At 62.2% G+C, this 56,835-nt stretch carries 51 protein-coding genes and 2 pseudogenes (2 of these 53 running past the window's edge); 24 read left to right on the forward strand and 29 right to left on the reverse strand.

Features of this window, described 5'->3' with window-relative positions:
- Positions 1 to 25 carry the 3' end of an Rrf2 family transcriptional regulator gene (locus tag F3Y30_RS00550; protein WP_203424668.1) on the forward strand. Its footprint begins 464 nt before the window's first position, so 25 of the gene's 489 nt are visible here — the last part of the coding sequence; the start codon falls outside the window, past its left edge; its stop codon occupies positions 23 to 25.
- A gap of 194 nt (positions 26 to 219) precedes the next feature.
- Here the strand turns inward: F3Y30_RS00550 and F3Y30_RS00555 are convergent, their stop codons facing one another.
- The 3 genes from F3Y30_RS00555 to F3Y30_RS00565 are packed head-to-tail and all read right to left on the reverse strand — an operon-like array spanning position 220 to position 1,986.
- Positions 220 to 636, reverse strand: a complete 417-nt coding sequence (locus F3Y30_RS00555; RefSeq protein WP_203424669.1) for a cupin domain-containing protein — start codon at positions 634 to 636, stop codon at positions 220 to 222.
- A 60-nt stretch (positions 637 to 696) separates the two neighbouring features.
- On the reverse strand, positions 697 to 1,452 hold the full coding sequence (locus F3Y30_RS00560; protein ID WP_203424670.1) for an SDR family oxidoreductase: 756 nt from the start codon (positions 1,450 to 1,452) through the stop codon (positions 697 to 699).
- 54 nt (positions 1,453 to 1,506) lie between these two features.
- The gene (locus F3Y30_RS00565; protein ID WP_203424671.1) at positions 1,507 to 1,986 is read right to left on the reverse strand and encodes a carboxymuconolactone decarboxylase family protein; all 480 of its coding nucleotides are present in this window, start codon (positions 1,984 to 1,986) and stop codon (positions 1,507 to 1,509) included.
- Positions 1,987 to 2,133: 147 nt separating this feature from the next.
- Between F3Y30_RS00565 and F3Y30_RS00570 the strand changes: the two genes are divergently transcribed.
- Together F3Y30_RS00570 and F3Y30_RS00575 are read left to right on the forward strand one after the other, a co-directional pair.
- Entirely contained in the window at positions 2,134 to 3,039 is a 906-nt protein-coding gene (locus F3Y30_RS00570; protein WP_203424672.1) for a LysR family transcriptional regulator, read from the forward strand.
- Positions 3,040 to 3,243: 204 nt separating this feature from the next.
- Positions 3,244 to 5,805, forward strand: coding sequence for an FAD-dependent oxidoreductase (locus tag F3Y30_RS00575; protein WP_203424673.1), 2,562 nt, complete (start codon positions 3,244 to 3,246; stop codon positions 5,803 to 5,805).
- A 129-nt stretch (positions 5,806 to 5,934) separates the two neighbouring features.
- Here the strand turns inward: F3Y30_RS00575 and F3Y30_RS00580 are convergent, their stop codons facing one another.
- A complete protein-coding gene (locus F3Y30_RS00580) occupies positions 5,935 to 6,828 on the reverse strand; it encodes a LysR family transcriptional regulator (RefSeq protein ID WP_203424674.1) in 894 nt (297 codons plus the stop codon).
- A 149-nt stretch (positions 6,829 to 6,977) separates the two neighbouring features.
- On the opposite strand from F3Y30_RS00580, the gene F3Y30_RS00585 reads away from it, so the two are divergent.
- The 5 genes from F3Y30_RS00585 to F3Y30_RS00605 all read left to right on the forward strand — a co-directional run bounded on the left by F3Y30_RS00585 (position 6,978) and on the right by F3Y30_RS00605 (position 11,897).
- Positions 6,978 to 8,027 carry an NAD(P)-dependent alcohol dehydrogenase gene (locus F3Y30_RS00585; protein ID WP_203424675.1) on the forward strand — a complete coding sequence of 350 codons (1,050 nt, stop codon included), beginning with the start codon at positions 6,978 to 6,980 and terminating at the stop codon, positions 8,025 to 8,027.
- 219 nt (positions 8,028 to 8,246) lie between these two features.
- Complete coding sequence (locus tag F3Y30_RS00590) at positions 8,247 to 8,648, forward strand: cupin domain-containing protein (protein WP_203424676.1); 402 nt, start codon at positions 8,247 to 8,249, stop codon at positions 8,646 to 8,648.
- A 239-nt stretch (positions 8,649 to 8,887) separates the two neighbouring features.
- Positions 8,888 to 9,871, forward strand: a complete 984-nt coding sequence (locus F3Y30_RS00595) for an aldo/keto reductase (protein ID WP_203424677.1) — start codon at positions 8,888 to 8,890, stop codon at positions 9,869 to 9,871.
- Between the two features lie 28 nt (positions 9,872 to 9,899).
- Positions 9,900 to 10,637 carry an SDR family oxidoreductase gene (locus F3Y30_RS00600; RefSeq protein ID WP_203424678.1) on the forward strand — a complete coding sequence of 246 codons (738 nt, stop codon included), beginning with the start codon at positions 9,900 to 9,902 and terminating at the stop codon, positions 10,635 to 10,637.
- A 9-nt stretch (positions 10,638 to 10,646) separates the two neighbouring features.
- Entirely contained in the window at positions 10,647 to 11,897 is a 1,251-nt protein-coding gene (locus F3Y30_RS00605; RefSeq protein ID WP_203424679.1) for a multidrug effflux MFS transporter, read from the forward strand.
- A gap of 73 nt (positions 11,898 to 11,970) precedes the next feature.
- Here F3Y30_RS00605 and F3Y30_RS00610 read toward each other — a convergent pair whose 3' ends face one another.
- The 12 genes from F3Y30_RS00610 to F3Y30_RS00665 form a co-directional block, all read right to left on the reverse strand.
- On the reverse strand, positions 11,971 to 12,891 hold the full coding sequence (locus F3Y30_RS00610) for a homocysteine S-methyltransferase family protein (protein ID WP_203424680.1): 921 nt from the start codon (positions 12,889 to 12,891) through the stop codon (positions 11,971 to 11,973).
- A 2-nt stretch (positions 12,892 to 12,893) separates the two neighbouring features.
- Positions 12,894 to 13,748, reverse strand: coding sequence for an amino acid ABC transporter permease (locus F3Y30_RS00615; RefSeq protein WP_203424681.1), 855 nt, complete (start codon positions 13,746 to 13,748; stop codon positions 12,894 to 12,896).
- Positions 13,738 to 14,565, reverse strand: a complete 828-nt coding sequence (locus F3Y30_RS00620; protein ID WP_203424682.1) for a transporter substrate-binding domain-containing protein — start codon at positions 14,563 to 14,565, stop codon at positions 13,738 to 13,740. The genes F3Y30_RS00615 and F3Y30_RS00620 overlap by 11 nt, the downstream gene beginning before the upstream one ends.
- A gap of 269 nt (positions 14,566 to 14,834) precedes the next feature.
- Positions 14,835 to 15,491 (reverse strand): methionine ABC transporter permease, encoded by a 657-nt coding sequence (locus F3Y30_RS00625; protein ID WP_203424683.1) that lies wholly within the window; start codon positions 15,489 to 15,491, stop codon positions 14,835 to 14,837.
- A complete protein-coding gene (locus F3Y30_RS00630; protein WP_203424684.1) occupies positions 15,472 to 16,542 on the reverse strand; it encodes a methionine ABC transporter ATP-binding protein in 1,071 nt (356 codons plus the stop codon). Before F3Y30_RS00630 ends, F3Y30_RS00625 begins: the two co-directional genes overlap by 20 nt.
- Positions 16,543 to 16,623: 81 nt before the next feature.
- Positions 16,624 to 17,463 carry a MetQ/NlpA family lipoprotein gene (locus tag F3Y30_RS00635; RefSeq protein ID WP_203424685.1) on the reverse strand — a complete coding sequence of 280 codons (840 nt, stop codon included), beginning with the start codon at positions 17,461 to 17,463 and terminating at the stop codon, positions 16,624 to 16,626.
- A gap of 232 nt (positions 17,464 to 17,695) precedes the next feature.
- Positions 17,696 to 19,084 (reverse strand): LLM class flavin-dependent oxidoreductase, encoded by a 1,389-nt coding sequence (locus F3Y30_RS00640; protein ID WP_203424686.1) that lies wholly within the window; start codon positions 19,082 to 19,084, stop codon positions 17,696 to 17,698.
- A gap of 36 nt (positions 19,085 to 19,120) precedes the next feature.
- Positions 19,121 to 20,386, reverse strand: a complete 1,266-nt coding sequence (locus F3Y30_RS00645; protein ID WP_203424687.1) for an SfnB family sulfur acquisition oxidoreductase — start codon at positions 20,384 to 20,386, stop codon at positions 19,121 to 19,123.
- Between the two features lie 83 nt (positions 20,387 to 20,469).
- Positions 20,470 to 21,282, reverse strand: coding sequence for a MetQ/NlpA family ABC transporter substrate-binding protein (locus tag F3Y30_RS00650; protein WP_210350381.1), 813 nt, complete (start codon positions 21,280 to 21,282; stop codon positions 20,470 to 20,472).
- A 20-nt stretch (positions 21,283 to 21,302) separates the two neighbouring features.
- Positions 21,303 to 21,962, reverse strand: coding sequence for a methionine ABC transporter permease (locus F3Y30_RS00655; protein ID WP_203424688.1), 660 nt, complete (start codon positions 21,960 to 21,962; stop codon positions 21,303 to 21,305).
- Complete coding sequence (locus F3Y30_RS00660) at positions 21,952 to 23,025, reverse strand: ATP-binding cassette domain-containing protein (protein WP_203424689.1); 1,074 nt, start codon at positions 23,023 to 23,025, stop codon at positions 21,952 to 21,954. Before F3Y30_RS00660 ends, F3Y30_RS00655 begins: the two co-directional genes overlap by 11 nt.
- A gap of 4 nt (positions 23,026 to 23,029) precedes the next feature.
- Complete coding sequence (locus F3Y30_RS00665) at positions 23,030 to 24,262, reverse strand: acyl-CoA dehydrogenase family protein (RefSeq protein WP_203424690.1); 1,233 nt, start codon at positions 24,260 to 24,262, stop codon at positions 23,030 to 23,032.
- 661 nt (positions 24,263 to 24,923) lie between these two features.
- On the opposite strand from F3Y30_RS00665, the gene F3Y30_RS00670 reads away from it, so the two are divergent.
- The 5 genes from F3Y30_RS00670 to F3Y30_RS00690 are packed head-to-tail and all read left to right on the forward strand — an operon-like array spanning position 24,924 to position 31,627.
- Positions 24,924 to 27,899 carry an adenylate/guanylate cyclase domain-containing protein gene (locus F3Y30_RS00670; protein WP_203424691.1) on the forward strand — a complete coding sequence of 992 codons (2,976 nt, stop codon included), beginning with the start codon at positions 24,924 to 24,926 and terminating at the stop codon, positions 27,897 to 27,899.
- A gap of 21 nt (positions 27,900 to 27,920) precedes the next feature.
- Entirely contained in the window at positions 27,921 to 29,081 is a 1,161-nt protein-coding gene (locus tag F3Y30_RS00675) for a YcaO-like family protein (protein ID WP_348649859.1), read from the forward strand.
- Positions 29,071 to 29,835, forward strand: coding sequence for a TfuA-like protein (locus tag F3Y30_RS00680; protein WP_203424693.1), 765 nt, complete (start codon positions 29,071 to 29,073; stop codon positions 29,833 to 29,835). The genes F3Y30_RS00675 and F3Y30_RS00680 overlap by 11 nt, the downstream gene beginning before the upstream one ends.
- Positions 29,836 to 29,879: 44 nt before the next feature.
- Entirely contained in the window at positions 29,880 to 31,103 is a 1,224-nt protein-coding gene (locus F3Y30_RS00685) for a hypothetical protein (protein WP_203424694.1), read from the forward strand.
- A 17-nt stretch (positions 31,104 to 31,120) separates the two neighbouring features.
- Positions 31,121 to 31,627, forward strand: coding sequence for a hypothetical protein (locus F3Y30_RS00690; protein ID WP_203424695.1), 507 nt, complete (start codon positions 31,121 to 31,123; stop codon positions 31,625 to 31,627).
- A 706-nt stretch (positions 31,628 to 32,333) separates the two neighbouring features.
- Here F3Y30_RS00690 and F3Y30_RS00695 read toward each other — a convergent pair.
- The 3 genes from F3Y30_RS00695 to F3Y30_RS00705 form a co-directional block, all read right to left on the reverse strand.
- Positions 32,334 to 33,299 carry an NAD(P)-dependent oxidoreductase gene (locus F3Y30_RS00695; protein ID WP_203424696.1) on the reverse strand — a complete coding sequence of 322 codons (966 nt, stop codon included), beginning with the start codon at positions 33,297 to 33,299 and terminating at the stop codon, positions 32,334 to 32,336.
- Positions 33,300 to 33,446: 147 nt separating this feature from the next.
- Positions 33,447 to 34,229, reverse strand: a complete 783-nt coding sequence (locus F3Y30_RS00700) for an IclR family transcriptional regulator (protein ID WP_203424697.1) — start codon at positions 34,227 to 34,229, stop codon at positions 33,447 to 33,449.
- A 22-nt stretch (positions 34,230 to 34,251) separates the two neighbouring features.
- On the reverse strand, positions 34,252 to 35,004 hold the full coding sequence (locus tag F3Y30_RS00705; RefSeq protein WP_246752827.1) for an ABC transporter ATP-binding protein: 753 nt from the start codon (positions 35,002 to 35,004) through the stop codon (positions 34,252 to 34,254).
- A gap of 454 nt (positions 35,005 to 35,458) precedes the next feature.
- Here F3Y30_RS00705 and F3Y30_RS00710 point away from each other — a divergent pair, with 454 nt between their 5' ends.
- From F3Y30_RS00710 to F3Y30_RS00740, 7 genes and pseudogenes are all read left to right on the forward strand, one after another.
- Positions 35,459 to 36,007, forward strand: a complete 549-nt coding sequence (locus F3Y30_RS00710) for an ABC transporter permease subunit (RefSeq protein ID WP_246752828.1) — start codon at positions 35,459 to 35,461, stop codon at positions 36,005 to 36,007.
- 45 nt (positions 36,008 to 36,052) lie between these two features.
- Positions 36,053 to 37,020: pseudogene (locus F3Y30_RS00715) on the forward strand (ABC transporter substrate-binding protein).
- A 74-nt stretch (positions 37,021 to 37,094) separates the two neighbouring features.
- Complete coding sequence (locus F3Y30_RS00720; RefSeq protein ID WP_203426427.1) at positions 37,095 to 37,841, forward strand: SDR family oxidoreductase; 747 nt, start codon at positions 37,095 to 37,097, stop codon at positions 37,839 to 37,841.
- Positions 37,842 to 37,851: 10 nt separating this feature from the next.
- Positions 37,852 to 38,553, forward strand: a complete 702-nt coding sequence (locus F3Y30_RS00725) for a DUF4286 family protein (RefSeq protein WP_203424699.1) — start codon at positions 37,852 to 37,854, stop codon at positions 38,551 to 38,553.
- The gene (locus tag F3Y30_RS00730) at positions 38,550 to 39,401 is read left to right on the forward strand and encodes a fumarylacetoacetate hydrolase family protein (RefSeq protein WP_203424700.1); all 852 of its coding nucleotides are present in this window, start codon (positions 38,550 to 38,552) and stop codon (positions 39,399 to 39,401) included. Before F3Y30_RS00725 ends, F3Y30_RS00730 begins: the two co-directional genes overlap by 4 nt.
- 157 nt (positions 39,402 to 39,558) lie before the next feature.
- Positions 39,559 to 40,736: pseudogene (locus F3Y30_RS00735) on the forward strand (fumarylacetoacetate hydrolase family protein).
- Positions 40,733 to 41,551 carry a 2-keto-4-pentenoate hydratase gene (locus tag F3Y30_RS00740; protein ID WP_203424701.1) on the forward strand — a complete coding sequence of 273 codons (819 nt, stop codon included), beginning with the start codon at positions 40,733 to 40,735 and terminating at the stop codon, positions 41,549 to 41,551. Before F3Y30_RS00735 ends, F3Y30_RS00740 begins: the two are co-directional and overlap by 4 nt.
- 97 nt (positions 41,552 to 41,648) lie before the next feature.
- Here F3Y30_RS00740 and F3Y30_RS00745 read toward each other — a convergent pair whose 3' ends face one another.
- Positions 41,649 to 42,143, reverse strand: coding sequence for a nucleoside deaminase (locus tag F3Y30_RS00745; RefSeq protein WP_203424702.1), 495 nt, complete (start codon positions 42,141 to 42,143; stop codon positions 41,649 to 41,651).
- Between the two features lie 233 nt (positions 42,144 to 42,376).
- Entirely contained in the window at positions 42,377 to 43,144 is a 768-nt protein-coding gene (locus F3Y30_RS00750; RefSeq protein ID WP_203424703.1) for a hypothetical protein, read from the reverse strand.
- 328 nt (positions 43,145 to 43,472) lie between these two features.
- On the opposite strand from F3Y30_RS00750, the gene F3Y30_RS26105 reads away from it, so the two are divergent.
- Genes F3Y30_RS26105 through F3Y30_RS00760 form a run of 3 tightly spaced genes read left to right on the forward strand, consistent with a single transcriptional unit; the run spans position 43,473 to position 48,210 of the window.
- A complete protein-coding gene (locus tag F3Y30_RS26105) occupies positions 43,473 to 45,548 on the forward strand; it encodes a hypothetical protein (protein ID WP_246752829.1) in 2,076 nt (691 codons plus the stop codon).
- Positions 45,473 to 47,971, forward strand: coding sequence for a CHAT domain-containing protein (locus tag F3Y30_RS00755; protein ID WP_246753009.1), 2,499 nt, complete (start codon positions 45,473 to 45,475; stop codon positions 47,969 to 47,971). The genes F3Y30_RS26105 and F3Y30_RS00755 overlap by 76 nt, the downstream gene beginning before the upstream one ends.
- Positions 47,929 to 48,210: a hypothetical protein gene (locus tag F3Y30_RS00760; protein ID WP_203424704.1), complete on the forward strand. Its 282-nt coding sequence runs from the start codon at positions 47,929 to 47,931 to the stop codon at positions 48,208 to 48,210. Before F3Y30_RS00755 ends, F3Y30_RS00760 begins: the two co-directional genes overlap by 43 nt.
- Positions 48,211 to 48,262: 52 nt before the next feature.
- Here the strand turns inward: F3Y30_RS00760 and F3Y30_RS00765 are convergent, their stop codons facing one another.
- The 4 genes from F3Y30_RS00765 to F3Y30_RS00780 all read right to left on the reverse strand — a co-directional run bounded on the left by F3Y30_RS00765 (position 48,263) and on the right by F3Y30_RS00780 (position 52,911).
- The gene (locus F3Y30_RS00765; RefSeq protein ID WP_203424705.1) at positions 48,263 to 49,288 is read right to left on the reverse strand and encodes an ABC transporter permease; all 1,026 of its coding nucleotides are present in this window, start codon (positions 49,286 to 49,288) and stop codon (positions 48,263 to 48,265) included.
- A gap of 43 nt (positions 49,289 to 49,331) precedes the next feature.
- Entirely contained in the window at positions 49,332 to 50,873 is a 1,542-nt protein-coding gene (locus F3Y30_RS00770) for a sugar ABC transporter ATP-binding protein (protein ID WP_203424706.1), read from the reverse strand.
- Positions 50,874 to 50,945: 72 nt separating this feature from the next.
- Positions 50,946 to 51,911: a sugar-binding protein gene (locus F3Y30_RS00775; RefSeq protein ID WP_203424707.1), complete on the reverse strand. Its 966-nt coding sequence runs from the start codon at positions 51,909 to 51,911 to the stop codon at positions 50,946 to 50,948.
- Positions 51,912 to 52,140: 229 nt separating this feature from the next.
- Positions 52,141 to 52,911 (reverse strand): glucose 1-dehydrogenase, encoded by a 771-nt coding sequence (locus F3Y30_RS00780; protein WP_203424708.1) that lies wholly within the window; start codon positions 52,909 to 52,911, stop codon positions 52,141 to 52,143.
- Between the two features lie 193 nt (positions 52,912 to 53,104).
- Here F3Y30_RS00780 and F3Y30_RS00785 point away from each other — a divergent pair, with 193 nt between their 5' ends.
- The gene (locus tag F3Y30_RS00785; RefSeq protein WP_203424709.1) at positions 53,105 to 53,404 is read left to right on the forward strand and encodes a hypothetical protein; all 300 of its coding nucleotides are present in this window, start codon (positions 53,105 to 53,107) and stop codon (positions 53,402 to 53,404) included.
- 220 nt (positions 53,405 to 53,624) lie between these two features.
- On the opposite strand, the gene F3Y30_RS00790 is transcribed toward F3Y30_RS00785, so the two are convergent.
- The 4 genes in view from F3Y30_RS00790 to F3Y30_RS26115 are tightly spaced (at most 26 nt apart) and all read right to left on the reverse strand, a layout consistent with a single transcriptional unit that may run on beyond the window.
- On the reverse strand, positions 53,625 to 54,557 hold the full coding sequence (locus F3Y30_RS00790) for an ABC transporter permease (RefSeq protein WP_203424710.1): 933 nt from the start codon (positions 54,555 to 54,557) through the stop codon (positions 53,625 to 53,627).
- Between the two features lie 15 nt (positions 54,558 to 54,572).
- A complete protein-coding gene (locus F3Y30_RS00795; RefSeq protein ID WP_203424711.1) occupies positions 54,573 to 55,664 on the reverse strand; it encodes an ABC transporter permease in 1,092 nt (363 codons plus the stop codon).
- Positions 55,661 to 56,203 carry a hypothetical protein gene (locus F3Y30_RS26110; RefSeq protein WP_246752830.1) on the reverse strand — a complete coding sequence of 181 codons (543 nt, stop codon included), beginning with the start codon at positions 56,201 to 56,203 and terminating at the stop codon, positions 55,661 to 55,663. Before F3Y30_RS26110 ends, F3Y30_RS00795 begins: the two co-directional genes overlap by 4 nt.
- A gap of 26 nt (positions 56,204 to 56,229) precedes the next feature.
- Positions 56,230 to 56,835 carry the 3' portion of an ATP-binding cassette domain-containing protein gene (locus F3Y30_RS26115; RefSeq protein ID WP_246752831.1) on the reverse strand. The gene runs 396 nt beyond the window's last position, so 606 of the gene's 1,002 nt are visible here — the last part of the coding sequence; the start codon falls outside the window, past its right edge; it ends in the stop codon at positions 56,230 to 56,232.

A 56,835-nucleotide genomic window follows, 5' to 3' on the forward strand; every position in this document is an offset into this window, starting at 1 on the left:
GTGGGTGCAGCAGCGCGCGGGCTAACCGCCGTCCCCTCTGCCATACCTCAACAGAATTCCAGCCATCCGGGATCGGGAGAGGATGAGAAAGACTTCCGTGCGCGCAAGAAATTGCGCGCGCCGGGTGCCGGATCTGGTTCGGCATCGCGGGCGCGCGTCGGAGAAACCGGCTGACAATTGAGACTTTGTCAGCCGTCTGGACCGGCATTTGGCAAGCCCCTACTTGGCCATGGGAAAGGTCAGTTCCTTCTGGGTCGTGTCGACCACGAAGACCGCCAGCAGCTTCGCCGGCTTCGTGTCGCTGTCGTTCGCGCTGACACCGTGGCGGTCACCGGGCATCTCCGAAAAGTTCTCGCCGGCATGGTAGACCTTCACCGGACCGTCATTGACCTGGCTTTGGATCGCGCCCTCGAGCACGGTCGCGTAGATGAAGGCGGAACTCGGGTGGGTATGGGCGTCGGAGAAGCCGCCGGGTCCGTACTCTACGAGGACTCCCTTGAGGCTCTTGCCGGGCACGTTCGGCAGTTCGTGCTCGTAGACGACCGTGACTTTCGAAGCCTTTCCTGCGTCGTGTGCATTCGCAGCGAAGGCGGAGAGCGACCCCAGTGCGGCCGCAAGCAGAAGTTTCCTGATCATTTCAATCTCCATGAATGACGGTTTGCCGGAAGGGCGCGAACGCCCCTCTGAAGCGACGGATCATTGCGCCGCACGGGATGCAGCGAACCACTGCTCGAAGGTGATGTGACCGAGCCGCGGATTGTCGTCGGAAACAAGCGTGCCATCGGTGAGAGGCGCCCCGAAGTAGTGCGCCTCCGGATCCGCCTCGACCTTCCTCGGATCGTTGGTCGCCTTGAGGTATCGACCGACCAGTTCGCTGAGCCTTGCCCGCTCGGGACCGGCAATTTCGACGATGCCGTTGGCTGGCGGCGAGAGCGCAACGTCCGCCATCGCGTCTGCCACATCGTCCGAAACGATCGGCTGCACATAGGCCGGCGAGAGCCGAACCGTGTCACCGACAGTCCCGGATTGCGCGATGCCGCCGAGGAACTCCATGAACTGCGTGGAGCGCACGATCGTGTAGGGAATTCCGGAAGCGATGATGAGCTTCTCCTGAGCCAGCTTGGCGCGGAAGTAACCGCTGTCCAGCAGGCGCTCCGTTCCCACGACGGAGAGCGCGATGTGGTGCTTCACGCCCGCGACCTTCTCGGCCGTAAGAAGATTGCGCCCCGCCGTTTCGAAGAACTCCATCACGGCCTTGTCCTCGAAGGACGGCGAGTTGGCGAGGTCGAGAACGACCTCCGCCCCCGCCAGCGCTGCGGCAAGCCCTTCGCCGGTGATCGTGTTCACGCCCGAGTTCGGAGATGCGGCGACAACCTCGTGCCCCCGCTTCCTCAGCCGTTCGACCGTCTTGGAACCGATGAGGCCGGTGCCGCCGATGACTACGATTTTCATGTCAGATCTCCGTTCTCGGATTTGATTGGCTGAAATGCCTATCGTGAAGGGGGCTTAGCTCAGGTTGGCCTTGTCGAGGCCGAATGCCTTGTCGGCTGAGCCGGGCACGTTCCGGAAGGCGATGCTTGCTCGGTTCCAAGCATTGATCGTCATGATGGAGAAGGTCAGGTCCGAGATCTCCTTTTCGGAGAGCTGGCCGCGCACCCGCTCGTAGATTTCGTCCGGCACGCCACCCTCCGGAAGCCTCGTGAGCGCTTCGGTCCAAGCAAGGGCTGCGCGTTCGCGAGGATGGAACAGGTTGGATTCACGCCAGATCGCCACGTGATAGAGCCGCAGCTCGCTCTCGCCGTGGATCTTGGCCTCCTTCACGTGCATGTCGAGGCAGAAGGCGCATCCGTTGATCTGCGAGGCGCGGATGTTGACGAGATCCCGGATCCGCTCGTCGATGACGCTGTTTTTCAGAGAAACGCTGAATTCCACGAATTTATTGAAGAGTTCCGGGGACTGCTGGGCGTAGTTCAGGCGCTGTGTCATGGTAACCTCCGTTATTAAGGATATTAAATGTCCTTATGGATATAAAATATCCGTAATTGCTGGACAGTAAAGCCCTTCTCGCCTACGCTCCGTGCATAGCGCTCATAACGAAAACTATGAGGCGACCGGCGACGGACGGAGGCAAACATGGACCTGGTATCCGCATTGCAGACATTTATCCGCGTATCCGAGACGGGGTCCTTCTCAGCCGCGGCGGATGAGCGCCACATGACCCAGCCCGCGATCTCGCGGCAGATCTCGGCACTGGAACAGCATTTCAACACACGGCTTCTTCACCGCACGACGAGCGGCGTGGCCCTGACGCTCGAGGGCGAACGCGTGATCCCCTTGGCCATGCGCATACTCGAGGCCGTCGACGAACTCGGTGACACGGTCGGATGCGACGGGACGCACGCCTCCGGCAAGGTCCGGATAAGCCTGCCCGCACCGCTCGGGCTCTCCCTCAGCGACCGGCTCGGCGACCTGCTCCGCCAGCATCCGGGCCTTGCGGTGGAGCTGGTCACGACCGAAACCTCGTCGAACCTCGTCGAGGCAGGGTTCGATCTGGAGGTTCGGCTCGGCCCGGTTTCCGACAGCAATCTCATCGGCAGGCGGCTTGGCTGGACGACGGCCTTTCTCGTGGCGTCACCCGATTATCTTGCCCGACATCCCGCCCCGCGAACGCTGGCCGACATCGCGGCGCATCACTGCATCTCCCATTGCCGCGGCGGAGACGGACGCACGTGGCTCTTCTCCGACGGGTCGGAGGACGTCGCAGTCAGGATCGTGCCGAGGCTGCAGGCGAACAACGCCGTCATGGTTCACCGGGCAGCCATTGCCGGGGCTGGTCTTGCCGTGCTCTCCCACATCCTGGCCGTACCGGACATCGCTGCCGGCAGGCTTGTATCTCTCCTGCCCGAGTTTCCGCCCGCGCGGCTTCCCATTCACGTCGTCTATCCGTCCAGACGCAACTTGCCGCTCCGCGTCAGAGCCGTTCTTGATTTTCTCACGGAGCTCGTGCGGGAGGATCCCGCCATGAGCGCCGCATCATGAATGGCGGAAGGCAGGCGGCTATTTCAGACCTTGCGTTTCCCTCTCGATTGCTGGGGCAAGTTCACTGCCTTGCCTGCCGCCTGATTTGCCCGGGCTGCAGCATTGCCGTGGTCGTGCAATATCGGGATTATGTCGTAGACAGGCTGTGGTCGCGACACGACACGCACTAAGATCCGGCCCGATTACCAACTAGGGTCGCAGGCTATGGCAGAGTTTCCGCAGAAGGCGCAGGTCGTCATCATCGGTTTGGGTGGCATCGTGGGTGCGTCGATCGCCCACCATCTCATCGAACGCGGATGGGATGATATCGTCGGCATCGACAAATCCGGTATTCCGACGGACATCGGCTCGACCGCGCACGCATCAGACTTCTGTTACACGACGAGCCACGACTACCTGTCGGTCTGGACCACCCAGTACTCAATCGATTTCTACGAGAAGATGGGCCACTACGCCCGCATCGGCGGCCTCGAAGTCGCCCGCACCGGCGACGATAGCTGGATGGAGGAAATCAAGCGCAAGCTCTCCTCTGCGAAGGCTTTCGGTACCCGCGCGCACTACGTTTCTCCCTCCGAGATCAAGGCGATGTTCCCGCTGATCGAGGAAGACCAGGTCATGGGCGGCATGTTCGATCCCGACGCCGGCCTCGTCATTCCGCGTTCGCAAACGGTCGCCGGCAAGCTGGTGGATGCCGGCGAAAAATCGGGCAAGCTGAAGGTCTTCGGCAACACGCCCGCCCAGTCGCTGATCGTCGAGAACGGTCGCATCAAGGGCGTCGTCACCCACCGCGGCACGATCATGGCCGATCATGTCATCGTCTGCGCAGGCCTCTGGGGCCGGCTGATCGCCGAAATGGTCGGGGAAGACCTGCCGGTGATGCCGGTCGACCACCCGCTGACCTTCTTCGGTCCCTACAACGAGTTCGAGGGCACCGGCAAGGAAATCGGCTTCCCGCTGTTGCGCGACCAGGGCAACTCCGCCTACATGCGCGACACCGGCGACCCGAACACCACCGAGGGCGGCCAGATCGAGTGGGGCTACTACGAGACCACCAATCCGCGCATGTGCCATCCGCGCGACATCCTCGAAAAGCACGAGGCGCGCCTGTCGCCCTCCCAGCGCGACCTGGACATGGAGCAGATCCTCGAGCCGCTCGAAAAGGCCATGGAACTGACGCCGATCCTTGGCGAACTCGGCTACAATGAAGGCCATTCGTTCAACGGCCTGCTGCAGGTCTCCGCCGCAGGCGGCCCGTCCTGTGGCGAAAGCCAGAAGGTGCGCGGCCTCTGGTACTGCGTCGCCATCTGGGTCAAGGACGGTCCGGGCTACGGCAAGCTGATCGCCGACTGGATGACCGACGGGCGCACCGAGATCGACCACGCCTCGATCGACTATTCGCGCTTCTATCCGCACCAGCTCACGGAACAGTTCATCGAGGGCCGCTGCTACGAGGCCGCCCAGAAGATCTACTTCCCGGCCGTGCATACCCGCGAGCCCTATGGCACGGGCCGCAACGTCAAGCGTTCGCCCTTCTATGAGCGCGAGGTCGAACTCGGCGGTTACTTCATGGAACTCGGCGGCTGGGAGCGCGCCCACGGCTACAAGGCCAACGAGCACCTGCTCGAGAAGTACGGCGACAGGGTTCCCGTGCGCGAAAACGAATGGGACAGCCGTCATTTCTGGCGCGTCTCCAACGCCGAGCATCTCGCCATGAGCGAGGATTGCGGCATCGTCAACCTCAGCCACTTCCACATGGTCGATATCGAAGGCCCTGACCATGTCGAGCTGCTCGAGTGGCTCTGCGCCGCGAAGATCGGCGGTGACGCGAACATCGGCAAGGGCATCTACACCCACTTCCTCGACGACGAGGGCATGGTGCGCGCCGACTTCACCGTCATCCGCATGGCCGACCGCTGCCGCCTGATCAACGGCGCCGATGCCGGCCCGCGCGACTTCCACTACATGAAGCGCGTCGCCGAGGATCGCGGCCTCGACGTAACCATCACCGACGTCTCGGAGAAGTTCATCACCATCGGCATCTGGGGACCGAATGCCCGCGATACACTGAAGAAGGTCGTCGCAGATCCGGCCGGCCTCGACCCGGAAAACTTTGCCTTTGCCCAGATCAAGCCGATCGAGATCGGCGGCAAGCAGGTCACCGCCTTCCGCATCTCCTATGTCGGCGAGCAAGGCTGGGAACTGCACATGAAGTACGAGGACGGCCTCGCCGTCTGGGATGCGCTGCGCGCCACCGGCGTCATGGCGTTCGGCGTCGAGACCTATGCAAACTCGCGCCGCATGGAAAAGAGCCTCCGCCTGCAGAACGCGGACCTCATCACCCAGTACAACCTGATCGAATCGGATCTCGCCCGTCCGAAGGTCAAGGAAGCGGATTTCCGCGGCAAGGCCAAGCATCTGGAATACAAGGCCCGCGAACACCAGCCGGCCATGCTCTGCACGCTCATCATGACCGAGAACACGGATGCCAATGGCGTGAAGCGCTACCCGGTCGGCTCCATGCCGGTCATGGATCCGGAGACCGGCGAAACGCTGGTCGACGAACTCGGCCGCCGGTCCTACACCACCTCGGTTGCCTATGGCCCGACGGTCGGCAAGAACATCGCGCTTGCCTACCTGCCCTGGTCCTACTGCCAGGTCGGCCGCAAGCTGAAGGTCGAATATTTCGCCGAGACCTACGAAGTCGAAGTGTTCGGCATCGGCTACAAGCCGATCTACGACCCGGAAAACCTCAAGCCGCGGACCTGATCGCGGCGATTCCTCCGGACACGGCAACTTTGCCGGCGAACGACCTCGGCTGTACCGCAGCCGAGGTCGTTTTTTTGCGGATAGCTATCTCTGCGCTGCTTCAGCGAGCAGACCAGGGGCGTTGCGGTTTCAGGACTTGTATCTCAGCGCATCGACGAGAAGCGCGAAGGCCGGCGACGAGAGCCTGCGGCTCGGATAGTACAAGTGATAGCCGGGGAAAGGCGGACACCAGTCCTCAAGGACGCTCACGAGCGTGCCGTCGGCAACGAGCGGCTCGAGATGGTCGCTCGGAAGACACGTCAGGCCGAGGCCGCTTATGGCCGCATCGATGATCATCGGCACGTCGTTGCAGACGAATTGCCCCTCGACGCGCACATTGAGCGGGCGCCCGTCCCGTTCGAACTCCCAGGCATAGAGCCCGCCAAGCGTCGGCAGCCGAAGATTGATGCAGGCATGCTGCGTCAGCTCATGCGGGGTCTGCGGCCTGGGATGCCGTCGGAAGTAGTCCGACGAGCCGGCGACGATCATTCGCATCTCGGGACCGATCTTGACCGCAATCATATCCTTTTCCAGGTGCTCGCCCAGGCGAACACCTGCGTCGTAGCGTTCGGCGACGAGGTCGATCAGCCTCTGCTCGACGGAAATCTCGATATGGATTTCGGGATAGTCCGCCATCAGCCGCTTGGCCGCAGGCATGACGATCGTTTCCGCGGCATGCCGGCTGGATGTCAGGCGGATCGTGCCCGCCGGCTTTTGCCTGAGGGCGCTGAGGGCATCGATACCACCGCGAATGCTGTTGAAGGCCGGCCGCAAGGTTTCGACGAGCTGTTCCCCCGCCTCCGTCGGCGCCACGTTGCGCGTGGTCCGCACCAGCAGCCGCACGCCCATGCGCTCTTCCAGTCGACGGACCGTGTGACTGAGCGAGGATTGCGAAGTGCCGAGCTGGGCTGCCGCCCGCGTGAAACTGCGCTCCTCCGCAACGGTCAGAAAGGCAACCAGGTCTCCGAGTTCGTCGCGCTTCATTCATGAATCCACAGTATAAGTATATGCGGTATTTAGCACCTTATCGCTGGACTGGACCAGTGGTAATTTCCTTGGCCGGGTTGGGGCACCCGCGCGGCCACTGGTCTCGATACGCCCTGCATCATCAAAGTCGAGAGATAGAGCAACAGATGAAAACGATTGGATTTGCCTGCACCGCGGCCGACGCCCCATTGGAGCCTTTTGTCTTCGAGCGGCGCGCGCCCCGTGCAAACGATGTCGTCATGGAGATCCTCTACAGCGGCGTCTGCCATTCGGACCTTCATACGGCCCGCAACGACTGGGGCTGGACAGTCTATCCGAACGTTCCCGGCCACGAGATCGTCGGCCGCGTGATCGAGATCGGCACCGACGTCACCAAGTACAAGGTCGGCGACTACGCCGCCGTGGGCTGCATGGTGGATTCCTGCCAGACCTGCGATCAATGCCGCCGTGGCGAGGAGCAGCTGTGCCGGGAAGGCAATACGAACACCTACAATTCGCCTGACCGCATAACCGGAGAGATCACCAAGGGTGGCTACTCGAAGCATCTGGTCGTCCGCGAGGAATTTGCCTGCCGCATCCCCGATGGCCTCGATATTTCCCGTGCAGCACCGCTACTGTGCGCCGGCATCACCACCTATTCGCCGCTTCGTACATGGAATGTCGGGCCCGGCAGCCGCGTCGGCGTGATCGGCCTGGGTGGCCTCGGCCATATGGCGGTTAAGCTTGCCTCGGCGATGGGTGCGGAAGTCACGGTGCTGAGCCGCTCGGCCGATAAGGCGGAAGACGCCCGCAGCCTCGGTGCCGAAAAACTGCTCATCTCGACCAATCCCGAGGCCATGGAAGAGGCCCAGTCGAGCTTCGATCTGATCATCGATACGGTTCCGGTCCAGCATGATCTGGCTCCCTATCTGCCTTTGCTCGACGTCGATGGTACGCTCGTGATTGTCGGCCAGGTCGGCCCCATGAATGCCTTCAACAGCGTTCCGTTGCTGCTTGGCCGCCGCCGTGTTGCGGGATCGCCGATCGGCGGCATCCGGCAAACCCAGGAAATGCTTGATTTCTGCGCGCGCAAGAACGTCCTGCCTGATGTCGAGATGATCAGGATGGACCAGATCACGGAAGCTTTCGAACGAATGGAACGCGCGGACGTGCGATACCGCTTCGTCATCGACATGGCTTCCCTGGAACTTACCTGAGACCGAAACGGATGCGCTGGTCGCGCTTCCCGCGCCAGCGCATCCTCCGATCTGCGTTCAGCCGATCGCCTTCGGCTGAATTGCGGTCGAGCGGAAGACATATGAACCGAACGTATAAGTTCATGCCGTTTTGATAATCTTATCGGAATTCCTGCTGGGGTTTATAGTCCGCTCATGCACTTCAGCGATCGCGAGATCGTCGACGAAAAGGAGACTGCGATGAAGATAACGAAGGCAGGCACCGTTCCCTCGGCAAAGGGACCGGCAGACTACTTCACCGGGACGGTGCGCATAGACGGGCGGTTCCAGACCGACGCCCCGGCAAGAATTGGCGGAGCCATCGTCACCTTCGAACCCGGTGCCCGCACCGCCTGGCACACCCATCCGCTCGGACAAACCCTCATAGTTGTCTCGGGATTTGGGCGGGCGCAGCGAGAAGGAGGTCCCATTGAGGAAATCCGGCCCGGCGACATAGTCTGGTTCGAACCCGGAGAGAGGCACTGGCACGGGGCTTCACCCGACGTGGCGATGAGCCATATTGCGATCGCCGAGGCGCTGGACGGTAAGGCCGTCGACTGGCTGGAGCACGTCACGGACGAAGAATACGGATCCGGCAAGTAGACGAATTCCGGCGGGAAGGTGCGCCGACCATGCGCCGCAGGCATGGTTGCCCGCCCTCTCGCCGATAGTGCGGATCTATCTGGACACGATCGGGAGCGCCGAAGCTGCTGCTCCCGAGGCAATGCACGCAAGGTGCATCAACACGTAACATTCGTCGGCTCTGACACTCCGGCCCTGGCTCCGATGCCGGTGCTGTTGGCTGTCGTGCGCCGTCAAGACACCTCGCAAGGAGAATGAACATGCAAAAACGTTCACTTGGAAAAAGCGGCCTTGAAGTTTCGGCCATCGGCTTTGGCTGCATGGGCATCAACTTCGCCTACGGGCAGGCCATGAGCAAGACCGATGCCATCGCCTTGCTGCGCCATGCCTATGAGGACGGCGTCACCTTTTTCGATACGGCCGAAGCGTACGGCCCCTTCACCAACGAGGAAATCGTCGGTGAGGCGCTCGCTCCGATCCGCGACAAGGTCGTGATCGCCACGAAGTTCGGCTTTCTGGGTGAAGGGGGCAAACCGGGGCCGGACAGTCGGCCAGATCACATTCGCGCCGTCACCGAAGCCTCGCTGAAGCGGCTTGGCACGGACCACATCGACCTGCTCTACCAGCACAGGGTCGACAAGACGGTGCCGATCGAGGATGTCGCCGGAACAGTTCGCGATCTCATCGCCGAAGGCAAGGTGAAGCACTTCGGGCTGTCGGAAGCCGGTGTCAACACGATCCGGCGAGCGCACGCCATCCAGCCGGTGGCCGCGCTGCAGAGCGAGTATTCGCTCTGGTGGCGCGAGCCGGAAGCCGAGATAATCCCCACCCTCGAAGAGCTTGGCATCGGCTTCGTGCCGTTCAGCCCCCTGGGCAAGGGCTTCCTCACGGGAGCCATCGACGACACGACCGAGTTCAACGCGAACGATTTCCGCAACGTCGTGCCGCGGTTCGCCAAGGAGGCCCGGGAGGCGAACCGGTCTCTTGTCGATCTCATCGGCGGAATTGCCGAACGCAAGGGTGCCACGCGAGCGCAGGTCGCGATTGCTTGGCTGTTGGCCCAGAAGCCCTGGATCGTTCCCATCCCGGGAACCACGAAAGTGCATCGCCTGTTAGAGAACGACGGCGCGGCGAAGGTGGAACTGAGCGTATCGGAACTCTCGGAGATCGCATCCGCCCTCGATCGGATCGATGTCAAGGGAGAACGCTATCCCGCCAGCCTACAGGCTAACATCGACCGCTGAACCGACTGGAAGAGGAAAGGCAACTCCAATGGACGCAATCAAGGACAAGATCGTCGTCATCACCGGCGCCAGCAGCGGGCTTGGCGCCGAGACGGCGCGCCACCTCGTCGGCAATGGCGCCAGGGTCGTGCTCGGCGCTCGCCGCGTCGAAAGGCTTGAAGCCCTCGCGGCGGAGCTTGGCATTGGCAGTCAATCGGTGTTCAAGGTCGACGTCACCGACCGGGAACAGGTCAAGGCCCTCATCGATCATGCCGTCGAGCTTCATGGCCGCATCGACGTGTTGCTCAACAATGCGGGGCTGATGCCGCAGTCGCCGCTCGAACGCCTGAAGGTCGACGAGTGGGATCGCATGATCGACGTCAACCTCAAGGGGGTGATGTACGGGATCGCCGCCGCTCTTCCCCACATGATGAAGCAGAAGAGCGGCCACATCATCAACGTGTCATCGGTCGCCGGCCACAAGGTGCGTCCCGGCGGCGTCGTCTATTCGGCAACGAAGCATGCCGTCCGGATCATCTCCGAAGGCCTTCGGCAGGAAGTAAAACCTTACAACATCCGCAGCACGATCATCTCGCCCGGCGCGGTCGCGACCGAGCTGCCCGATCACATCACAGAGCCGGATGTCGCCAAGGGCATTCGTGACTTCTACGAGCAATATGCCATCCCCGCCGACAGTTTCGCGCGCTGCGTGCTCTTCGCCATGAGCCAGCCTGCCGATGTCGACATAAACGAGATCCTGTTCCGCCCGACTGCGCAGGAATACTGAGGCTCATCGATGTCATCACGAGCAGACGTTCGCCAGCGGGCGAACGGGTCTGTCGGCGAAGCTACGCCGGCAGCCGTCAGAAACCCCTGGCATGTGCTGGCTATCCTGAGCGCGCTGATGGGCTTTGCTTCCATCTCGACGGACTTCTATCTTCCCGCAATGCCGACTATGGCCGATGCGCTTTCCGCAGACGCCGGCAGCGTGGAATTCACGATCACCGGCTACCTGATCGGGTTCAGTATCGGCCAGCTCTTCTGGGGCGCGCTCAGCGACAGACATGGCCGCCGCATTCCCGTCGCCATGGGTCTCGTTCTCTTTGTGATCGGCTCGGCAGGTTGCGCGCTTTCGCAAAGTATCGGCGCGATCATAGCCTGGCGCATGGTGCAGGCGCTTGGCGCGTGCGCCGGCGTGGTGCTGGCACGCGCCATGGTCCGGGATCTCTACGAGGGCCCGCGCGCGGCGCAGATGCTGTCGACGCTCATCGCGGTCATGGCCATCGCTCCCCTGCTGGGACCCATACTGGGCGGCCAGATCGCAGCGATTGCCGGATGGCGGGCAATCTTCTGGACGCTCGTCGCCGTCGGACTGGCGACGCTCGCGGCACTCTTCAGCCTGCCCGAAACGCTTCCACTTTCGCGCCGCAGCTCCAAGCCTCTCCATGGTGCCTTCCGGGGTTACCTTACACTGCTCCGAGAAAGGACGATCCTCGCCTATGCGGGGGCCGGCGCCTTCTTCTATGCCGGCATCTATGCCTACATCGCGGGCACGCCCTTCGCTTTCATCACCTACCACCATGTCCCGGCTCAGTATTATGGCCTGCTGTTCGGCGCCGGCATCATCGGCATCATGGCGACAAATCTTTTGAACACACGCCTCGTTTCCCGCCTGGGCATGAACCGCATCCTTCTCGGCGGCGCGACCGTCGCGGCAGTGGCGTCCGTCGTGTTGGCCATCGCAGCCTTCGATGACCGGGGCGGCATCTGGGGGCTCTTTCTCCCGCTGCTGGTATTCGTTTCGATGACCGGTTTCATCGTCGCCAACTCCATCGCCGGTGCACTATCCGACTTTCCCACGCAAGCCGGCGTGGTCTCGGCCCTCGTCGGGGCCATTCAATATGGCAGCGGCATGGCCGGCTCCGGTCTCGTGGGTCTCTTTGCCGACGGCACGCCGTGGCCCATGAGCTGGGTCATCGCCCTCATGGGCGTCGGCAGCGCGCTCTGTGCTCTTGCTGTGCACGCAAGGCCGGGTGCTAAGGAATGAAGGGATAAGCCAAGACAATTCCACTGTTACGTTCGATCGGCGCCACCAGAAGCATCGCCCGCCAGACGGACGATCAGCCCGCCGTTGCTTTTTCCCGGAATGCACGGATGGCTTCGATATGCTCCGGTCCGATGCCGCAGCAGCCGCCGACAACCGAGGCGCCGTCCGCGAGCCAACGCTCGATCCACTTCAGGTAGTTTTCCGGATCGAGATCGGCGCGAATTTCGGAGATGCCGGCATAGGGCGTGTCCGAGGGCGGTTCGGGCGCGAAGGCGTTCGCATAGACCCCGATGGAAATTGCCCCCGGCACCTCGTTCACGACCTTGCGGGCTGCCCGCACCGCATCGCTCATCACCTCGGGCTGGCTGCAGTTGAAGAACACGCTGCTTGCCCCGGCGGCGAGCGTCCGGCGCACGGCATCCTCGACCGGCTCGCCCGAGCGCAACTCCGGCGGCCCTGTTCGTCCGTCTTCGTCTTTCAGCGTGTAGGAAACGTAGACGGGCTTGCCGTCGCCGATGACGGCGGCAAGCGAGGTCAGGGCCTCCACGGTCGAGCTCTGGGTTTCGATCAGCCACAGATCGACATGCGGCCGCAAGCCTTCGACGAGGCTTTCGATGATACGTGGCGCCTCTCCCGCCTGGAACCGTTCGGGCCGGTAGCTCTCGAATAGCGGCGGCAGCGACCCCGCGACCAGGACCCGCCGGCCTGCGCCGTCGGCAACCTCGCGCGCGAGACGCCCAGCCCGGTCGGCAAGGGTGCGCCCGTGGGCTGCAAACCGATCCTCTCCGAGCATATGGGGCACGAGCCCGTAGGAATTCGTGGTGATGATGTCGGTTCCGCTGTCGACATAGGCCTGATGGGCTCGAGAGACGTATTCGGGTGCCTCGATCAGGGAAAGAGCGGACCATTCCGGCAGGCGGAACGGTGCGCCGAGCCGTTCGAGTAGGCGTCCCATGCCGCCGTCGAGGATGGTGAAGGTGGGTTCGGTTGTCATTGCTATCCTCCCTGTCGACCGGCGGCGAAGCCCCGGCCGAAGCGCCGTTCCAGGCGATTCTGCACGAGCTCGAGTCCGATCGACAATAACCAGTAGATTGCAGCCGCCGTCAGCAGCATTTCCATGTAGTGATAGGTGGCCCGCCCGTAGGACTGGGCCAGGAAATTCAGTTCCCACAGCCCCATGACGGAGACCAGGGACGAATCCTTCAGCATCGAGATGAAATGCCCGCCGGCAGGCGGAATGATGATGCGCATCGCCTGTGGAGCGATGATCTTGAAGGCGATGACGCCGCGGCCGAGCCCCAGCGCCCTGGCGGCCTCGGCCTGTCCAAGCGGAACGGAAAGGATACCTGCCCGGATGGTCTCGGCGAGATAGGCGCCATAGTTGAGCGAGAGCGCCAGAATACCGGAAACGAATCCGGACAGCACGATCCCGAATTGCGGCAGCGCGAGGTAGATGATCAGCACCTGGACCAGCAGCGGCGTGCCGCGAAAAAACGACGCGTAGAAGGTCGCGCATCCGAAGGCCAGCGCATTGGACGAAAGCCGCCCCAGCGCCGTCAGAACAGCAACGACGAGCGAGACGATCATCGATGTCACGGTGATCAGGATCGTGAGCACGACGCCCTGGACAAACCCGTCCGGCGACAGGCGCAATCCCAGCATGAAGGGAAGCTTCTCCCCTATCAGGCCGAAATCGAGGCCGAGATTGTAGAAAAGGCTCAGCAACAGCGTCAGCAGCGCCAGCCAGACCAGTTGTACGCGCAGGCGAAAACCGGCAGGCCCGGACAGGGGAAACCGTGCCCGGACCCGCTCGGGATTCTCGACTGCTGGCAGAACGATATCAGAAGGCATATTTCGTGATATCGACCTTGAACCACTTCTCCGAGATCTTGGCGAGCGTACCGTCATCCTTCAGTTCGGTTATGACGCGCTTGATCTCCGCATCCCATTCAGCGTCGCCCTTGTCGGTCACCACGGCGTTCGGCTCGGCGAAGAGCGGCTCGCCAGCGAGCTTCAGCTTGCCGGTTGCGTCGATCTGGCCCTGCGCCGTCCCGAGCGAAGCGACGATGGCATCGAGCCGCACGCCTGCACCCAGCGCAAGGTTCTGGAAGTTGACGGTTTCGTCGTTCGGCACGACCTGAACTTCGCCGAAGGGAAACGCGATGGCAGGCTGGCCGGGGATCGAGAAATTGCGGTTTACATAGGCCTCATAGGACGAACCGGTGCCAACACCGACACGCTTGCCCGTGATGTCGGCCACCGACTTGATCGCCTGCTCATCCTTGTTCACGACCAGCACGGCCGGAACGCTATAGTAATTGACCGGGAAATTGACGACTTTCGCCCGTTCTTCCGTCGGCGTCGATGACGTGATCGCAATGTCCCACCGGCCCGCCCAACGGCCGCCGATGATCGTTTCCCAGCCGGGAGTTTCGAGCTTCAGCTTCACGCCGAGCTTGTCGGCAAATGCCTTGGCAACGTCCACATCAAAGCCGTCGAGCTCGTTCTTGTCGTTGATGTAGGCAAAGGGCGGATAGTCGTTCACAAGTGCATTGACGACCTCGCCCTTCTGTTTCACCCGGTCGAGCACTTCGCCCGCAAGGGCCGTCGTGGCGAAGGTGGAGAAGGCTAGAGCTGCAACGACTGTGGTTTTCAAAGATCTGGGCATGTGAACCTCGGAGTGGCGACGTGAAACGCTATGCTAGGCTTACCATCTTCAATCCAATAGACAGTAATTTCCATAGAATTTATCTATTATAGGATGGTATGCGATTTCTTCTGCAAATCTGACCATGTCTTGCTCAGGCACCTCTCCTCGTGCGCGAGGGGATTGGCGAAGTCGCCTGTGCCGGCCGTTCACGCGCTGCCGATCGGCGGTTCGATGCCTCGCAGTCCGAATCCATGCTTCGGACTGCGAGGGGTTGCGACCAGGCGTTGTCAGCCCCGATGGTCGAGCCGGGTGACGATCCGGTCACCCAGCCACTGTATGCCGCAGACGAGAACGATCAGAACGGCGACCACCGCGATCATGACGGTCGTTTCGAAGCGCTGGTAGCCATAGCGTATGGCAAGGTCGCCGAGGCCTCCTGCGCCGATGGCTCCGGCCATCGCGGACGCACCGATGAGGGTGACGATCGTCACGGTAAAGCCGGCAACAATACCGGGCAGAGCTTCCGGGATGAGCACCTCGCGAACGATTGTCCAGCGATTTCCACCCATGGCGCGCACCGCCTCGATGAGCCCCCTGTCGACCTCGCGCAACGACACCTCTGCGATGCGCGCATAATAGGGCGTCGCTGCGATCGACAGGGGCACGATCGCCGCCCATGTACCGATGGAGGTCCCGACGATCAGCCGTGTGACGGGAATGAGCGCGACCAGCAAGATGATGAAGGGCAACGACCGGAACGCGTTGATCACAGCCCCAAGCAGGCGGTTGATCGAAAGGTTCTCGGCGATGCCGCCGCGCGATGTGACGACCAGAGCCAGACCGAGCGGCAGACCGAACACAAGCGAGATGAAACCGGAGGCGGCCGTCATAAGGATCGTTTCCCAGAGCGACTGGATGAGCAGTTCAACCATGATCGGCGACATGACCGAGCACCTCCACCTGTGCGCCGAGGCGCTCTGCGAATGAAACCAGGCGACCGGCGGAACCGGTGCTCACGGAAATGAAGAACCGGCCGACAGGCTGCTCCCGGATATGATCGACACCGCCATGGATGAGGCGGTAGCCGTTCGGAAACGCATCCGAGAGATCCTGCAGAAGTGGCCCGGCCGCCGCGGGACCGGCGATGTCGACTGCGAGTACGGCATCGCCCTTTGCGGTCTGGGACAGCTTCTCCGCGATGTGGGCCGGCAGTTGCGGACGGATGCCGCTGAGCAGGCTTTTGGTCGTTTCGGCCTGGGGTCTCGAAAAGACCTGCCACACCGGCCCCTCCTCGACGACACGGCCGGCATCCAGCACGGTGACGCGATCGGCGATATTGCGCACCACCTCCATCTCGTGGGTGATGAGCAGAATGGTAAGTCCAAGCTTACTATTGATGTCTCTCAGAAGAGCCAGGATCGACCGCGTCGTTTCGGGGTCGAGTGCCGAGGTCGCCTCATCGGAAAGCAACAGCGCCGGGCTCGCGGCAAGTGCGCGCGCGATGCCGACGCGCTGCTTCTGCCCCCCGGAGAGTTCGGAAGGATAAGCCTTGGCCTTGTCCAGGAGACCGACGAGCTCGAGCAATTCGGCGGCGCGTGCCAGCCGCTTTGCCTTCGGCCAGCCTTCGATCTTCAGCGGCAAGGCGACATTCTGTTCCACCGTCTTTGCCGAGAGAAGGTTGAAGTGCTGGAAGATCATGCCGATCTTCCGACGGAGCGGCTGCAGTTCGACCTCGCGAAGGCTGGTGATCTCCCTGCCCTCGATCTGGATCTTGCCGCTATCCGGCCGTTCGAGCCCGTTAAGGCAGCGAATGAGGGTGGATTTTCCCGCACCGCTTCGTCCTATGATGCCAAGGATCTCACCACGCCGGACACCGAGAGAAACACCGTCGAGCGCTGCGGTGTCGCCGAAGCGCCGTCTGACGTCGGTCAGCCGGACGACGTCGCTGCCGCTTACCTCCATCTCCCCGGATGTCCATGATACGTGACTGTTCATTCTGCTTGCCTTCGAAACGGTGAGACAGCCCGCGACGCCGATTGCGCGTCGCGGGCTGTCTCGATTGACGGTTGGCTGCTCTTAGTAGGCGCTGATGCCGGTACCCTTGTAGACACGGTCGAACTCGGCCTTCACGGCGTCGTTCTGATAGGCCGCGACGAGCGGCTTGACCCACGCCTCATCCTTCGATTCTTCGCGGACCGCGATGAAGTTGCGGTACGGGTTCTCGGCCACCGGCTCCTGCGCAATGCGGTTTTCCGGAGTGAGGCCGCTCTTCAGTGCCCAGTCCGTGTTGACGACGGCCGCATCGAGATCCTCGACCGAGCGGCCGACGATGCCGGCATCGAGCTCCTTGATCTGGATGTTCTTGGGATTTTCGGAAATGTCGGCGATGGTCGCCAGAATTCCGGTACCGTCCTTCAGCTTGATCAGGCCTTCGTTCTGCAGAACGCGAAGTGCGCGGCCCTCGTTGGAGGGGTCGTTCGGGACCCCGATGATGGCACCTTCCGGCAGTTCGGCCGTCTTGGCATGCTTCTTCGAGTAGAGGCCGATCGGCCAGACGCCGGTGTAGCCTACCGGCACGATCTTGTAGCCCTGCGTCTTGATCTGGTTCTCGAGATACGGAAGGTGCTGGAAGGCATTCGCATCGATCTCACCGCGGGAGAGCGCTTCGTTCGGCTGGGTGTAGTCGTTGAAGACGACCGTCTGGATGGTCAGGCCCTTCTTGGCGGCCTCGGCCGTCACCACACGCCAGACATCCTCGTCCTCGCCGGAGATGATGCCAACCTTCAGTTCCGTCTTGTCTTCGGCGAACGCCGGAGCCGAAGCCGAGTAGGTCGTGACCGCTACGGCGACAGTCGCCAGGGCGGCAAGCGCCACGCGGCGGGAAAAGAGTTTATTTTCAAGGAGGTTCTTTGACATGGTAATCTTGCTCTCGCCATTGGGAAGATCGACTTCGAAACGTCAGCGTTTCTGGCATCAAGATCGCAAATGCCGATTTTCCGGACAACGAATGGCAATTTGTTAGGCAAAGCGAACGTGAACTTTCCCTATCGCCAATCGAAGCCATCAAGAAAAATAATTTCTATTGAATTTATAGACTACATTGTACCAGACAAGACCCGACGCCTTGGAAGAAGTATTGAACGCGCCTCTACCGTTCGTATTCGAGCGAACTGCTCGCGGCGGCCGCGCCGGGCCTGAAACGCGCGCCGGGATGACGGTCCGGCAGACGGTCGCCTTCCCCGAACAACCGGTTGCGGAGGCTCCCTTTCGCGTAGGCGGTCTTGTATCGGCCGCGTTCCTGCAGCACTGGAACGACGAGATCGATGAAATCCTCGTAGCTTTCCGGCGTCACTGTGCGGGCGAGATTGAAGCCATCGATCTCCCCCTTGTCGACCCATTCCTCAAGTGCATCGGCCACCTGTGCCGGATCGCCCACGATCAGCGGGTACCGTCCGCCAATCGCCAGGTCGGAAAGGATGCTGCGCTTCGTCCAGCCGCGTTCGCGCGCGAGATCGACCGAGGACTGAACGAAGTTGCCCTTGCCGTAGGTGATCTTCTCATCGAGGTCGTATTGCGAAAAGTCGATGCCCGTGCCGGCCGAAAAGTGGGCGAGGCCCGCCTCCGGGCTCGCATAGCGAACATAGTCCTCGTATTTCTCCCGCGCGGCGTTTTCCGTCCTGTCAACCACGACGGTGACGCCGGCAAAGATCTGTACGTCCTCCGCTCGCCTACCTTGCGCAACCGCCCCTTGCCGGATCGCACGCGAAGCGGTCCGTGCCAGGGTTGTATCCGGCGAAGAGATGAATACGCATTCGGCGTGCCGGGCAGCGAACTGCCTGCCGCGGCCGGAGGTGCCTGCCTGGTATAGGACGGGCGTGCGCTGGCGCGACGGTTCGCTGAGGTGATAGCCTTCGGCGCGGTAGTATTTGCCCTCGTGCCTTATCTTTCGCACAAGCCGCGGATCCGCATAGACCCTCGCATTCCGGTCACGCAGCACGGCCTTGTCGTCCCAGCTGCCTTCCCAAAGCGCATAGAGCAGATCGAGACATTCGTCCGCGCGATCGTAGCGCGTGTCGTGTTCGCCGAGCGCTGCTTGGCCCACGGCACGGGCCGCACTGTCGAGATAGCCGGTGACGATGTTCCAGCCGATGCGGCCCTCCGTCAGGTGGTCCAGCGTCGACATGCGGCGCGCGAAAATATACGGCTCCTCGGCATGCACGTTCACGGTGACGCCAAAGCCCAGTCCTTTGGTGACCGCGGCCATTGCGGAAACCAGCATCAACGGATCGTTGACAGGAAGCTGGATCGATTCCTTCAACGTCAGGTCCACGGACTGCTGGTAGACGTCGTAGACGCCGACGATGTCCGCCAGGAACAGGCCGTCGAACAGACCGCGCTCCAGGGTCGCCGCGAGCGACGTCCAGTAGTCGAGCCTGTGATACTGGTCAGACCGATCGCGCGGATGGGTCCACAGACCGTGATTGATGTGACCGACGCAGTTCATGTTGAACGCGTTGAGGAGAATTTCTTTTGGCATGCGCGAACTCACGGACAGCGTTCGAAATGCACCCTGTCAGATCCAGGAATGCAGCGGCGGTTGGACGCCGTTCAGATAGTACTGGCCGATCGCATGGAATTTCCAGCGCACGGGATCATGAAGCGTATGCGTGCGGGCATCACGCCAGAAGCGATCGAGATTGTGCATGCCGAGCGTCGAACGCGTGCCGGCGAGCTCGAACAGCTTGTTTGCTGCGGCAAGCGCCACCTCGGTCGTCAGAACCTTCGCCTCGGCCACGGCAATCTTCGCCTTGGCGATCGTCTCGTCATTGACCTCGGCAATGGTTTCGTCGAGCTGCCGGCCGGCCCGCTCGAGCAGGGCTTCCGCGGCATGCAGGCGGATCTTGAGATCGCCGATCGCGGCAATCGTGTAGGGATCGTCGCCTGCCCTGTCCGCGCCGCTGTCGATCCATGGCCGGGCATGATTGCGCACGAGATCGATGGTCTCTTCGATCGCGCCCCGCGCGATCCCGGCATCGATCGCCGCATGGATAAGCTGGCTCTGAGGCCCCACCGCACTCTGGTTCTCGTAGACGATGTGGGCGGGCAGAACCCGGCTTTGCGGGATCGGCACCGCGTCCAGTATCACGGTTCCGCTCGCCGTGGTGCGCTGGCCGAAGGCCGACCAGTCGTTGACGACCTCAAGGCCCGAGGCGTCACGATCGGCAACCGCGACGACGACATGCCCCTCCTCGTCGAGAGCCACGATCGGTACAAGATGGGCAAAGAGCGCGCCGGTGGAATAGAATTTTCGGCCCGTCACGGTGAAATTCTCACCGTTGCGGACCAACTTCGTCTCGAAGGCTTCGACGTTCTTGCCGCCGAACTCCGAAAAAGCGTTGCCAAGGCGCTTGCCCGAAAGGACGGCGCCAAACAGTTCGCGCTTCTGCGCCTCGCTCCCGGTCTGGCGGATGACATCGATGATCTCGAAGCTGTTCTGGGCGATCTGTGTCAGTGAAGGGTCGCCGGCCGCGAGTGTCGCGAAAACCTTCGCAAGGGTCACCTGGGAGACCTCGGCCCCGCCATAGGCCTTCGGAATGGTGATCCCCCACAATCCGCTTTGCGAGAAGAGATTGACTTCCGCGAAAGGAAGGCGCCGCTCACGATCCCTCTCCTTCGCCTCGGCGGCAAATAACGGCTGCAGGCGTTCGGCCACTGCAAGCGCTTCGGCCTCGCCGGCGATCACGTGCGCCGGCGCGGACGGCGCGCTCGGCACCCAGCCGGGCTGGCCGGGAGCCGGGGTGGAAGGAAAGCTTGTCGCGGCGACTTTGGTTTGCGTCATGATCTCATCGTTTCTCGATCGGGAAGAAAAACGGCCGGACCGCGTCATGGACAGCGGCCCGGCCAGCCTTGGGAGGCTATTCGTCAGAAGGCGGCGATGACCTGGCCCTTGTAGTGATCTTCGATGAACGCGCGCGTCTCGGCACTGTTGAGCACCTTGGCAAGCTTGGCGACGCGCGGATCATCCTTGGTTTCGGGACGCGTAACGAGATACTCGCTCCAGACATTGTAGCCATCCTGGCCACGATCGATCAGCAGCGACTTGGAGATGTCGAGCTTGGCCTCGAACACGTAGTTGCCGTTCAGCGCCGCGAGATCCACCTCACCCAGCGCGCGCGGCAGAAGGGCCGATTCCAGTTCGACGATCTTCAGGTTCTTCGGGTTCTCGACGATATCCTTCACCGTTGGCAGCGGGTCTTCCGGCGAGGTCAGTTCCGGTTTGCCGGAAACCTTGATCAGGCCGAGCTTCTGCAAGAGCAGCAGGCCGCGCCCGCCATTGACCGGATCGTTCGGGATCGCGACGGTCGCGCCATCCTCAAGCTTGTCGATCGAGTCGATCTTTGTCGAATAGGCAACGAAGGGCTCGATATGGACGGGAACGATCGGAACAAGATCCGTGCCGCGCTGCTTGTTGTAGTCGTTGAGGAACGGCCTGTACTGGTAGTAATTGGCGTCGAGTTCGCCGGAAACGAGCTGGGCGTTCGGCTGGATGTAGTCCGTGAACACCCGAACATCGAGGTCGAGCCCGTCCTTGGCCAGGATCGGCTTCACGAATTCGAGGATCTCGGCATGCGGGATTGCGGTGGCGCCAACGACCAGCGTCTCGTCGGCCTTGGCGGATCCGATGGCTGCAAGAGCCAGGCCGGCCGCGATGGTGAGTGTTCTAAGGATGCGCATTTGGGTCCTCCGACTGCTGTTCATTTGCGGGAAAAGTGGATGACGAGGCGGTTGCCGCCCGCCTGGATGAGTTGAACGAACACGATGAGGATCGCGACGCAGACCAGCATGATCTCCGTCTGGAACCGGTGGTATCCGTAGCGGATGGCGAGATCGCCGAGGCCGCCGCCGCCGATGGCGCCGGACATGGCCGTGTAGTCCACGAGCACGATCGCGGTGACGGTCACGCCGGCAAGCAGGCTGGGCAGAGCTTCCGGCAGGACGGCGCGCAGGATCGTCTGCGAGGTCGAGGCGCCCATGGCGAGGCTCGCCTCTATGATGCCCCTGTCGACCTCGCGCAGCGCCGTCTCGACAAGCCGCGCAAAGAAGGGCGACGTACCGACGACGAGCGGAAAGATCACGCCCCGGATGCCGAGTGATGTTCCCGTGACGATGACCGTCACCGGCATCAGAACGATCAGCAGGACGATGAACGGTACCGACCGGATTATGTTCAGCACGAAGGAAAGGCTGCCATAGGCGACCGGTGCCTGAAAAAGCTGCTGGCGTCCGGTGAGGTAAAGCAGGATGCCGAGCGGGAGGCCGACCAGGACGGTCAGAGCCAGGGCTCCCCCGACCATGGCCAGTGTCTGGCCGAGCGCCGCACCGATGTCGCCCCAATAGAGATTGTCAAACGACATGGAGCGACCTTTCCGAAAGCTGCTTAGAAGCGGCAGCGAGTTCATCCGCAGGCACACCGCCCTGAAGCTCGACATCGACGCCGCTTGCGCGCAGGCCGGCGATCGCTCCCGCAACATCGCGTCCGCTCAGGGAGACGATGAACTGGGCATAGGGCATGTCCCGGATGTGCCCCACGCGACCGGCGAGAATGCTGTAGTCAACCAGGTTTTCCCGGGCGATCCGCCCGAGGATCGGCTTGTGCGCCGTCGCCCCCGTGAAGGTCAGCCGCGCGGTCCGGCCGGCGAGATCAATCGCTGTCGCACTATCCGGCAAGCCGCCATCGGGTTCGGCCTCGCGAACGAGCCTCAGCGTGGCCGGATGACGCGGGTGGAGAAAGACGTCGGCGACCGTGCCCTGTTCGACGACATTGCCGCCATCGAGCACCGCGATGCGGTCGCAGGTACGCCGGATCACGTCCATCTCGTGGGTGATCAGGACAATCGTCACGCCGAGCTCGCGGTTGATCTCTCGAAGCAAATCGAGCACGGCGCCCGTCGTCTGCGGGTCGAGAGCACTCGTTGCCTCGTCGCAAAGGAGAACCTTCGGCTCGCAGGCAAGCGCCCGGGCGATGCCGACGCGCTGCTTCTGGCCGCCGGAAAGCTGGCGCGGATACTTCTGGGCATGTTCGGTGAGGCCGACGCGCGCGAGCAGCGCTGCCACGCGCTCAGCAATTTCGAGCTTTCCGAACTGCCCTGTGAGCTCCAGCGGATAGGCGACGTTTCCGGCGACCGTGCGGGCGCTCAGCAGGTTGAAATGCTGGAACACCATGCCGATCGACCGGCGCAGGTTCTGCAGCCGCTCGCCCTTGGCGTCCGTCACCCGTTCGCCACCGACGAAGACATCACCGCCGGTCGGACGCTCCAGCAGATTGATCAACCGCACGAGCGTCGACTTGCCCGCGCCCGATGAGCCGATGATGCCGAAGATCTCGCCTTTCGCCACCGAGAGATCGATGCGGTCGAGCGCGACGACTGGTCCGTCCTTGCCGGCGAAGCTCTTCGTGATGCCTTCGAGCCTGATCATCGCCTCATCCTCCGCTTGCGCCGATCCGCCACTGATAGGGCGGCGGGGTGCCGTTGACGGCGAAGTCACCGATGATGCGGTGCTTGTAGATACGGGGGTTATGGGACGCGAGGGTCCGGGCATTGCGCCAGTGCCTGTCGAGGCCGGCCGGCTTCTTGGTCGCGGAAGCGCCGAGTGCGTCGAAGAGGAGGGTCGAGGCGTCGAGAATCAGGTCGGAAACGACGGTTTGCGCCTGGGCAGTCTCCAGCTCGGCAAGGGCATTCGCCGTCTCCTCCGCTTCCGGGTCTCTGGAGAAGTGCGTTTCGAACGCGCGTTCCAGACTGTTTGCGGCCTGAAGCACGATTGCGCTCGCCGCGTAGGCTGCTGCGCGTATGCGGCCGACCACCTGCAGCACCTGCGGATCCCGGCTGGAAACAGATGCGGCAGCATGCGTATAGGTGCGCTTGCGCTCGGCAACCGCCTTCGCCACATCATTGGTGATCGCGCGCCCGATCCCCGCGAGAGTCGCCAGATGCACCAGCTGGTAGAAGGCGGCACTGTATTTGAAGCGGTCGTCATCGACCACGACCTGGTCCGGAGCAATGGCGACATCGCGGAACGTTGCCGTGCCGCTCGCGGTCAGCACCTGGCCGAAGCCGTCCCAGTCGTCGATCACCTCGACACCGTCCGCATTGCGCCTCACGGCGACCGAGATCCCCTCGCCTTCAGCGTCCGACGCCCCGACATCGATCCAGTCGGCAAACAGCGAACCGGTCGTGTAGTACTTCGCGCCGTTGAGAACGAGCTTGCCGTTCTTTTCCGCGACCTGGGTGGAAAACCGGGAAAGCGCTGCCCCTTCGCCGATCTCGCTCCACGCGCTGCCGACGATTTCTCCACGGGCGATGCGCTCGAACCAGATGGCACGGCGGTCCGGCGAACGGGAATTGAGGATATCCTCGGTAAAGCCGAAATGGGCGCGCAAGGCCTGCGTTACGTTGGAATCCGCTTCGGACAGCTCGATCAGCAGGTTGAAGAACTGCGGCAAGGAAGCTCCCCGGCCGCCATTCTCGCGCGGAAGTCGCACGGCCCCGAAGCCGGCCTCCTTCAGCTTGCGGATGGCTGCGTGAGGGAGGTCCCGCTCCTGATCCCGTCGCGCTGCCTCCTTCGCGATATCCTCGAAGATCGGACGGAAGGGAGCCGACAAGGCCTCATAGTCGTTTCCCGGGGCGGAGCCCCAGGCATAGGTGAGCTGCGTCATTCTTCATGTGCCTGTGCAATCGTGACGAGGCGCCTTGCCCTGTCGCATCCGATGCCGGCACCGATCGTAAGCCGCGGCGCGACTTAATACAGAAATTATATCTTTTTTATAGATTAATATTGGAAATGATGTTTCGATTTCGCTCGAACAGAATCTAATTTCATCTTGGGCCCTTCGAAAATGCGCCATTGGGCAGCGAAAACCACCAAACCTGCGATCGCGACCCAACGCCCGTAGTTCCGGTTAAAACAGGGACTAGAAGGAGTTTAGTGGACAAGTGGAAGCAGAAGCGGGCCGCATTGGCTGACAGGCTGCACCAGATTGAAGGGAGCGGGCTGACATTCGGAACCTGATGAAGTGTTGGATTGCGTCATTCCTGGCTATGTGCCTGACGACCCAGCCGCCAGTGTCGACGCGACCTGAACACGGTGAACGTTCTCGAAAGGTCAAGCCATCGTCATCCGACGATGAAATCGGCGATGAGCCATCAGTAAATTCCTCTACCACAGTTTCAATTCTATTCTTGCTTCCACCCTGGGCTGCCGCAAAACGGCGATCGCCGAAAAGTTGCGACAGTAATTTAGACTTAGATCACGAACCGCTTGCTTAGGTTGCGCCAAGTGTGGTTGGCTTGGCTTCCTGAAGTGGGGCGACACGCGCAATGAAGAGCCTCAACACGCAGATGCGGCTTGCAGGTGAGCGGCGACAGGTGACCGCTCTATTCTATGACATTGTCGGTTCCACCGAGATTCTGGTTCGAGGCGATCCGGAACAGTTCTTCCGTTCCGTCACCGCACTCCATCACACAGCCGAAGCGATCGTCGCCAGGCGTGGCGGATTTCTGCACAAGAGGCTGGGAGATGGAGGGTGCTGCTATTTCGGGTATCCCAAGCAGGCCGAGGATGCTGCCGAAAATGCGGTCGAGGCGGCGCTTGAGCTGATCCAGTCCACGTCGAAGCGGAACCGGAAATCGGAAGAGACCCTCAGGTTGCGCATCGGGATAGCAACGGGCCTCGTAGTGTTTTCGTCCGAAACCGACGAGATCGTCGGAACGGCCCCCATACTGGCCTCGCGTCTGCAGGCCGAGGCGGAACCGAATTCGGTACTGGTTGCGGACAGCACCTTCGAACTCACCCGCGGCAAATTCGAATATAGCCGGGTCGGCGAAGCCAAACTGAAGGGCTTCGGGTCGAACGTAACCCTGTGGCGCCCCGAATCCAAACTGCGCGGCCCCGGTCCGGTTCGACTGGCGCGCAATGATGGCCAGGCCATGATGGGCCGCGACGAGGAACTGGCGACCCTGGTCGATGCCTGGAACGCCGCACGGGGCAAAACCGGAGGGTCGTTCGCCATTGTCGGCGAGGCCGGCATTGGAAAGTCGAGGCTTGTCGCGGAACTTCGCCGGAGCATCGATGGCAGCGGTTTGTCCTTCCAATGCAACAAACGCTTTGAAGGCCAGCCGTTTCATCCGTTCATCGGGTTCCTGGAAACCATGGTTGAAGAACGTGTTCTGAAGGGCGGCAGCGGTGGCCCCCTTCGGGAAGCACTCCAGGCGGCCGGCATGGAAATCGACGCGGAAGCAGCCGAAATCATCGGAGCGTTTACCGCGGAGAGATCGGGCGCGACGGCGGGAAACATCCTGGTCGCCGACCTGACCGGCCGCGCCTTCCGCGGACAGGTGATCGATGCGGCGGTTCGACTGCTGTGCTCTGCTGCGTCGTCCGGTCCTGTCCTGATCGTCTTCGAAGATGTCCACTGGGCCGACGAGATGACCTTGGAATTGCTGGACAGCCTGTGTGCGCTCGCGGTCACCTTGCCTATCCTCGTCATTCAGACCTCGCGGGTTGCCCGCGTCGAAGCGAACGCGACGAGGCTGGCGCTGACGGGCCTTCCGGCCGCTGCGATCCGCGATCTCGTAACGTCGATATGGGATGGGCCACCTCCCGCCGGGCTGTCCGACTTCATACTGGACCGGTGTGACGGCATGCCTCTCTACGCCGAGGAACTCGCGCATTTCTTCCGAGCAAAGCACGCGTCGGGCCAACCTGTTTCGGAGTGGAAGGAACTCCTCCTGGAAGGTGGCGTGTCGTCGTTGAACGACCTGCTATCCTCGAGGCTTGCGGGAGCCGGGGCGGCCCGCCGCGTGGCGCAGTTTGCAAGCGTCATCGGACGGGAATTCACGATCGGATTGCTCGCCAATCTTCTCGATGGAGCGGACCGATCTGGATTGGACCTCGACCTGAAAGTCCTCACCTCTCATGGCATCATCGAACCATCCTCCACCCAGTCCGACACCTACCAGTTCCGCCATGTGCTCCTGCAAGAGGCCGCCTATAGCAGCCTCCTGAAGAGCGATCGGCGAAAAATCCACATGCGGATCGCCAAGCTGCTGGTCGAGAAGTTCGTGCCGCCCCTGCCCGACGCGATCGCGGCGTGGCAATGCGCTGAGGCCGGCAGGCATGACGATGCCGCTCGGTTCGCGCTGACGGCGGCTGAGGCATGCGTCCTTCGCTCGGCCATGAAGGAAGCGGCGATATCGCTGGACCTCTGCAACAGGGAAGTCGCATCCCTGTCGAGACGGCACCCGGATCGCCCCGAACTGATCCTGGGCATGTTGCAGCTCCAGGGCGTGGTTGCGACAGCTTTGGAAGGCGAAGGATCGGAGAGGGCACGCAGGACATATTCGCGCGCGATGCAACTCGTCAGGCGGCATCAGACAGCAACGAGGGAAGCCCACTTTCCAACCTACTGGGGATGGTGGTTCACGGCGCCTGATATCCGGACCCAGCAGTCACGGGCCCGCATCCTGGTCGAGGACATGATGACAGTGAACAACCCGGAGACGAGGCTCCAGTCCTACCACTGCGCCTGGGCCACGGGCTTCCATGCCGGCGAGCACGGCTTTTGCCTGGACTGCGTCGAGAAGGGCCTGGAACTCTACGATGCGGATCGGGCAGTAAGGAACAGGGCTTTCTTCGGCGGCCATGACGCAAAGGTTTGCGGGCTGGGCGAGAGCGCGCTGTCCCATCTCATCATCGACCAGGCCGACGCGAGCGAAAAGGCGATCAGCCTGTCCCTGGAATACGCCACCTCGCTAGACCACGTCGGCAGCCTCGTCCATGCGCTTTACTACGCCATCGTCCTTCGTCGATGCCAGGGCAAGTACGAGGACGTCCACGCGCTCGGCGAACAGATGCTCTCGCTGGCGGAGCGACATGGCCTGGTCGCAAGCCAGGCTCGCGCCAATCTTTATTGCGGCTGGGCCGAGGCAATGGCCGACTCGATCGATTGCGGCACCAGGCGCTTCGACGAGGGCCTTGCCCTCCAGAAACAGATCGGGACCGACGAAAACCTGTCGATTCATATCGATATGCAGTCCCAGATCCTGGAGCGGTCGGGTCGGCCGAGACAGGCGCTGGCCCTCATCGACGACGCGATAGCGGGTGGGCGCAAGAGCGGACAGAGGTTCTGGCTTGCCGAGCTGTACCGGCGGAGGGCGGCATTGAGGCAATTGCTGGGGGCAAGGCCGGCCGAGGTCAAGGCAGACCTCAAGCGGGCCGTTCAGACGGCCGAGGCGCAGGGGGCCCTTTGGCTCGCGGGGCGCGCCAGGCATGATCTGCAACACCATATCCGCTGAGGCCGGGCGATGGAGGCGCCGTTGCAGCATCTGCGAAATCTGGAACAGCTCCTGCACCGGCCGCTTTCGCCCCAACCCGAAACCTGGGAGACGGTCCGGCGCATTCTTGCGCGCAGGCGGGAATTCGGCATTACCAGGCTCGGATCGGTCACCGGGCTCGACCGCGCGGGAATCGAGGTCGTCCAGGTGATACGCCCGGCCTCGCGGTCGGTGGCGGTCAATATGGGAAAGGGGCTCACTTACGCGGCGGCCGCGATTTCCGGTCTCATGGAATCGCTCGAGGGATGGGCCTCCGAACGCATCGCGGCTGATCGCGCATGGATGGCCGAACTTGGGGAGACGGACGGGGACGGTATCTGGTCCCACTTGCCGCCATCCGTTCGCGAAAGTCACGCCGATCTTTCGTGGATCGACGGCTGGGATCTGCTGTCGGCCGCGCCGCGCCCCGTGCCGCTCGCCTTGGTCGACACCGCCTACATCGTTCCCTCGCCCCATCCGCACGGCTTTGCCCGCGACACGACCGGGCTGGCGGCGGGAACCAGCCTGCAGCAGGCAATGGCGCACGCCTGCTTCGAGATACTGGAGCGCCACGCGCACTGCATGGCGATGGCAACGCCGCACTTCTTCGATCGCTTCCAGATCGACACGGAAGCCATACGCTCGGGCAAGGCCGGCGAGGTGATGGGACGCCTTGCGGGTGCAGGCTTTGCGGTCGGCGCCTGGACCGTCCCCGCCGGGCACGACCTCCCCATCTACTGGTGCCACGTGATGGAAGGCGCAGGCCACGCTCCGCTCGCTCCCCTTCCCGCCGCCGGGTTCGGCTGCGACCTCACTCATGATCGCGCACTCTCCAAGGCCCTGCTGGAGGCCTGTCAGTCGCGTCTCGGCGTCATTTCCTCGGCACGCGAAGACGTGAGCGGCCACCTCTACCAGCCATCAGACCGGCGCGAGATGGTCGCCTGGCGCGAGTCTCTGTCGAAGTCCGCATTGCCCTATTGCGACGCGCCGGAGGACTGCAGTTCGGGGAGCGCCCTGGAGGCGGCCCTGCACGCCCTGAAGTCGGCAGGCGCGGCGGCGGTGATCGCCGTGGTCCTCCATTCCGACGAAAGCATCCCCCTCCACGTGGTGAGAATTGTGGCGCCGCCCCTGCAGACCAATCCGGAACTCTACGATGAACAATAGGATCGTCGTCTTCCTGGGACCCACCCTCAGCGCCGGTGAGGCGCGGTCGCATCTCGATGCCCTCTACCTGCCCCCTGTTTCCCAGGGGGACGTCGCCCGCGCGGTGATCGATCACGCGCCGCGCGCGATCGTCATCGTGGACGGCGTCTTCGCCCAGCGGCCCGCCGTGCGGCACAAGGAGATACTGTGGGCCATGGCAGCCGGCGTCCGGGTCTTCGGCGCCTCCAGCATGGGAGCCATCCGCGCCGCCGAACTGGACGAGTGCGGAATGGTCGGTCACGGCTTCGTCTACCGATGGTACCGGCGCACGCCGCTTGCGGACGACGCCGACGTGGCCGTGCCGATGGCGCCGCCCGAACTCGGTTCCCGTGCGCTCGGCGAAGCCCTTGTCGACATCCGGCTGACATTGAGGAAGGCCGAGCGCGAAGGCGTGATCCACCGGGAGCTGCGCCTGGGCCTGGAGGAGGCAGCCCGCGCGCTCCACTTCACCGATCGCACCTACGACCGGATCCTTTCCGGCAAAGGACTGGATGAGGCGGATGGAACCGCCCTGCGCGGCCTTCAAGACTGGATTTCCCAAGGTGTCGTGCACCAGAAGAAGGCGGATGCGATCAGTTTGCTCTCCGCCCTGTCGAAAAAGACGGGATTACTGGATAAAGATCAGCAATATCAGGATTTTGAGCTGACGGAAGCACTGGCTTCGGACCTTCAATACTCAGGTCTTCTCGACTGTGTCCTGCGTCACACGCGATAAGCCAAGTATAGTGACAATTTTTCCACCTCATGAGAGATTGAGCGATGGGGGAAATATTGGACACCATCGCTCTAAGACCTGAGGCGGGACTTGGCGGAAGGGCCGAGCCATCCCTCGGCACGCGATTCCTGGTCTTCCCGCAACCGCCCTATGTCAGCGGCTACGAGAAGCCGGAAGTCGTCTGGCTCACGCCGGCCGCCGGCAGGATCCTGGCGGGCCCATCCGACGATCGCATGTACGTCATCGATCCTGTCGAACCCAAGCAACCCTATGCATTTCCAGTCCTGCCGCCTTATTCGGGCAGCGTCCGGGCGCCCGCCGAGCCCGGGCCGGACGGTCATTTCGATCATATCGTCCCGGGCATGCCGGCATTTCTGTCGGCGCACAGCTATGCCTGCGCGCGGCGGGTTCTGGACGTCTGCGAGGGCTACGTCGGCCGACGGATCCGCTGGTTCTTCGAGCCGACCATCGCGCGTCTGGAGATCGTCCCGCGCATTCTCGACTTCGACAATGCACAGTCGGGCTTCGGCTTCCTCGAACTTGGGGAAAGCGAACCGACAAGGACGGCGTCGTCCTTCGCGCTCAACTTCGATTCCGTCGCCCACGAGATGGGCCATCTGGTCCTGTTAAGCGAGCTTGGCCTTCTCCTTGGAGACGGCCGGGGCACCGATTTCTTCGCCTACCACGAGGCGGTCGCCGACTTTGTCTCCCTGCTCGGGCTTCTCCATTTCGACACGGCCATCGACCGGATCCTGCGCCGCACGAACGGCAATCTCCTGATCAACAACGAACTCGACCGCTTTGCCGAACTGAGCGACGAACGGCAGATCAGGTCGTTCAGCAACTCGCTCCGGCAGCGGGACGTCAGCGACGAGGTCCATGACCGTTCAAAACCCTTCGCGGCGGGCCTGTTCGATTGTGTCGTGGAGATCTACCAGACGCTACTGTTCGACCGCGGCCTGTCGGAGATAGATCCAAGGCTCTACAGCAACCTCCGCCGGCAGATGGCCTCGGACCTGATCGAGACCAGCCTGAGCGAAACCCGCGCCGACTACGAGCCGAGGCACTTCGCGAGCAAGGCCGCGCTGCAGGAAGCCCGCGACATTGTCGGCGAAAGCCTGGTCCGCTCCTGGGCCTATCTGGAACCCGACGGCCTGACCTTCGAAACGGCGGCAAACGCCTTCCTCGACACGGCCCAGACGGGCCGGGCACGACCCTATGTGACGCAGCTCGAAGACTGCATGAAGTGGCGTGAAATCATCCTCTAGAGATCAAGGAGATTGAGATGGTAGACGAGACAGTACCAGCCCCTCCGATGAAACCCGTATACCACCCGGATTCAATCATTCTTTATGGGGTCAAGCTGAACAGCGATACGGACTACGCAACGTTTAGCGTTGGCAACGTGCCCAACACCGGACTGCGCGTCCAGTTGTTCACCGGCAACCAGGGGCAGTCCGCAGCGGAACACTCCATAGTGCTGGCTTATGGCTATGCATTCGAGGGCCATTGCTACAGATTCGACACCCCGCGTACTTTCATCGTTTTTTCAGGTTTCGACTACGACGCTGTAGGCTGCGGCTTTGATTCCCCGGCAGCCCTACCCGCTTTCCTGATGCCCTACAGGATGTGGTACGTCCGGTCGTCCGATGAACTGCTTGAACTGAGCCCGAACTTTGGCGATGCAAAGGCGCTGATTCTGGACGCGAACTTACCCGGGAAGAGATCGCCGGCCTCCTATGCCATCAACATGTCGATGGCGCATCGCGGCGGTCGCCTCACTCACGACTAGCGCAACTCTAGTGCACCAGCACGATGAACCGGCATGGAGTTGCATGCACTCAACAGTCCGACTCACTCGAACAATGCGACAGATACGAGATCTTTCTGATCACTACGCTCGCACCCAATGAGGAGAGAACAATGTTTATCCATGGGACCATCAATTTTGGAAAGGCTTTGACAGAAGTATCTGCTACAAGCGACTACGAATGGAACTATTGCAGGGATTATAAATCGCATGATATAAATAATATAAATGTCAAAAAAGAAAAAATACTTCGATTCGTCACAAAATCACAAAATGGATCAAAAACGATAAGACTAACAATTTCAGCAAAGGACGAAAAAACAACAGTAATTGAACAATTTTCAGACTGCGATAACATTGACTACCCTGAATAATAATCTGAATTTGCCAGATGACAACTCAGCACTAAAGCGACTATCAGCTCTGCTGGACCAAAGTTGGCCTAGCGGCTCAAGCTCTCCGCGCGGCAGCGGTCTGCGTCTGTGGCGCACGGTCCTGACGTAAGAAGCCCCGGCGGCCAGAACCGTTCGGGGCCCTGCGCATTTGATTGATCTTTCGTGAGTTTGACTGTGCAGGGCTCAGTTGACCGAACCTTGCAACGGTCATCTTGATCCAGTCCCCGCCTCTCCCGAATTCAACAAGCAACAACGCGCAAAAGCAGCGTTGCAGGCGGGATGAGTGCGTCCACCTAGAAGCTTGGACCAGGCCCGTCCTTGTGACGGTCGGCTGCTGTCGCAGGTGTTGATGCAGGCGACGCCAGCAGGCCGTCATCCAGGAAGCGCAGGCAGAGGTCGATGCCCTGCTCCATTGTCGTCTTCGGCTCAATCCCGATTGCGGACTTCAGGCCGTCATTCCAGAACCCCCATGCCGAGGGAGGCGTGACGGCAGCCTTCGGGATAAGTCGCGCGGCAGGGTAGCGAGCGGCGAGAAGCTGGGCGGCATCGCGCATCCTGCGCTTGTCACCGACGACGTTGAAGACTCTGCTTCCGGCAATCTCCGCATCGAGCATGCGCACCGTGACGTCCGTGGCGTCTTCCACCCAGGTCCAGTCGACGGGGTCGGGATAGTCGGGAAAGACGATCTCGGTGTCCCCGCGGTGCGCGGCTTCCACCATCTCCTGCATTTCTCGCCAGCCCCGGGCTCGGCCCGGCCCGTAGACATACCCGTAACGCAGACCGATGAACGTTGTATCGGGATGGTTTGGCGCAACGCAGTTCGCCAGATGCTCGCCATATGCTTTTGTGGCGCCGTAGACGCTTCCCGGCTGAGGTACCGATCGATCCCCGAAGCTGGTGTCCGCGCCCCCAAGGGCTGCAACCGAGCTGGCGTAGATGATGCGTGAGGCGCCTGCGGCCAGCGCTTCGGCGAAGATATGGGCCGTGCCGAGGGCATTGACGCGCGTGGCGGCGACGATGTCGGATCCTGACTCGAGGGTCAGAAGTGCTGCCAGGTGGATTACGGCTTGTGGTGCAAAGGCCTGCAGCGCATCGCGGACTGCATCGTGATCCGAGATGTCGCAGGCTGACGCCTCGCATCCAGCCGGCAAATGTGACCCGGCCCGATCCATCCCGAGCACCTGATGACCACTGCCGGCCAGCCGGGTGCAGACGCTGCTGCCCAGAAATCCGGCCGCTCCGGTAACCGCGATGCGCATGCTTTCATTCCATTTCTCAGGATGGGAATTTCTTTGGAGAGCGTCGATCGTCAGCGGTTCGCGAGCCCCTAGCTACCGCCAAACCCTTCGTCGCCGCGGGCGCCCGGTTTTGACCTACAGAATGAGGCCGATTGACCGCAACGCGCTCTAGGACGTTTCCCAGGCAATCGCCATGTTGCTTGCCGCCCGCTCCAGGAGGGGGACGATCTCTGAGACCTTGTCGTCGGTCAATCGCGTCAGCGGCGCTGCAACGCTCATGGTTCCGACCACCCGGTCGTCCTGCTTCACCGCCACGGCGATTGCCCCCACACCTTCTTCCGCCTCTCCGCGGGCACGGCCATAGCCCTGCCTGGCTGTCTCATCGAGCTCCTTGTTGAGCGCGTCGATCGTGCGGATGGCAGCAGCGGCAGCACTCTGTCCCTGCTGTCCCAGTCCTGTTTCCAGGGCAATCCTGAGGGCCAGTTCGCGCTCTATGCTGGCGAGCCATATCTTACCGTTGGCGGTCGCATAGGGCACGATCGTCGCGCTCATGTCCGGTTCGAAGACGAGGCCGGACCGGCGCCCTCGAGCGGATCCGATCCACACCAGACTGTTGTTCTGCACCGCCGTCAGGCGGACCAGTTCGCGGGTCCGCTCTGCCAGGTCGTTGAGGATCGGCTGCTTGAGATCCGTCACCTCCAGCCTGTCGAGTTGCTTCTGGCCGATGAGAGCCATGCGGATGGTCAGGGCGTAGCAATCACTTTCATTGCTCTGCCGTGCCCAGCCGTTTTCCAACAGCGAAGTGAGTATCCGATGCGACGCGCTCTTGGGGATAGCGAGCCGATGCGCGATTTCCGAAAGCTTGAGCGGTTCCTCCGCCAGCGCCAGAAGTTCGAGCATGGCAATCGTGCGTTCGACGCTCCCGCCCGAAGCGCTCAACATCTTGTCCATCAGCCTCTCCATCCGAAAGGGTTCATGCGTGCCGCTGCAGAATGCCGCGCGAAAGGAAAATCTCCGTTATCTCTTCCGACTTCTCGATGAATTCGGGTTCGCGCCGGGCTGCAAGTCCGCGCGGCCGCGGCATTTCGATTTCCAGCACTCTCTCGATGCGGCCGGGACGCGGCGTCATCACGATCACCCGATCGGCCAATAGAACCGCCTCGTCGATCGAATGGGTAATGAAGACGACGGTCATCCGGTTCTTCAGCCATAACGCTTCGAGATCGATGCGCATCTGTTCGCGCGTCAGGGCGTCGAGCGCACCGAACGGCTCATCCATCAGGAGCAGGCGCGGCTGGAGGAGAAGAGCCCTGGCGATCGAGGCGCGCTGCTTCATGCCGCCTGACAGCTCATGAGGGTAGCGGTTCGCAAAATCCTTCAGCCCCACGGATTCCAATAGCTCCAGGGCATGGGGACGAAGCTCTTCACAGTTCCTCCCGGTCATTTCCGCGGGAAAAAGTACATTGTCCAGGATCGTGCGCCACGCGAGCAGGACGTGGTTCTGAAAGACAATGCTCATGCCCGCGGGCGGTTCTTTCGACACGTCGCCGAACACCGAGATCTCGCCGGTGCTCGCCTGGGAAAGACGCGAGATCAGTCGCATCATCGTGGACTTGCCGCAGCCCGAGGGGCCGACAATGGCCACGAACTCTCCGTCTCCGATTGTCAGGTCCAGCTTTTCGAGGGCGATGACGGGTGAATCCGCGTGGCCGAAGTGCTTGCTCACGCCTTCTAGTCTTACACCAGGCTCATAACGCGGCTTCGTGCTGTGAATGTTCAAGACAGTTCCTCCCGTCTGATCGCTTTCGATGCGAATGCTCCGATTGGGACGTAAATAGCACTTGACGGAACATCAGTCCATATGGAACAGTGTTCCAAGTTAAAAATTGTCAGGCACGCCTCGACGGTTTTCATCGGGAGGATCATATGTTTTCGAAAGCGATCGGCGCCTTGCGGGGCCAGACGCGTACACTTGCGAGCCTTGGCGGCGCAATACTCATCTGGGAGATCGCTGTGCGTCTCCTATCGGTGCCGGAGTATATCCTGCCGGCGCCCAGCCGGGTCTTCGAGGACCTCGTCGCAAACTTCGGCATTGTCGCAAGCGCCTCGCTCTACACGTTGCAGCCGATGGTCCTCGGCTTCCTCGTTGCCGTGGTCATGGGGTCCTGCTGGCGCTCCTGGTGGTCTACTCGAAGGGATTCGAGCAGGTCTTCTATCCCCTTCTCGTGGTGCTTCAGATCATTCCGAAGATTGCGATTGCGCCGCTCTTCATTATCTGGGTCGGCTTCGGCCTGCCATCCAAGGTCTTGCTCGTCTTCCTGCTGTCGTTCTTTCCGATCGTCGTGAACTCGATCGTGGCGTTCAAGTCCATAGAGCCCGATGTCTACGACCTGGCGAAGAGCTACCGTGCGAGCCGGCTGAAGGTTTTCTGGAAGGTCGAGCTTCCCGGTGCGCTGCCGTCCCTGTTCGCGGGCTTCAAGGTTGCCGCGGCGCTCTCTGCAACGGCCGCTGTTGTCGCCGAGTTCGTGGCGTCGGACAACGGGCTTGGCTACCTGCTGCTCAACTACAACGGAAACATGAACACCAGCATGACCTTTGCGGTCATCGTGGTCCTCAGCCTGCTCGGACTGCTGCTCTACGGCATCGTCGAACTGGTCGAGCGCTGGGCTATTCCGTGGCACGTGTCTCAACGTCGTGACGACTTCGCCGTTGGCAAGAGCCCAACGTAACAAGACTTAACCTGGGAGGTTGGAATGCTGAAAGTAATGCGGAAAATGGTTACGGGCGGTCTGCTTGCGCTCGCGATAGGTTCGGCTGGCGCATCGTCCGCCGCAGCCGAGGACAAGGTGACGCTACGCTTGAATTTTCTTCTGAGCGGCGTCCATACGATCTTCTACTACGGGGTGGAGAAAGGCTTCTACAAGGAAGCCGGAATTGACCTGGAAATTGGCGAGGGACAGGGTTCTGCACGCACCGTCCAGGCCGTTGCGACGGGCGGTGATACGTTCGGCATCGCAGATGGCGGCAGCGTCATTGCCGGTGCGACCCGCGGTGCGCCGGTCAAGTCGGTTCTCGGGCTCCTGAACACGTCGCCCTATGCGATCACATTCCGTGCAGACGCCAGCGTGAACACCATCAAGGATGTGGAGGGCAAGTCCGTCGCGGCATCGGCCGGCGAGGCATCGCTCGCGCTGCTGCCGGCGATCTGGAAGAAAAATGGCATTGATCCTTCAAAGGTCAGCATCCTGAATGTCGACGGGCCGGGCAAGATCATCGCGATCATGCAGAACCGTACCGACGGGACGCTGGCGGGCCTCGAGAACCAGGTTGTGGTTCTGAACAACAAGGGCTGGAGCAGAAGGTCTTTTCGTTCGCGGAACTGGGTGTGAACACGCAGGGGCTGACGATCGTCGCCAACTCGAACCTGGTCGATGAAAACCAGGATCTCGTCAAGCGCTTCGTGGCCGCGTCCATGAAGTCCATCGAAGCGGCCAAGGCCGATCCGGACAGCGCTGTCGCCGCCGCGGTCAAGGTGAAGCCGACTGGCGACGCCAAGCTGCTCAAGGATCAGCTCGATGTCTCCCTCAAGCTGCTTGCTTCGCCGACGAACGCTTCCGCCCCGTTGGGTGAAATGTCGCTCGCGGACTGGCAGCAGACCCTCGATCTCATGAAGGAGTACCAGGATATCAAGACGGATATGCCTGCGGACGCCTTCTTCACCAATGCGTTCATAGCGAACTAGGGCTTAAGCCTTGTCGGGCCCGGGCGTGACCGCTCGGGCCGCAACTCTCAGCTCGGATAACCAACATGCAGGCAATGGCGACATATGATCTTCGCGGCAGGGTAGCCGTGCTAACCGGCGCCGCCGGCGGCTTCGGCGCCGCCATTCGCGAACGCCTCACGGCGTCTGGGGCGACCGTGGTCGCGTGGGACCTGCCAGAAGCGCTTCAACAGCAGGATCTCGCTGGAATTCCTCACTACGGCGTGGATGTGACGAAGGAGGAAAGCGTCGAGGCCGCCGCGGCCGACATTCGTCGGCATTTCGGCAAGCTCGATATTCTCATCAACAACGCAGGCGTTGTCGGGACAGTCCAGCCGACATGGGAGATACCCGCGGCAGAGTTTCGCAGGATCCTCGACGTCAATCTCTACGGAGCATTCCTCGTCTGCCGTTCGCTCGTTCCGCTGATGCTGGAAAGCGCCGCGGCAAGCCGGTTTGGACGCATCGTCAACGTGGCATCGATCCAGGCCAAGGAAGGCATGCACAATGCCGCGGCCTACAGCGCCGCCAAGGCCGGCCTTGTGGCGCTCACGAAGAGCCTCGGCAAGGAGCTGGCAACCTCGGACATTCTCGTCAACGCGATCACGCCGGCCGCGTCCTTGACTGCGATGAGCGTCGACGCGCCCAAGGACCGGCTGGACGATATCCTGTCCCGCATTCCGATGCGGCGCTTTCTCGAACCGGCAGAGGTGGCAGCCATGGTGGCATGGCTCTCCTCTTCCGAATGCAGCTTTTCGACCGGGGCGGTGTTCGACCTGTCCGGCGGTCGAGCAACTTACTGAGGTGTCAGACATGGCGTTACTGGGCAAGGCGGTCGTCGCCATCTGGAATGATATCCTGCCTGAGGGGCGGGAAAATTTCATCGAGTGGCACAATCGCGAGCACATTCCCGAGCGCGTCGCCATTCCGGGCTTTCTGCGTGGACGGCGCTACGTCGCCGAATACGGCAACCCGGAATATTTCACGCTCTACGAGGCCGTCGACGGCGCGGTTCTCACGGGATCGGCCTATCTGGAACGCCTCAACAGGCCGACCCCCTGGACCAAGCAATCGACCGCCGACTTTCGCAACACCGTGCGTGGGGTCTGCGGAACGGAGTACTCCCGTGGAAGCGGCGACGGCGGCTTCATTCTCACACTGCGCTTCGACGCGGATCTCGACCGCCGTACGGCGCTTGAGAAGGCCATCGTCGCCCAACTCGAACCCATCGGCCGCCTCAAGGGCGTCAGCGGGGCCCACCTGTGCATTGCCGACAGCGCAGCCAGCGGGATCGAAACGGCCGAGCGAAAAGGGCGGCAGGTTGGCGTTCCGAACTGGATCATCCTCATCGAGGGCTCTTCCGTCGCGGCAATCGATGCCGCGGGGATCGCGCTGATGAGTGCCCTTCCCACCGAGATCGGCACCGACGGGATCGAAAAGGGTCTCTACCGCCTGGAATTTTCTCTCGTCGACTTCCCGACGGAAAACACGGAACTTGAAAGGAAAGCATCATGAAACTTCTGCGTTACGGCGAAGCCGGCCAGGAACGCCCCGGACTGCTCGGCGCGGACGGACGTATCAGGGACCTGTCGGGCGTCGTTGCCGATATCTCCGGGGAGGTCCTTTCCCGGGCTGGAAGGGAACGTCTTGCAAGCCTTGACGTTGCCTCACTGCCGGTCGTTCCGGATGGCGTACGGATCGGCCCCTGTGTCGGCAACGTCGGCAATTTCGTCGCCGTCGGCTTGAACTATATCGACCATGCCCTGGAAACGAATACGCCTATTCCCGAGGAGCCGGTGCTCTTCAACAAGGTCACGTCCTGCATCTCGGGCCCCAACGATCCGGTCTTTCTGCTGAAGGACTCGAAGAAGACGGACTGGGAGGTGGAGATTGCCTTCGTCATCGGCGAGCCGGCCTACAATGTCAGCGAAAAGGACGCGCTCTCCGTCATAGCCGGCTTCTGCGTATGCCATGACGTGTCCGAGCGCGAATTCCAGACGGAGCGCGGCGGTCAATGGACCAAGGGCAAGAGCGGCCCCACATTCGGTCCGCTTGGCCCCTGGCTTGTCACCCCGGAAGAGGTTGGCGACGTGCAGAACCTCGGCCTCTGGCTCGACGTCAACGGAAAGCGCATGCAAACGGGTTCGACGAGCAAGATGATCTTCTCGATCGCACACCTCGTCTCCTACATCACGCGCTTCATGAAACTGATGCCTGGCGATGTCGTGACCACGGGAACGCCGCCGGGCGTCGGCCTCGGCATGAAGCCTCCTGTCTTCCTGTCCGCCGGCGATGTCGTCGAACTGGGCGTGGACGGACTTGGAAGCCAGCGGCAGGTCATTACAGCCTTCCAACAGGCGTAAACTCGCGGCAATCGCGATCAGGTCGCCGTCGCAAACGTCCCTTGCGGCAAATGCCGCCAGGGTCTCACCACCCGCGCGGCTGCCAGTCGCACGCCGCGCTCGTGCAGCGTGAAACCGGTGCTGCGGCACTGTGACTGCCTGCTCAAAGGACAGACAAATGGCCCCCGTTCTTCACCCCGCCAATACCCTCCCGGAAGATGGCTGCTCGGGAACACTCGTCGGCCGCGCCTGGAGGCCGGACGTCGGAGGCCCTTCGGTCGTCGCAATCCGCCCCGATGGTGTGTACGACCTCACCGACCGCTTTCCGACCGTTCGCGATCTTTGCGAGACGGCAGATCCAGCCGCGAGCCTTGCCGGAGTGACGGGCGAGTTTCTCTGCACGATCGAAGAACTGCTGGCCAATACCCGGGTCGACGGGAGGGACAAGGCAAAGCCCCACCTGTTGGCACCGGTGGACCTGCAGGCGGTCAAGGCGGCGGGCGTGACATTCGCCGTCTCCATGATCGAGCGCGTGATCGAAGAGCGTGCGAGAGGCGACTCCGAGGTAGCTGATGGCATCCGCAAGGAAGTGCAGGACATCATCGGCTCCGAGTTGCAGGCGCTGAAGCCTGGCTCCGCTCAAGCCGCCGCGCTCAAAAAGGCCCTCATCGAGAAAGGCCTGTGGAGCCAGTATCTCGAAGTGGGCATCGGTCCAGACGCCGAAATCTTTACGAAGGCACAGGTCATGTCGTCCATTGGTACCGGCATGGATGCGGGGCTGCACCCGATGTCATCGTGGAACAACCCCGAGCCTGAGGTCGTCATTGCCGTGAGTTCCGACGGACGCATCGTCGGTGCCACTCTGGGCAACGACGTCAATCTTCGCGACGTGGAGGGACGTTCGGCCTTGCTGCTTTCCAAGGCCAAGGACAACAATGCAAGCTGCGTGGTTGGTCCCTTCCTCAGACTTTTCGACAGCACGTTTACGCTCGACGACGTCCGCGCGATGACGGTTACGCTTGCTGTCGACGGAGAAGACAACTTCCGCCTCGAGGGCGCCTCACACATGGACAGGATCAGCAGGGATCCCGAAGAACTCGTCAGGCAATTGATCGGGGCGAACCACCAGTATCCCGATGGCGCCGTGCTTTTTCTGGGCACCCTGTTCGCGCCGACCATGGACCGGAACGCAAAGGGTCAGGGATTTACCCATCACAGAGGCGACGTCGTCACGATTGCCTCTCGAGAATTGGGGGCTTGATCAACCGGATGAATATCTGCAGTGACTGCGAGCCATGGACGTTCGGAGCAAGCCATCTGCTTCGCAACCTTGCCGCACGAGGAGTGTTGATATGAGTGAAACGGATCGAGTTGATTTAACCGGAGTGCTGGCCGAAAAGCTCAGCGAAGCAGAGCGGCTTGGTAGCGAGCTTTCCTTTGACAGCCTGCAGTCCGACGGGCTGGTTCCGGACACGATCGAGGCGGGGATCGCTGCCCAAGCCGCCGCGACAAGGGCCATTGGCAAGGGCGTTGCCGGCTGGAAGATCGCGATCAGTGCCTCGGGCACCGCGGTTGCAGCCCCCATTCTCGATGCATATCTCGTCGACAGTGACGCCCGCGTCGAGATCCTCAAGCCTGGAGTAAAAGCAATCGAGGTCGAGATCTGCTTCCAGCTCAAGGAGGACGTCCCACCGCCCCTCCCCGGCAGTCCCTATTCGCGCGAGGATGCCCTTGGGAAGATCGGCTCGATCCACCTCGGAGCAGAACTCATCGATTACCGCATCGATCAACGCAACAAGGTGCCGTTTCCACTCTTTCTGGCAGATCGGCTTGGAAACCATTCCTATGTGATCGGGCCGGAAGTATCCGCAGAACTCGTCGACCTGCTGGCTTCAGGAGATGCATCCCGGATGTCGCTCCACCTGGACGACCAGAGCGCCGAGCTGTTTTCTGGGACCCCTTCCCATCCCCAAAAGGATCCGCTCCTCCCGCTCATCGCATTCATGAACAATCCGAACGATGGCCTGGGCGGACTGAAACGCGGCCAGTTCGTAACGACCGGCAGCCTTTGCGGGGCCATTCCGATCCGTTCGGATGCCAACCTTCATGTCTACGGAGACATGCTGCCGCAAATGAAGCTCGTCATGACGGACGCTTCTGATCCGGCATAGGCGCCTTTCACGAACGGACATGACTGGATCATGCACCTGGCCTGCTTTCAAGCCGAAAGCGGGCCTCTCAGCTAGAGCAGCCCTCTTGCGGTACGACCTAGCGGCGAGACCAGTATTCTTCGTGGAGTTCCGCCGCCTCGTCCACAAGCATGGGACCGACGACTTCCGTTGGGCGCTGACCGGCGGCGAACACCGTACGGCTGGGGAGATCGAGCGTCGGATTTTCCTCGCTTGGGCCTATCAGTTGCTTCATCTCGCTCTCGGACAGGCCAAACACGACGCGTCCTATCCCCGCCCAGTAGATCGCGCCTGAGCACATGGCGCATGGCTCCGCGGATGTGTACATCGTGCATCCGGCAAGAAACTCCAGATCGTAGGCCTTGCCGGCGCGCGTGGCGAGAAGCTTCTCCGCGTGGGCCGTGCGGTCGCCACCTTCTGCACTGTAGCCGTTGCACTGTTCCAGCAAGACATTGCCATCCTTGTCGGCGAGAATTGAACCGAATGGATGGTCCCCGCCCTCGCGCGAACGCCGCGCCACCTCGAAGGCCTTCCGCAAGAGTGACTCGTCATAGGGCCGGTTGGTGCTTGCCATTGTGTGAGCTCCCGAGAACGATCGCTGTATATCGATCAATCCATGCTTTCCCGCGCAAGGTGCAGGGAATTGAACTTCTCCGCAATATGGAAAGTCGCCGGATATCCAGCGCAGGCAATCTGGCCTTCGCCGGATGACCAGGTATCAAAGATCAAGTGTGCGGCGCCGGCCACGTTGCCGGCCCGCCTTCCGATGTCATAGGCCGATGCGCCGTTGTTCGGCTGAATTCTGACCTAGATCGTCAGAGCCGCGATGTAGCTTTTCTGGTAGTCGACCACCTTTTGCGCCACGAGCGACCGCAAGGCAGCAAGTTGCTCGCGGTCCACCGAAACCTTGCCGGAAGAGTGCCGGAGGGTGACGTCCGAGGAGCGGAACTTGAAGAAGAGGATCTGGGTCAGGTTCGAACGCGCCTCGAGGTTGAAGGCCATGACGGAGAGTATTGTCGCGTCTCCTTCCGCCGGCTCGGCGACCGATATCTGGAACCGGCCAGCGCGTGCACCTTGGCTTTCCCGCTGGAAGAGCGTGAACCACGGTTCGTCACTCGTGTCCGCCATCGCGGAGAGGGTTGACTGCACCAGGGCATATGCGCCGGCAGCCGGTCCGAACACGGTCGCGGCGACCTGCAGCACCGCCTTGTGTGCTTCGAAATTATCTCCGCTCTCGGTGTACTCGGAGAAGCCGCGTTCCTGGGCGACCCAGCCGAGGTGGGTGAGCGTGTCGAAGTAGACGTTGTACCACGCCTCCACCTCTTCACGCGCGGGCACCTGCTTCGTGGCGGCGAGTTGAGAAAGGAGCGTGCACTTGCTGATGTCTCCCCTCAGGTCCGCCGAAATCCCCTTTGCAAAGGAAATGATGTCGGAACCGACGACAATGGCCTGCTCGCTCTCGGACTTCAGTTGATCGAGTACCGTCGGTTCGCCCCCGCCCCGGGTCGACCGTTTCGGCGCCGCCGGCAGCTCCAGTGCCTCCACGAATAGGTGGTCGTTGTCGAACTTGCCCATTGGTCGCCCTCCATCCCACTGTACGCGCATCGACGGCACGGCGATGCCTTGCATGACAATACGCGGCGAAAGGTGGCCGCTCAATGCCGATTGAATTTTGTCATGTGCAGCTCCGGGTGTAGCATCGGGATCGGGCTCCCTCTTCATCGCTAAATTCGGACGGCCAGTTTCTCGTGCGGCCGATCCCTCCGCGGGGCGCCGCTATGGATGTTCGGCACGTGATCTCGAAAGGCGACGCGGCTTCGCGATGTGTCCGCCTCTCCCCGTATCACGATGCACTGGTTGCGTCCCCCCGTCGTCTCCTGCCAGGGCACAAGGAGGCAGAAACATGCGGTATCCTGAGAACCGAGCCGGACAGGTCTGGGTCGAGCAGTACTTCGCAGCACTCGCAGAGTTCTTTCAATCGGGGAGAGAGGATGGCGCAGCGCTCGCACGCGCGGCTCAGTCACTTGCCCATCTGCTCCAGCGCGCGCCGACCTACGCAGCAGAGACGCGGCAACTGGCCGCCCAGTTCGTCATGGCGAACTGGAATGCCGGGTGGCCGGAGGTCATCGTGGACGCGGTCCGCACGGGCATGGACGCCGATATCATTTCGCCAGAGCTGAGAGCGGTGCCGGCACCGGCCGCACTTCTTCATATCTGCATGGCCGAAGCCCGGAACCTCGACGGCGAACGGCTGCTCGGGCTGCAAAGCCTCGGTCGCGCCCTTAATCGCCTGGAGGAGGCGGCCGAGGACGACCTCTTGGCGCTCTTCCTTCGTGGACGTGCCCTGGTGCTGCGCGGCGAGCTCCAGGAAATCGGTCGGGAGCAGGTGCGGGCGCTCGAAGATTTCCGCGCCGCCGAATCCGTGCTTGCGCCGCTCGTGGAGGACCAGAACGCAACCTCTGCAATCGCAGACGCATGGATCCTCCAGATCTTCGGACCGAAGGACGACGGATCGCTGGCCGGCCAGACCGACGGCATGGCCGCAATGGCGCTCCATCAGTTCAACGACAGCTTCGTCCGGTCGCTGATGGGGATCTTTCGGACCGACCCGAACACGCCCGATGGGGGCATGCTGTCAAAGTTGAAGGAGAGGATCCAGACCTATGGCCTGGGGACAGCGGTCAACCCGATCCTGATGCTGCCGGCCCTGTCGCGGCTTGATCCCGGGACAAGCGTGGAGATCGGCTCCTTCCTCGCCCACGCAGCGGCGGAGGCCCCCGGCAGGTTGACGGTAGGCGCGATGTCGGAAGGACTGGCTCCTGAGTTGCGGTCTCTCGTGGAAAAGTTCGCTCAGTCCAAGGTCGATCCCGCGATCGCCGCTCTCTGGGAACTCGTCACGAAGATCGCGAAAGCGAGGGGCATCGCACGCGCAGGCGACAGGAGCACGGCGGTCGAACTCCTGAATGCGACGTTCCGACAGACCTTTGAAACCCCCACCTCGGCGGTCGGGAAGGCGCTCGCGATCGGCGAACTTGCCCGGGAGGTGATAGTCGCGGCGCAGGACGAGGATTTCGCGGACTCGATGTGCGATCTCTTTTTCCTTGTGTTCGAGGCCGCGTGGAGGGCGGATCCCGAGGCGTTCCGCGATCTCAGGTTCCGCAGTCAGTTTGATGAGGCGATCGCCGCGGTGGCGGGCCGGCGGTTGGAGCGGGAGAGGGTCGAGACAGAGCAGGATCTGCTGAGCCTGTCGGTTCTGCTGGACCTCCTGCGGGTGACCGACATGCCGTCGGTTCTCGGGCTTTCGGACGAGGCACCCTTCGAAACGCCGAACGCGGAACTGCGCGCAGGCTTTGCACTGCTCGGAAACACGCTGTCGCGCACCGTCGACGGGGTTGCCGAACGCTTCGGGACTGTGGCGGTCATCACGCACGACGTGACGCCGACGGAGGGGTTCCTGATACTCGTCACCGAGGACGGCATCGAGGTGGCGCGAAAGGACGCTGCTCTGGCGAAGGCTTTCGAAAACCTCGACGGCGCCATCGTCTATGCGCCTGAGGCCCCGCAGGAGGACAAGTCGGCCTTCGACCCCGTGCGCCGCCCCGCAGAAGCGGTCTGGCAGGCGCTTCCACCGGCCGTGCGCAACGCGATCGCTGGCGCGGATGTCCTTCACGTGGCGCCCGATTTTCGCAGCACCGACACGTCGGAACCATGGGAGATGATCCATGACGGGAAGGACTATCTTCTGAACTCGACCATCGTGATCCGGCATGGATCGCTGAGGCAGATGGCACGCACCTTCGACACGAGGTCTGCGCGAAGACGGAAGAACCGGGCGCTCATCGTGGCGGCCCTCACGGCATTCCGGAACGTCCCCTGCCGACCGCTGAGGGGGAACAGGAAAGCATCGGCACGCTTCTTCGAGACCGCAAAGTCGATGCGCCCGCGATCTCGGAGAGCCGGCTCGGCGCCGACTTCCTGACCGATCGCCTGCCGTGGGTCGACGCCGTCCACGTTGCGGCCCACGGCGAATGGGCTGTGGGCACCGAGTATCTTGTCCTCTCGCCGAAGGACCGCCTGACGGTCGACGATCTGCTCGCCCGGCATCGCCGGTCCGTGCCCTTCGTCTACCTGAATACCTGCGAGCTCGGCCGCACGCGATATGTCGGCGGCGGACAGGCACGGGGTCTGGCCTACACGCTCGCCGAACTCGGAGCGCCGGCTGTCGTGGCCAACACCGCAGCGGTGCTGGATGAAATGTCTGCCGAGGTTGCCGTTGCATTCTATGAACACGCGCTTGAACTTCCGGTGGGCGAGGCCCTTCTTGCGGCGCGCCGGGAGGCGACGAGGACGTGGCATCCGGCCCTCGTTTCAAGCGTCATTCTCTTCGGGGATGCCGATCACTCTATCTTTGGTGAGGAGGACGTCGACGAGCCCGATGTCGCGGGCGAGTTTCTCGACGCCTATTTCGACGGGCGGGATGCAGCGGCGCGTCTGAAGACGTTGGACGACGCCGACCTGATCGATGCGATCGTGAATGGTGGGCCGCGGGAGCGGGCGGCGCTCGATCTCGTCAATGGCTTCTCCAAGGTCACGCCCGAGACCCCCTATGAAGGCCGGATCGAAGAGATCGGCCATGCCATCGCCTTGGCGGACGAACTGCACCATCCCTGCGCCATGGCCATGCTTCGGTTCGTGCGCGCGTCGCACGCGATGGATGTCCCGGACGAAAGCAACACGAGGCGCTGGATCGACGATGCGATTGCCCATATCGACGCCGTGGACAACGGTAACAGGATCTGGGCGCAGGCCTTGACCAGGATGCGCGCGGCCGTGCGCCGGGATCGTATGGAAAAGCAGGGGCTGCAGGTGCAGCACCACGGCCCCCCTGACGATTCCGGAGTGCTCGACGCGGTGCTAGACATCAAGCTCGCGGTGGCACAGGCACAGGAGGAAGAGCGCCGGCCGGTCGAGCAACGGGATATCGAGGAGGATGTCGAAGACGTCCTCTGGAACGCCGTGGTCGCAGGCCACCCCAACCGCTTTGAAGATACCTCCGAGGCAAGCGACTACGCGGCGGTCGTGACGCGCAAGCTCGTAGCCATGGGTGCGTTCAAAGACACGGACTTCGAACGTGCGCACCCGATGATGACCGCGCTCCTCTGCTGGCTCTGGTCTCGCCAGGACACCACTTTCCTGTCTTCGGAAATGGTGAAGGGCCAGGCCGGCACGCTTGCCGTGATGGTAGCAGACATTGCAGACGGGGCGATCGCCGCGGGCGACGAGCCATGGCGGCAGGATGTCCTCGGCTTCGATTCCGAAGTGGCTGCTGTCCTCTCCGAGCTGGAGAAAGTGCCATGGGAGCGTGCGCACGAGGAAATCCCCCGACGTCTCGAGGCACTCGGTGCGCGAGCGGTGGCGATCCTTGACGAGGTGGCGAAGGCGTCGCCCGATGCCCTCGCCTGGTCCGCCGCATACGTCTCGGGTGTCCTTGCGACGCGCAACCGCTTCTCTGTGCTCGAGTGCGAGGACTATCTCTACGAAGGGATGGTGGCTGCGCACCGAAGCGTGGACGGGGGCAACGAGGGTCGCTTCTGGCGCTACCTCATGGATGGCTTCAGGACAGTGCGCGAGAAGGAGCCGGACGAACTGGAGCGGTGGCGGATGGAAGGTCTCGCAGCGCGCGCGCCCGATAGTGACGAAGAGGACGATGACAACGACATGGAGGGTGCGATGACCGACGGGGAAGAAGATGAAAGCGATTTGGAGGGCGTTGAACCGGAAAGCAAAGCGGCCGGTCCAAAGCTCAGCCGCGAGGAACGTGAGGCCCGGATCCGGGACCTTCTCGATCAGCCGCCCACCGGGATCGACAACCTTCCGGAGGGTTTGCTGGCCCTGATCATCGACGAGAGCTACCTGCCTGTCCTCGAGGAAAGCCTCGATGCTGACGCCCCGCTCACGATGATCTGCAACGCGGTAAAGGCGATCGCACTCTGCGCGGACTGGGGATGGGATCATCGCGAGATCGTCTCGCCCGACACCTCGATACCTCGGCTGGTTGCGCTCTACGAGGCGACAGGGAGCCGGCGGGTTCGCCTCCACGTCATCGACGCGCTCTTCAACTTCGCGCCAACCGACCTCCCGCTTTCTTTCCTGATCGACCGGCTGGCCAAGGATCCTGTCCCGCTGAAGGCGAGGATCCTTGCGAGCATGCAGTTCATTCTCGATCGCCCCTATCTCAAGGACACGATTCACGAGGGCGTGCTCCCGCTGCTCCATAGCTTCTGCAAGGAACCGCTCAGAACCAGTGTCTACACGGAAGAAATGATGGGAGAGATGGACTACCGCCACTGGGTCTTCCGGTGCATACGCGCCGTGGGGACGAGAGCTCGGTCCCGATCATAGAAGAATACCTGGACACGCACGACTGGCCGATCGATACGCTCGCCGAGGCCGCTCACGCGCACTGGCAGATCACGCATTCGCTGAAGTACCTGTCGGTTCTCAGGGAAGCGAAGAAACAAGGTGCGGCGGGCAACACCGAAAGTGCGCTGAAGGAGATGGAAAAGCTCTCCCGGGGGCAGAAAGGCAAGACGACCGCACGGAAGACCGGCGACCACCGCAAACCAACGGCACCGCACTAGCAGCTGCAGGGTTCGCTGAGAGCTGCCTTACCCGCTGGTCGCACCCACCGGGCTAGTCGTGATTGGCGACCACCGGGACTGTCGCCTCGTCCGGAGCGCGGGTTTCGGTCTGCCGGGCGGCGGAGACGAGGCGACGCTGCGCGCGGATCGCGTTCCATTGCTGGTCGATCAGGACGCCAATGAGGATCACGCCACCCATAACGGCGAAATTCAGCGACGAGGGGATGCCAAGCAGATTGACGAGGTTCTGCAACTCCTGGAGCAGCACCGTTCCGAGCACGACGCCAACGATCGATCCCTCGCCGCCGCGCAGCGAAAAGCCGCCGAGCACGGCGGCGGCAATCGCGTAGAGTTCATAGAACTGCCCATGGCTCGCCGGCGAGATCGAGCGTGTGTACATGGCGAAATAGATCGCCGAAAGCGCCGTCAGCAGTCCGCAGATAATATAGGCCGACATCACCATCCGGCCGGTGCGGATACCGGAATAGCGGGCCGCCTCCTCGTTCTTGCCGATTGCGTAAAGATATCGCCCAAAGACGGAGCGATGCAGCACCACCCACATGACCACGGAAATGATGACGAGCGCGATGAAGGTATTGGGAACGCCGTAGAACCGCCCGGCGGTCAGGAATTCAAGGTCCGGAAAATTTTGGCCGAATGCAAAACCCGCCGTTCCGTCGGCCGTGTAGAAGCGCGCCGCCCCGCGATAGATCAGGAGGCCGCAGAGGGTGACGACGAAGGGTTGCAGGTTCAGCCGGGTGATCAGCCAGCCGTGAATGGCACCGATAACCGCGCCGAGCACCAGGATGAGTGGCAGCGCCAGCATCCATGACATGTCCTGGACCGCGATGAAATCGATGAACAGCACGCCGAGAAGCGCGACGAGCGAACCCACGGAAAGTTCGATGCCGCCGGTAATGATGACGAAGGCCTGGCCGATTGACAGGATGCCGAAGAGGCCGATCAGGTTGGCGGTATTCGCCAGGTTGATGGGCAGTAGGAAGCGCGGGTTTATGATGGCGACGACGATGCCGACGACGACGATCAAAATCAGCAGTCCGAGATCTTTCTTGATCATTCGAGATCCATTCCCCGATACCTGACTATATGGCCGCAGCCGCCTATTTTACGCGTTTGCCGACGGCAAGCAAAAGCACGCTTTCCTGACTGAACTCGTCTTCATCGAGAATACCGGCGATCTGGCCCTCATGCATCACGGCAATGCGGTCGGAAACGCCGATCACCTCTTCCATGTCGCTCGAGATCATCAGGATCGCGACACCCGCATCGGCAAGCGCCCGCATCAGCCCGTAGATCTCGTTCTTCGCGCCGATATCGATGCCGCGTGTCGGTTCGTCGAAGATCATCACCTTCGGCCTCATCGACAGCCATTTGGCAAGCACCACCTTCTGCTGGTTGCCGCCGGACAGAGTGCCGGTGCGGGTCGAAACGGATGGCGCCTTGATGCCGAGGCGAACACGCTGCTTCTCGGCCGCCGCCGTCTCCCGCTCGGCGGAAAGCATGAAGTGGCTGGCGAGCATGGGGAGATCGGCAAGGCTTATGTTCTGGGCGATCGGGAAATCGAGAAGAATGCCGTTGCGCTTGCGATCCTCCGGCACGAGGAAAATGCCGCGAGCAACGGCGTCCCGCGCTGACCGGATCGCCACTTCCTGTCCGTCCTGCAGAACAGTTCCGCCGTAACTCCGGTCGATGCCGAAGAGTACCCTTGCGAGCTCCGTGCGGCCCGAGCCGACGAGACCCGCAAGCCCCATGATTTCTCCATACCTGATTTCAAGATCAACGGGGTGGCCGGGATAGGCCGCAGTGCGCACGCCGCTTGCCTTCAGCGCAACGGAACCGGGCAAGCGCTGCGGCTTTGCCGTCCGGGCCGCAAGCACCCGGCCGATCATCAGCTTGACCATCTGGTCGTGGCCGATGTCCTTCCTGGCGAGCGTGCCCACAAGCGCGCCATCTCGAAGTACGACGACCCGGTCGGCCACACGCTCGACCTCGTGGAGGCGATGCGAGATGAAAATGACGCTTATTCCATCCGCCTTCAGCGATTTGATGATGCTGAGCAGCCGCTCGGTTTCCGCCAGTGGGAGGCTGGAAGTGGGCTCGTCGAAGATGACGAGCCTCGCGTTGATGGACAGCGCCTTGGCGATTTCCACCATCTGCTGCTCGGCGAGCGAAAGCGACGCCACGGGTGTGTCGGCGGAAAAATGCGCGCCCACACGCTTCAGGAGCGGCTTCACCATGTCCCTTAGCCGATCGCGATCGACGAGCTTGAAAGGTCCCGCCTTGAGCGGTTCGCGCCCCAGGAAGATATTGGCGGCGACGTCGAGATTCTCAAAGAGATTGAGTTCCTGATGCACGAAGGCGATGCCGGACGCGATGCTCGATTCTACAGTGAGGTAACGAAGCTCTGCTCCGTCCAGCAGGATCGTGCCCCGATCGGGTGCGATCACGCCGCCGAGAATTTTCATCAACGTCGATTTTCCAGCCCCGTTTTCGCCGACAAGGCCTATGACCTCGCCTCGCACGATCTCCATCGAGAGATCATCGAGGGCAACGACGCCTGGATAGGTCTTGCCAACGCCGGAAAGGGAAAGGAACGGCGTTGGGCGCGCGTCCGGTGACGGAATGTCGGGGCTATGATTCATCGCCTGCCCATCAAAATACTGTCGGCGTGCTCCTTTCGCGGCAGCGGCGAGTGCCGCCGCCGCGAAGGCAGGTTATTTACCAGCCATGGCCTTCAGGTTGGCAGCATACTTGTCCACGTCATCCTTGCCGATGATCACGGTGGGGATGATGATCAGGCCGTCGGCGGGAACGCCTGACTTGTCCCCCTTGAGGTAAGCGGCCATGAGTTTCATACCCTGGTAGGCCCATTCGAACGGCTGCTGTACGACGGTCGCGGCGACAGTGCCTTCCTTGACGCCGCCGAGCGTGATCGGGTCGTCATCAAAGCCGACGACGGTGATCTGGCCAAGTTTGCCTGCGTCGCGCAGCGCCTCGTAGATGCGCGGGGTGTTGTAGGAGTAGAAGCCGACCATGCAGGTCAGGTCGGGGTTCGCCACCAGCGCGTCCTCGACGTTCTTCTTGGCGCGGGTCTGGTCGATATCGTCACCGCGGACATCGACAAGCTCGATCTTGGTGCCCTTGAGCCCCTCCTTCATGCCTTCGATGCGTTCGCGGGCATTATCGGCGCCCAGCAGACCGACGAAGCCCATGCACTTGCCGCCATCCGGCATCGCCTTCTTGGCGATCTCGGCGGCCTGCTTGCCGGCGTCGACGTTCGAGGAACCGATATAGGCGACGCGGTTGGTCTTCGGTGCGTCGCTGTCGGTGGTGAAGAGAGCCGTCTGCGAACCGATCTTGTTGAGGCCGTCCGTCTGGGTCTTGGGATCGACGGCGGAAACCATGATCCCCTTGACGCCGGCGCTGACGAGGTCCTCCATGAGACGCTGCTGAATGGCGACAGCCGCCTGCTCAGGATACTTCAGCTCCATGATGTAGTCAGGCATTTCGCCCTGCGCCTTCTTCACCCCCGCCTCGGCGGCTTTCCAGAAGTCGGACGCGCCGTTGACGACGAATGCGAGTGTCGGCTTGTCGTCGGCATGGGATGCAGCCAACGGTGCCGCACTCAGCACCAACCCGGCAATGAACAAGGCTGCATTCTTACGTTTCAGCTGTTTCATGATACGCCTCCCGAGGGCCGCGGTTGCGAGGGCCCGTTCGCGACTTGCGGCCGGCCGGATGCGCGCCCCCTCCAAGGGCTCGTCGTCGAGCGACGTGTGGCATGGGTGCCGATCGCTCCTCGACGGTATACCAGAATCTTAATTAGTAAATAGTACTATGAATGTAGATCCGAACATGTTGAGGCCGGTCAATCCGCCCGCGGCGGCGCACAAGGCCTGCGCCCCGGCCTCAGGCGACGGACCATCCACCGTCCACCAGCAGGTTCGCGCCGGTGATCAGGCTCGCAGCAGGTGAAGCAAGGAAGACGACCGCACCCACCACATCATCGGTTTCCCCGATCCGGCCGAGCGGAATGTGATCGAGCGTGGCCTTGCGGTTGTCGGCATCGGATAGAAAAGGGGCTGTACCATCCGTGTGGATGAACGTCGGCGATACGGTATTCACGGTGACGTTGTAGCGTGCCCATTCGGCTGCAAGGCAGCGCGTGAGATGATTGATAGCCGCCGTGCTCATGCAATAGATTGCCTCGCCGCGCAGCGCCACCGTACCGGCCTGCGAGCTGATGCTGATGATCCGGCCCCCATTGCACCCGATCATGTGACGGCCAACCGCCTGCGTCATCAGGAAGGTGCCCTTGATGTTGACATCGAGTATCGCGTCGAGGTCCTTCTCCTCCACGAGTTCCGCGAGATTGCCCGGAGCCACCCCGACATTGTTGACGAGGACGTCGATCCGACCGAACGTGGCAAGCGCCGCGTCGACGGCTTGCGCGATATGGACCTTGTTGGGAATGTCCAGTTCGACGGGAAGAACTCTTCGTCCCGCGCCCTCGAGTTCGGCGACGAGGCCCGCCGACGCTGCGACATCGCGGACGCCCAGGACAATATCGGAGCCCGCTGCGGCACAGGCAAGTGCGCAAGCCCGACCGATGCCACGGCTCGCGCCGGTCACCAAAGTCACCTTGCCCTCAAGGCTGAAGTTCGGCGCAGTGTTCTGCATCGTGATACCTCCCTCGACGAAGCTCATTTATGGCAGTGTCGGCGTACGGATGCCAGTTCTTCCGAGCATGCTTGGGGCGTCCCCTTGACCAGTGGCCGATCCCACCGGCGTCGGTGGATTGTACAAAGTTTGGGTTGACCGCATTCGAGGGCAAGGTGACACTCCAACCCTCAGCAAGGGAGGAGAAGAAACGATGGACGAGCCAGACCGGTGGCGCCACATGGCCAGCGCGCCGAAAGACGGCAGTCGGATCCTCGTCACCATCCGCCCATCCGAACAGGGGCCGGCGGAAGTTGACCTCGCATATTGGTCGAATGGCGATCGGTTCGGCGCAGAAGGCTGGCGTGCCTCCGATTCCTCCCCAGGCCGTATCATTGCATATGCCGAGCCGGAGCTGAGGTGCTGGATGCCGATGCCATCGGTTGGCCGCGCCTTCACGCCCGCTCCCTGGGAAGGCGAAGACGCCGAGGAACTCGACGGGTCGGGAATCTAGCGCGCCTTCCCCTTGCCAGAACACCAGCCTATGGATCAGCACTCGAGCAGTGTGTCGTGATCACGAGGGCAGCCGCGACGCGCTCTAGGAGCGGTCTCGGGGCCTGATCGGAATTGACCACGGCGAGCCGTAAGGTTCGCCGCTTGGGCATTTCCGGGACGATTGGACTTCCCCGCAATGCCGGCAGGCAACAGCGGCCGGCAGGAGCAATCTTGCCCGGTCAGCGCGCACCACGCACAAAGCTCTCGCCAAGTGCCTGTGGCAGGCTCGCCTTCCGCCCGGCGACGAGCAACACCAACATCACCATCGCAAATGGCAGCATCTGAATGACGTCGGTTGGCACGTTGACGCCCGCGACCTGAAATGCCGTGGCCAGCGAAAGGCTCGCGCCGAACAGGAGGGCTCCTCCGAGGACCCAGAGCGGACGACCGCGCGCCAGCATGGCAAGGACGATGGCGATGAAACCGTTGCCGTGGCTCATGAACGGGATGAAGACCCCCGCGACCGCGACCGACATGAATGCGCCGCCGAGCCCCGCCAGCGCGCCTGCCGTCAGGACGGCGATGCTGCGCGTGCGCACAACGTCCACGCCCATCGCGTCAAGTGCGGCCGGCTTGTCCCCTGCGGCCTGCAGGACGGAGCCGAGATGGGTCATGCGGTATATCCAGGCGAACAGCGCGACACAGGCTATCGCCAGATAGACGATCGGGTTGTGGTTGAAGAGAATGGGCCCGACGACGGGGATCTCCGAAAGCGGCCATATCGGCCATTTCGAGACGCCGTCCAGGCGCGGATAGCTGCGGGAAAATTGCACGAAGTGCAGGAGCGCGGTGAGACCCTGCACCGCAAGGGTCAAGGCGATGCCGATCACGATCTGGTTGAGACCCAGGCGCACGCAGAACAGCACCATGAAGGCTGCAATGAAGGCGCCGCCCGCGGCGCCGCCGATGAACCCCAGCCCCGCGGAGCCGCTGGCCCAGGCCGCAAGAAAGCCGGCATAGGCTCCAGCGAGAATCATGCCCTCAAGGCCGATGTTGAGCACGCCTGCCTTTTCGGAGAGCTGCTCCCCGAGGCCCGCCAGCAGAAGCGGAGTTCCCGCCGCAATTGCTCCGAGAAACAGAGTGATGACGAAACTTTCGGTGAATAGCGACATGTACTGACCTTTTACTCAGAGCTTTGCCCGGTACTGCCGGTGCTTGTCCATGTATTCCGCGAGCGCCAGGGTGATCAGCAGCAGCGCGACGATGACGAGCGAGAAAAAGCTCGGCACCCCGAGCCGCCGGGCGGCGCTCTCGCTACCGATGGTGAGCGCGGAAAACAGGAACACATAGGCGATGGAGCCGAAGCCGTTCAGACGGGCCAGGAAAACCAGCGGCACGACAGTCAGGCTGTAGGCCGGGTTCCAATCGGCGCGTACATTGCCCTGGGTGCCCAGAATGTCCACGGCGCCCGACAGCCCCGCCAGACCCGCCGAAATGGCGAACACCGCTATGGTCAGCTTCGGCACCGACAGGCCTGCATGAACCGCGGCGCGCGGGTTGGCCCCCACGACACGCAGCTTCATGCCGAAGGAGGTGCGCGTCATCATCAGATGCACCGCGACGATGACGACGAGGCCGATGATCAGGCCGGACGAAACCGTCGTGTCGAAGAGTTTCGGCAGGCGCGCGTCCACCGGCAGCGTACGGGTCTGCGGCGTCGTCGTGGCCGGGTCGAGGAAGGCGAGCTTGACCAGCACATTGGCGAGCGACACGCCGAGAAAGCTCATCATGAGCGTCGTGATGATCTCGTTGATGCCGTGCCAGGCTTTCAGGAGGGCCGGCACCACGCCCCACAGCGCCCCGATCACAACACCGACGATCAGTCCGATCAGCAGGTTGAGCCAGATCGGCACGCCGGAATCGAACATCAGAGGGGTCGTCGCGGCCACGATGACGGCTGCCAGCAGGAACTGCCCATCGCCGCCGAGATTCCAGATACCCGCCCGGAACGCGACAATGAGGCTGGCCGCAATCAGGAGAAACGGTCCCATTCTTGTCAGCGTCGCCGCCAGGCCGGAAGGCGACAGAATGGCGCGCTCGACCACATAGACGTAGTAGCTCAACGGGTTGACGCCCATCGCCAGAAGAATGAGTCCGCCGAGCGCGAGGGCGGCGACGAGCGGCGCGAGGCTGACGCCCAGCATCCTGCCCCATGCCGGAAGAACACTTCGCCCGGAGGAATTTTCCATGCTGACGGCGTTGGCTTGTGGATCGCTCATTCTTCTTCTCCGGTACTCATCAGACGGCCGATCGCATCGCGCGCTCCTGCTCCATTCTGAACCGCGCCCAGCAATTTGCCCCTGTCGATGACGGTGATCCGGTCTGCAAGTTCCAGGAGCTCGTCGAGATCGGTGGAAATCAGCAGGACCGCCTTGCCGGCATCGGCGGCGTCGCGGATGCGCTGGCGTGTGGCACGAATATTCTTCACGTCGAGACCATAAGTCGGCTTGGCGAAGATCACCGCCTCAGCCGCGCCTGTCAGTTCGCGGGCCAGCAGGACTTTCTGGATATTGCCGCCCGAAAGCGTTCCCACCGGTGTTTGAATATCGGGCGTGCGAATATCGAAACTGCGAACATGTTCGGCAGCCTGCGCATTGATCGCCTTCGGCTTTTCCAGGCCCCGGCGCCAGAAGGGCGCGGCGCCGATATCCTTCAGCAGAAAATTGGTGGCGACCGCGAAGGCGCCCACCGTTCCTTCGCCGAGGCGATCGTCGGTCACATAGCGCAGCCCCGCGATGCGGCGCGCACCGACAGGCAAAGTCCCGATCTCCGTGTCGTGCAGCCTTACGCTGCCCGACGAGGGTGTCTGGCCCGAGAGAGCCTCGGCGAGTTCCTTCTGACCGTTGCCATCGATCCCGCGATGCCCAGGATTTCTCCCGAGCGCAGGGTGAAGGAGATCGCGTTCAACGGGATACGCCCTGCCCCGGAGCTGAGATTCGCGACTTCCAGGACGACCGGTCCGAGATCCCGCGGCGCGCGCGGCTGATCGTTGCCGTTGCCGACCGCCGATTGACCGAACATCAGCCCGATGATGTTGGCCGTGTTCTGTTCGTCCGATTGTGCCCGAAGCTCCTGCGGGCTGATGGCCCCTGCATTCCGACCGAGTCGCAGGACCGAAATCCGGTCACCATAGGCCAGCGCCTCGTTCAGCTTGTGCGTGATGAAAATGACCGCGAGCCCGCCGGCCGCGAGCCGGCGCATCAATTCGCCGAGAGCGACCGCCTCGTGCGGGGTCAGCATGGCGGTGGCTTCATCGAGGATCAGACAGCGGCTGCCGCGCATCAGCGCCCGCAGTATTTCGACCTGCTGGCGCTCGCCGAGCGAAAGGCTCGAGACGAGGGCGAAGGGATCGACCCTCAGGCCCACGCGTTCCGCGGTTTCATGAATGCG

The sequence above is a fragment of the Sinorhizobium sp. BG8 genome (genome assembly GCF_016864555.1).
GTDB lineage: Bacteria > Pseudomonadota > Alphaproteobacteria > Rhizobiales > Rhizobiaceae > BG8.

Excerpts from the sequence above, each read along its gene's own strand:
- F3Y30_RS00565 (WP_203424671.1), bottom strand. The coding sequence starts at position 1,986 with ATGACACAGCGCCTGAACTACGCCCAGCAGTCCCCGGAACTCTTCAAT.
- F3Y30_RS00600 (WP_203424678.1), top strand. The coding sequence starts at position 9,900 with ATGGACGCAATCAAGGACAAGATCGTCGTCATCACCGGCGCCAGCAGC.
- F3Y30_RS00615 (WP_203424681.1), bottom strand. The coding sequence starts at position 13,748 with ATGCCTTCTGATATCGTTCTGCCAGCAGTCGAGAATCCCGAGCGGGTC.
- F3Y30_RS00555 (WP_203424669.1), bottom strand. The coding sequence starts at position 636 with ATGATCAGGAAACTTCTGCTTGCGGCCGCACTGGGGTCGCTCTCCGCC.
- F3Y30_RS00620 (WP_203424682.1), bottom strand. The coding sequence starts at position 14,565 with ATGCCCAGATCTTTGAAAACCACAGTCGTTGCAGCTCTAGCCTTCTCC.
- F3Y30_RS00640 (WP_203424686.1), bottom strand. The coding sequence starts at position 19,084 with ATGCCAAAAGAAATTCTCCTCAACGCGTTCAACATGAACTGCGTCGGT.
- F3Y30_RS00745 (WP_203424702.1), bottom strand. The coding sequence starts at position 42,143 with ATGGCAAGCACCAACCGGCCCTATGACGAGTCACTCTTGCGGAAGGCC.
- F3Y30_RS00725 (WP_203424699.1), top strand. The coding sequence starts at position 37,852 with ATGGCGTTACTGGGCAAGGCGGTCGTCGCCATCTGGAATGATATCCTG.
- F3Y30_RS00785 (WP_203424709.1), top strand. The coding sequence starts at position 53,105 with ATGGACGAGCCAGACCGGTGGCGCCACATGGCCAGCGCGCCGAAAGAC.
- F3Y30_RS00635 (WP_203424685.1), bottom strand. The coding sequence starts at position 17,463 with ATGTCAAAGAACCTCCTTGAAAATAAACTCTTTTCCCGCCGCGTGGCG.
- F3Y30_RS00560 (WP_203424670.1), bottom strand. The coding sequence starts at position 1,452 with ATGAAAATCGTAGTCATCGGCGGCACCGGCCTCATCGGTTCCAAGACG.
- F3Y30_RS00730 (WP_203424700.1), top strand. The coding sequence starts at position 38,550 with ATGAAACTTCTGCGTTACGGCGAAGCCGGCCAGGAACGCCCCGGACTG.
- F3Y30_RS00580 (WP_203424674.1), bottom strand. The coding sequence starts at position 6,828 with ATGAAGCGCGACGAACTCGGAGACCTGGTTGCCTTTCTGACCGTTGCG.
- F3Y30_RS00790 (WP_203424710.1), bottom strand. The coding sequence starts at position 54,557 with ATGTCGCTATTCACCGAAAGTTTCGTCATCACTCTGTTTCTCGGAGCA.
- F3Y30_RS00655 (WP_203424688.1), bottom strand. The coding sequence starts at position 21,962 with ATGTCGTTTGACAATCTCTATTGGGGCGACATCGGTGCGGCGCTCGGC.
- F3Y30_RS00680 (WP_203424693.1), top strand. The coding sequence starts at position 29,071 with ATGAACAATAGGATCGTCGTCTTCCTGGGACCCACCCTCAGCGCCGGT.
- F3Y30_RS00665 (WP_203424690.1), bottom strand. The coding sequence starts at position 24,262 with ATGACGCAGCTCACCTATGCCTGGGGCTCCGCCCCGGGAAACGACTAT.
- F3Y30_RS00720 (WP_203426427.1), top strand. The coding sequence starts at position 37,095 with ATGGCGACATATGATCTTCGCGGCAGGGTAGCCGTGCTAACCGGCGCC.
- F3Y30_RS00780 (WP_203424708.1), bottom strand. The coding sequence starts at position 52,911 with ATGCAGAACACTGCGCCGAACTTCAGCCTTGAGGGCAAGGTGACTTTG.
- F3Y30_RS00660 (WP_203424689.1), bottom strand. The coding sequence starts at position 23,025 with ATGATCAGGCTCGAAGGCATCACGAAGAGCTTCGCCGGCAAGGACGGA.
- F3Y30_RS00775 (WP_203424707.1), bottom strand. The coding sequence starts at position 51,911 with ATGAAACAGCTGAAACGTAAGAATGCAGCCTTGTTCATTGCCGGGTTG.
- F3Y30_RS00570 (WP_203424672.1), top strand. The coding sequence starts at position 2,134 with ATGGACCTGGTATCCGCATTGCAGACATTTATCCGCGTATCCGAGACG.
- F3Y30_RS00595 (WP_203424677.1), top strand. The coding sequence starts at position 8,888 with ATGCAAAAACGTTCACTTGGAAAAAGCGGCCTTGAAGTTTCGGCCATC.
- F3Y30_RS00645 (WP_203424687.1), bottom strand. The coding sequence starts at position 20,386 with ATGACGCAAACCAAAGTCGCCGCGACAAGCTTTCCTTCCACCCCGGCT.
- F3Y30_RS00575 (WP_203424673.1), top strand. The coding sequence starts at position 3,244 with ATGGCAGAGTTTCCGCAGAAGGCGCAGGTCGTCATCATCGGTTTGGGT.
- F3Y30_RS00695 (WP_203424696.1), bottom strand. The coding sequence starts at position 33,299 with ATGCGCATCGCGGTTACCGGAGCGGCCGGATTTCTGGGCAGCAGCGTC.
- F3Y30_RS00795 (WP_203424711.1), bottom strand. The coding sequence starts at position 55,664 with ATGAGCGATCCACAAGCCAACGCCGTCAGCATGGAAAATTCCTCCGGG.
- F3Y30_RS00650 (WP_210350381.1), bottom strand. The coding sequence starts at position 21,282 with ATGCGCATCCTTAGAACACTCACCATCGCGGCCGGCCTGGCTCTTGCA.
- F3Y30_RS26105 (WP_246752829.1), top strand. The coding sequence starts at position 43,473 with ATGCGGTATCCTGAGAACCGAGCCGGACAGGTCTGGGTCGAGCAGTAC.
- F3Y30_RS00605 (WP_203424679.1), top strand. The coding sequence starts at position 10,647 with ATGTCATCACGAGCAGACGTTCGCCAGCGGGCGAACGGGTCTGTCGGC.
- F3Y30_RS00625 (WP_203424683.1), bottom strand. The coding sequence starts at position 15,491 with ATGTCGCCGATCATGGTTGAACTGCTCATCCAGTCGCTCTGGGAAACG.
- F3Y30_RS00690 (WP_203424695.1), top strand. The coding sequence starts at position 31,121 with ATGGTAGACGAGACAGTACCAGCCCCTCCGATGAAACCCGTATACCAC.
- F3Y30_RS00700 (WP_203424697.1), bottom strand. The coding sequence starts at position 34,229 with ATGGACAAGATGTTGAGCGCTTCGGGCGGGAGCGTCGAACGCACGATT.
- F3Y30_RS00590 (WP_203424676.1), top strand. The coding sequence starts at position 8,247 with ATGAAGATAACGAAGGCAGGCACCGTTCCCTCGGCAAAGGGACCGGCA.
- F3Y30_RS00630 (WP_203424684.1), bottom strand. The coding sequence starts at position 16,542 with ATGAACAGTCACGTATCATGGACATCCGGGGAGATGGAGGTAAGCGGC.
- F3Y30_RS00740 (WP_203424701.1), top strand. The coding sequence starts at position 40,733 with ATGAGTGAAACGGATCGAGTTGATTTAACCGGAGTGCTGGCCGAAAAG.
- F3Y30_RS00685 (WP_203424694.1), top strand. The coding sequence starts at position 29,880 with ATGGGGGAAATATTGGACACCATCGCTCTAAGACCTGAGGCGGGACTT.
- F3Y30_RS00770 (WP_203424706.1), bottom strand. The coding sequence starts at position 50,873 with ATGAATCATAGCCCCGACATTCCGTCACCGGACGCGCGCCCAACGCCG.
- F3Y30_RS00610 (WP_203424680.1), bottom strand. The coding sequence starts at position 12,891 with ATGACAACCGAACCCACCTTCACCATCCTCGACGGCGGCATGGGACGC.
- F3Y30_RS00670 (WP_203424691.1), top strand. The coding sequence starts at position 24,924 with ATGAAGAGCCTCAACACGCAGATGCGGCTTGCAGGTGAGCGGCGACAG.
- F3Y30_RS00750 (WP_203424703.1), bottom strand. The coding sequence starts at position 43,144 with ATGGGCAAGTTCGACAACGACCACCTATTCGTGGAGGCACTGGAGCTG.
- F3Y30_RS00765 (WP_203424705.1), bottom strand. The coding sequence starts at position 49,288 with ATGATCAAGAAAGATCTCGGACTGCTGATTTTGATCGTCGTCGTCGGC.
- F3Y30_RS00585 (WP_203424675.1), top strand. The coding sequence starts at position 6,978 with ATGAAAACGATTGGATTTGCCTGCACCGCGGCCGACGCCCCATTGGAG.